Genomic DNA, 57,671 nt, shown 5'->3' with positions numbered 1-57,671 from the left:
TCAATAGCCTTGGCTTGAACGGTGAGATTGTGGTGGTCAATGATGGCAGCCACGATCAGACAGCCAACGTTGTGCGCGATGTAACTACCCGTCATCAGCAGGTGCATTTGATCAACCACGAAATGAACCAAGGCTATGGCGCAGCAGTTTGGACAGGCCTAACCAACGCCACTGGCAAATTAGTCTTTTTCTGTGATGCTGATCGTCAATTTGATTTGGCTGAATTAGAAAAATTGGTGGCACGTCGCCATCATGCGCCGTTGGTGGTGGGTTATCGTGCACCGCGGCGCGACCCAGTTTTACGCCGTTTGAATGGCTGGGGCTGGAGCCATTTGGTGACGCTTTTGTTTGGCTACACCGCCCGCGACATCGATTGCGCCTTCAAAATGCTCGATCAACGGGTGATCGATACGCTGCGCCAACAGGTGCAATCACGCGGAGCAACCTTTAGCGCTGAATTATTGGTACGGGCCAAACGGGCAGGTTTTCAGATTGCCGAAGTGGCGATTGTTGGTCATCGTCCACGAGTCGCAGGCAACCCAACTGGGGCCAAATTGAGCGTGATTCTCCGCGCATTTCGCGAATTATTGCAGCTTTATCGCGTGCTCAATCGCGAGCGTCGCACAACCAAGCCCGCCACCCTCTAAATCGAGATTAAGCCAGTTGTGTACCAATTGCGCTGTGCTGTTTACGCTCAAGTTTGCGCAAGCCACATCAATGGAGATCGAAGCGGTACGTCATGGCTATTCAATGGTAGCTACAAAACCACGGTCGGAGGATGTTTCCATGACTATTTTAATCGCTGAAGATCGGCAACGTTGGTGGCGTTTCGCTTTGGTTGGCCTCAGCGGAACCTTGGTCGATCTGATCTTGCTGGGTATGCTCAAAATGCTGGGCTGGGCCACAATTCTGGCCAACATCGTTTCCTACAGCGTCGGCATCATCAATAACTTTTGGTGGAACCGCCGTTGGACGTTTGCCAGTAATAATCCTGCTTGGTTGCCACAGTTTTTACGCTTTGGTGCGATTAGCTTGAGCGCCTTGGTGATCAATACCTTGATTGTGGCCGTAACCGAAGCTCCGCTCAATGATCTTTGGCAAAGCCATGGCTATGTGCTGGCCAAGGGAGTGGCGACGATGGTTGGTTTTGCGTGGAATTTTGGTTTGAATCGAATTTGGACATTTAATCTTGAGCATGAGGTGGTCGCATGAGCGCATCAACCACGACGAGCAATCTGCGCCGCCCATTGGCTTGGCGCATCGCCCAATTAACCCGTAGCCAAGCGTTGGTCCTGCTGAGTATCATTTTGCTATTTGCTGGCTGGTTGCGTTTGCAGAATTTCGATGCTGTAGCCGAGGGCAATACCTACTACACCGCCGCTACCGTCGCCATGACCCAATCGTGGCATAACTTCTTCTTTGCAGCAGCCGAGCCTGGTGGCTCAGTCACAATCGACAAGCCAGCACTAGGGTTATGGATTCAGGCGATTTTTGGTAAGTTGTTTGGGGTCAGCGGCACAGTGGTGGTGCTGCCACAAGTTTTGGCTGGTTTAGCCACAATCGGCCTGCTCTATTGGATTGTGGCACGACGCTGGGGGCGGTCGGCAGGCTTATTGGCGGCAGCGATTCAGGCGATCAGCCCAATTAGCATCGCCGTCGAACGTACTAATAATCTTGATGCGTTGTTGATTGTGACCTTGGTTGGTGCGATGGCCTTGTTTTTGGTGGCAACCGAGCGCACCAGCACTAAATATTTGTTATTGGCGGGCGCAGTGGTTGGCCTCGGCTTTAATATCAAAATGATGCAGGCCTTTTTGCCCTTGCCCGCCTTGTATGCGATGTACTTTTTTGCCGCTAAAACTGGCTGGTGGCGCAAGATTTGGCAACTTGGTTTGACCACACTTGTGCTGTTAGCGGTCAGCTTTTCGTGGGCGATTGCGGTTGATCTGGTTCCGGCCAGCGAACGGCCATACATCGGCAGCAGCGATACCAACTCGGTTGTCAACTTAATTTTGGGCTACAACGGAGTTGAGCGCTTGACTGGACGCGAAGGCCAAGGTATGGGCGGCGCAAATCCAACAACTGATGATCGCCAGCGACCCAATGCTACCGATGGCAACGCGCAAACTCCGCCCAACGGTATGACCGATGAAGGCATGCGCGGCCAATTTGGTGGCCCAACTGGCCGCACTGGCGGCGGTGGCCCAGGCATGGATAGCGGCGAATCGGGTTTATTCCGAATGTTCAGTTCACCAATGAACACTAACATTGGTTGGTTGCTAGGAGCGGCACTCTTCGCCGTGGTTGGCTTGGCTGCCCACTACATCAAGCAACGCCGCTGGCCCGATGCCGATGTTTGGGGCTGGGCAGGTTGGCTGGTTACCGCTTTTGTGGTGCTGAGTTTCGCTGGCTTTTCACATGGCTACTACAGCGCTACGATTGCTCCGGCAATTGCTGGCACACTGGCAATTGGCATCACGGTTTGGCGACGCAGCACCAGCAAGATCGTTGGTTTATGGCTGATCGGTTTGGTAGCAGCGGCTTTGGTAGTGCAAGTGATTGCTGCTCAGCCCAGCGTCAGCGGCTGGCTGATTCCCTCGCTGGCGCTGGGTTTGGCGCTGGTAGCGGTTGGCTTGGCGTTCCGAGCTTCGTGGCGGGTGGCGGCAACGACGGTTGGCATCGCCGCGATTCTGCTCATCCCTAGCGAATGGGCCTACAAAACGTCGGCAATGCAGCAAATGAATACAACCTTGCCCAGTGCTGCTGCCCCAACCACCAATGCCACTGGCTTTGCAGCGGGCTTTGCTGGCAATCGCAACCGCTCAGATAGCAGCAGCACCAGCGCTTTGGCAACCTATCTGCAAGAGCGTACTAGCGACACCTACTATATGCTTGCCGTGCCAAGCTCGATGATGGGTTCATCGCTGGTCATTGAAACTGGGCGGCCTGTTTTGATGATGGGCGGTTTTTCGGGTAGTGATCCGGTGGTTGATGCCGCTGATATTGCCCAGTTGGTGGCCGACGGCAAATTGCGCTATATCATGACTGGCGGTATGGGCGGTGCTGGCCGTGGTGGTAGTTCATCAGTGCAAACCTGGGTGCAACAAAACTGTACAGCAGTCACTGATGCACCGAGCAGTCAAGCGGGCCTTGATCTGCCTAATGGCCAAATGCCCAACGCCCAAGCAGCGCCCACGAATGGCAATGCTGGCGGCGCACAATTTGCTCAAAACAATTCATCATTGTATCGTTGTGGCGAATAATTCGCCTGAGGAAGTTGCTTCCTTCTAGTTAACGGTACTGCTCAATGCTGAGTTCTCCGCTCGATGGCCTGCTAGTGCTCGACCTCTCACGGGTGCTGGCAGGCCCATATTGCACCATGATTCTTGGCGATCTTGGCGCTGATGTCATTAAAGTTGAAGCGCCGCAAGGCGATGATACCCGCCGCTGGGGGCCGCCGTTTGTTGCTGGCGAGAGCGCCTACTATTTGGCGGTCAATCGCAATAAACGCTCATTGGTCGCCGATCTCAAAACTGCCGCCGATGCTGCGTTGATTCGCACAATCGCCAACCACGCCGATATTTTGGTTGAGAACTTTCGGCCTGGCACACTCGAACGCTTTGGCTTGAGTTTAGCCAGCCTGCGCGAGCAAAATCCTCGATTGATTACCCTGACGATTAGCGGTATGGGCGCGACTGGGCCTGAGGCTGAGCTGCCGGGCTATGATTTTATTGTGCAAGCTACCGCAGGTTTGATGAGCATCACAGGATCAGCCGAGGGCGAGGCCAGCAAAGTTGGAGTTGCCGTCGTTGATTTGACCACTGGAATGTTGGCGAGCAACGCGATTTTGGCGGCGCTGTATGCCCGAGAACGCACAGGTTTGGGCCAACATATTGATATTTCATTGTTGGAAGCGCAAGTAGCTTGGCTGGCGAATGTTGGCAGTGCCTATTTAGTAACTGGCGAGGAGCCAATCCGCTATGGTAACGCCCACCCCACGATTGTGCCCTACCAAACCTTTGAGGCTAGCGATGGCGCGTTTGCCTTGGCAGTCGGCAATGATCGCCAATGGCAACAGTTATGTGCTGTTTTGCAACAACCAGCTTGGGCCGAAGACCCACGGTTTAGCACCAACCCGCAACGAGTGCAGCACCGCAGCGCATTGGTTGATTTGCTGAATCACCAGTTTAGCCAAAAACCAAGTGCCGAGTGGGTGGCGTTAATTCAAGCGGCGGGCATTCCGGTGGGCGCAGTGCGCAGCGTTGGCCAAGTGTTGAACGACCCGCAGGTGTTGGCTCGTGAAATGGTGGTCAGCGTGCCCCACCCAACGATTGGTGATTTAAAAGTCTTAGGAATTCCATTTAAATTCTCGGCAACACCCGCAAGTATTCGTTTGGCCCCACCACTACTGGGACAACATAGCCAAGAAATTCACCAACAATTTAACCCAAAAGTACCATCTAAAACCGACTGATTTAATTGCAACCCCGCCATGACTCTGCTAAAGTTGCTAGTACCAATACCTGTTAGGATCGTTGATGCTGGACGAACGCTTGTTTGCTGATTTTGGGCTATTTTTGTCAAATGTTCAGCCTGAGCATGGTTTGAATAATCGAATTCATTAAATATTATTAATAGTCATTCGATTGCGATCAACAAGACCCAAATTAACGCCAATATTCTGATTGAACAGGGCCAAACAAGCAATACTAAGCAGAATTAATCTGCATTCGATGAATAATGATAATTGACCGGCTAAAGCTAATTTTAGCACCAATAATGTAAGGAGGCAGCTTTATTTTTGACGATAAAGTTGCTTTTTTATTTAGATCGAGTTCTTGATCAATTGATTCATTTCTACTATACTAGGTCGTATCAATCGCAGCCTGCGATCCTCGCACTGATATTCCATCGACGCTGAACTGTTTGGCATTGTTGCTGCCTGTGGCAGTGATTCTTTGAGTTCTGAGTTTTTTGCAGTGTGGGCGTCGATTGGTTGGCGAATTTTGCTGAGGAGGCATTATGGCATTTTTTCGGCAGCGCTTTGAGCTAGCCCGTGGTTTAGCAGGAACCAACCTGCGCTCAATGGAAGGCTTGCGCGGAATCGCAGTTTTTTTGGTGTTTTTGGTGCACTTTCGTAGTTCAATTCAGCCGTGGTTATTCAGCGATGGCCCAACCGCAACGATTAATAATGCTTTGGCAATGGTTGGCAACACTGGGGTTGATTTATTTTTCGTGCTCAGTGGCTATTTGATCTATGCTTCGTTGATTAAACGTGAGCAAGCGTATATGGGCTTTATTGGGCGACGAATTCGGCGGATCTACCCGACGTTCTTTGTGATTTTCATGGTCTATCTGGGGTTATCAATTCTTTTTCCGGCTGAAAGCAAAATCCCCAGTGGCGTAACTGCTGCAACGCTCTATTTCATTCAAAACTTAATCTTTTTGCCTGGATTGCTGCCGATTGAGCCAATGATTACGGTGGCTTGGTCACTGAGCTATGAAGTATTTTACTATCTGATTATGCCAGTCATCGTCCTCGCGATTGGCTTGCGTGGCAAAACCCCCCAATGGCGGATCGGCTTTTTCAGCGTGGTTGGCGTGGTGCTCACCGCCGTTTGTATCATCTGGCAAGGCCCGCTGAAATTGGCGATGTTTATTGCGGGCATTTTGCTGCACGAATTGTTGGAATCGTATCGCGAGCGTACTCCAGCGGCTTGGCTTGGCTTGCTTGGTTTAGTTATGGGAACCTGTGCGCCGTTGTTGCCGCTGACTGGAATGTTGGGCAATGCGATTCGTTTTACATTAATTTTCAGTGGCTTTTTGCTGGCATGCTGGCACTGTTTTAGCCAAACTGAATCGTGGCTCAAACAAGCGCTTTCGTGGACACCACTGCGTTGGTTGGGCAATATGAGCTATTCATATTATTTGATTCATGGCTTGGCCTTACATGCAGGCTTTATGCTGCTTGGTAAGTTGCTGCCTGCTACCCCGACGGCTGGCTGGTTCTTTTGGCTGATCTTGCCGTTGATGTTTGGCTTGACGCTGGTGGTTGGTGCAGCGTTATTTATTGTGGTTGAACATCCAATGTCGCTGAAAAACAATGCCAAGCCTGCGGTTGAGCCGCGTGATCCAGAAGTTCGCCCAGCCCTCAACGCTGACGCTGCCTAACTTTCAAACCAGCCCTTTTCAGCTATCATGAAGAGGGCTGGTTTCTTTTTAGTTGAGGTGGCTATGGCTGAAATTCGTGTTGCGACGGTGGCTGATGCGGCGGCAATTCAGGCGATTTATGCCCCAATTGTTGAGCAAACGGTAATTTCATTTGAAGTTGTGGCTCCAACCAGCGCTGAAATTGCTCAGCGTATCAGTAAAACGCTCGAAGCATACCCATGGCTGGTTTGGTGTGATGAACAGGCGGTGGTGCAAGGTTACGCCTATGCTAGCCAACACCGAACGCGGGCAGCCTATCAATGGTCGGTCGATACCACTGTGTATGTGGCCAATACTGCCCAGCGCCAAGGTGTTGGTCGGGCGTTATACCAACAGCTTTTAGCGATTTTGCATGGGCTTGGCTATTATTCGGCCTATGCTGGTATTACTTTGCCCAATGCTAAAAGTGTTGGTTTGCACGAGGCACTGGGTTTTATGCCAGTTGGGGTTTATCGCCAAGCAGGCTTTAAACACGAGCGTTGGCATGATGTTGGTTGGTGGCAATATCAATTACAAACTGGCGATCAAGCTCCAGCCGAGCCACGTAAATTTGGCGTAAACTAGGGGCAGTGGTCGGGCGTGAGGGATCAGTTTTGATCTACGCAGAACACAAAGGCGCAGAAAATGCCAAGAGCTGAAGACCTTATATCTACCTCATATTTGCCTCAAGCGCAATCGGGAATAGTCACCCATTCAACAAAGAATAGTAGGTTTTAATGCTATAAGCCATTACAATGAATAGCTAGAGAGCGGGTTGGCGATTCACATAATTTCTAGGAGGTGGAGCATGCCCCAGATTACGGTTGGTTCGCAAACAGTGTTTGAGGTAGCCAGTGGCACACGTTTGGTTAATGCCCTCGAAGATCATGGCGTGGATATTTTGCATCGCTGTGGTGGCAATGCCCGTTGCACAACCTGTCGGGTTGAGTTTCAGGCTGGCGAACCCCAAGCCATCACCAAAGCTGAATCGTTTAAATTGGCTGAGGCCAAACTGACTGGCGTGCGATTGGCTTGCCAAATTCTCTGTGAACATGACATGCAGCTCCAACCCTTACAAACCTTGAGTGCATCGGGCTTGCCTGACCCTGGGCCCCGCCCCGCCGATGAACTTACCCCAGCCCCTGAATGGCTGAATGCTTGATTAACTCGCATTGCACCAAGGATCTCCATGCTGAGATGCTTGGTTGAATAGGAATTCGATGAACTCTCCGTTGCTGCGCGAATTTGGCTCAACTGGTTTGCAGGTTTCAGCGCTAGGCTTTGGCGCTGGCCACATTGGTGGAAACGAATTAACTGAAGCAGAAGCAGCCAAGTTGCTGCATGGATTGCTTGATTTAGGCATTAACTTAATTGATACGGCACGCGGCTATGGCCTTTCCGAGGAGCGGATCGGGCGACATCTCCAGCAACGTCGCCATGAGTTTGTGCTTTCAACCAAAATTGGCTATGGCATTGAGGGCTACGACGATTGGACGAGCCCAATCATCACCGCTGGAATTGATGCGGCGTTGCAACGGATGCATACCGATTATCTGGATATTGTGCATTTTCATTCTTGTCCAGTCGAAACCCTACGGGCAGGCGAGGTAATTGAGGCACTTGAACGAGCGGTTCAAGCGGGCAAAGTACGGGTTGCCGCCTATTCTGGCGATAATGCGCCCTTGGCTTGGGCGGTGCAATCAGGCCATTTTGGCGCGATTGAATGCTCGGTGAACCTCACTGATCAACGGGTGATCAGCCAAGTATTGCCCCAAACCCAACAACGCCAAATCGGCGTAATTGCTAAACGCCCAGTGGCCAACGTTGCGTGGCGTTTTGCGCAACGGCCAGTTGGCGATTATGCTGAAGTGTATTGGGAACGGCTCCAAGCTATGCAACTTGATCTCGATCCTGATCAACTTTTGAGCATTGCGCTGCGCTTCACGGCCTACACCCCTGGCGTACATAGCTGTATTGTTGGCTCGCGCAGCCTTGAGCATATGCAACACAATTTAGCATTATTGCAACAAGGCCCACTTGAACCTCAACTCTACCAATACCTCACCAGCCAATTTCAGGCTCATGATCAAGGTTGGGTCGGCCAGATCTAAGCAATCAGCAAGCATCATTAACGATGGTGCTTGCTACTCTAGTAGTAGAAATAGGACTTTTCAACTATAGCCCTGGGTTGGCAAAACTGCCACAATACAGCTGAGCGCAGACGATTATTTTAATTGCATGGTTCAGTGGTTGGGGAATTTGCCCTGATGTTGCTTGCAGTTGCAACTTTGGCCTGTTTCGGGTACAACAGCAACGAATTAATCAACAATCAAGGACAACATCATGGGCAAATTAATTACCATTGTGGGCAACGCTGGGATTGGCAAAACGACCCTCACCAATCTCTTATGCCGTGATCCGCGGTTTTTTGCAGCTTTAGAGAGCCACGCCGAACGGCCATTTCAACAACTATTTGCCCAAAATCTCCAACGTTATGCCCTTGCCAACCAATTCGATTACCTCTTACTGCGTGCCGAACAGGAGCGAGCGATTCGGGCGCAAGCTGGCATTGGGGTACAAGATGGCGGCCTTGATGAAGATTTTTGGGTTTTTACCCAGCATTTTCAACAACAGGGCTATTTGAGTGCTGCCGAATTTGCGTTATGCCGACGGTTATATCTTGAATTAAGAGCTGGACTTGGGCAGCCCGATTTGATCATCAAGCTTGATGCCCCCTTAGATGTAATTATTCAGCGTTATGAGCAGCGCAATCGCCCATTGGAAATCGCCCAGCGCGATGATTTAGCCCAACTTGGCGCATTGCTTGATCGTTGGACAGCGACAGTTACTACCCCCTTGCTCAGCCTCGATTGGAGCAGCAACGCTTTGCCAACTAGCGAACAGCAACGCCAATTGATTGAAACTATTCTTACAAAACTTAGTATAATAACCGAGTAACATAGACCTGAGTTAGATGAAGATTTTGGAGGTTATATGCGTTTCCGTGTTGGCTTGATCATCACGCTTTTGTTGACGATCACCGTTGGAAAAACCCTGCAAAACCCGAGGGATGTGGCTCAAGCCCAGCCCCAAACCCCTGAACAAACCACAATTCCGCATGGATTTGCCCGCATCCAAGAACAAGAATTTAACGACTTACCACTTGAAGCCAATCTGCTGGTTGGTGGTAGTTTGGTTGTGCGCGGCTCGATTCAGCAAACCGATGTTGATTACTTTAAAATCGATTTGACGGCTGGCCAACGGGTAGTTTTAGCAACGATTACGCGGGCCAGTATCGCTTCTGGCGATACAACACTCCATTTATATGCCTCGATCGGCAGCAATCCTGACCCTGCGGAGAATCTTGTGCTGCTTGAAACCGATTTGAGCGATGGCGTGCACACCAATGGCTCATCGGTAATTAGCTCGCAACCAATAACGACGACTGGCAGCTACTTTATTAAGCTTGAGGGTGGCACGCCTACTACAATTGTCGAACCTTACGATTTATATGTACGGGTTTTGAGCACGAACATTAGCGAACAAGAACCAAACGATCAAGTGCCGCAAACCATTACAACCCAAGCTAGCATTAGCGGTGTACTTTCAGCCAGCAACGATCTTGATCGCTATCAGTTTAACGTCAATCCTGGCGACACAATTTTCGCCACGGTGGATTTTGACCCTGAGCGTGATGGCACAACCTGGAATGGGTTTCTAAGGCTTGGGCTAATCGATACGATGTATTTTGAAGCCAATGATAACAACAGTGTTTCCCCAAATGCCGAAGCCAATGTGATGACGGTGCAACAAGCCGGAACCTATGAAATTCAGATTGGTTCGGCGGTTGATATTGGCTTACAAGCTACCTATATGGCCCAAGTGTTGATTCTGCCGGCAACAACGACTCAAGCCAATTGCCAAACCTTTATGAGCCAAACTGCCACCCAAGCGATTGGCCCTAACGCAGGAATGATCCAATCGAGCTTAACGGTTGACCAAGCAACCAATATTGCTGATATTGATGTATTGCTTGATTTAGAGCATGCGCTCATGCCTGATTTGGATGTGACCCTAACTACACCGGATGGCAATGTGATAACGCTCTTCACCGATATTGGCAGCGCTCAGCGCCCCAATGTTAATCTCGTGATTGATCAGCAAGCAGCCTTGTCACTTGGTAGTTATAACAATTTGAACGGCATTCATTTTTCACCAGAAGCGAATTTCAGCCTCGATTGGCTGGCGGGACAACAAGCCCAAGGCCAATGGACGCTGACGATTTATGATGATACCGACCAAAATGCTGGCCAATTGAATGGCTGGGGCTTGCGGATTTGTGGTATGCCTGCACCAAACGATTGCCCAGTCGGGATGGTGCGTAGCGTGATCTATAGCAGCCAATTCGAAGCCGATGATGGCGGCTTTATCCATGAACCGTATCCTGACGAATGGGTTTGGGGCAATCGCAATAGCCCACCAATTGTTGGTGCTTATAGCGGCGAAAATAGCTGGAATACCAATTTAACTGGCAACTACCCAAATAGTGCCCTTATGACGATGTATACGCCAGCCGTTGATTTGACCAATGTTAGCGGGCCGATTTATGCGAGTTGGCAGCAACGCTACCAACTTGATAGTGGCATCAACGATTTTTATCTGGTAACAGCTATTGGCTCTCAAATGCGATCAGTCCTATTTAACCATCAAAGTGCTGCGATGCGCGTTGATGTAGGTAACCCAGTTGTTACCGTCGAGCAAAGTACTGGCTGGGGTCTCCAGCGTCATGATCTTTCGGCTTTTGCTGGTAATACCCTGCGACTACAATGGAATTTTGGCAGTAACTCAACCGATAATTTTGCCGGGGTTGCATTTGATGATATAGAAGTTACTGGGTGTATTAACGCCAACTTAATTACGCCAACGATTACACCAACACCAAGCATCACCCCAACACCAACTAATACTGCAACACCGACGATTACACCAACGCCCACGACCATGCCACCACCAACCAATATTGTCCAATATTTGCCGTTGGTTATTGTTGAAGGTCCATCAGTGCCCAGCCCTAAACAACCTTGGGCGGTAACCACCACCCCTACGACCATACCGAATACGATTGACCGCTAAAAATAACGAACTCAATTGCGCCAGCTTGGGGATGCCTAGGCTGGCGCAATGCCCCTAAATTCACCCTTGCAATTGGTTAAAAAGTAGCCTATCCTAACTCAATCCCACCTTCATTATTGCCCCAGCAAAAGCCTTGTTTTAGGAGGTTTGCATGCGTCTACGGATTGGGTTTATTGGCCTCATGATCGCTTTACTTGGGTTAACTGGTAGTTTACGGGCTTTCAAGCCAGTTCAAGCTGCCCCAAGTAATCCAACCGCCGCTCAAATTGCTCAAGCGAATGTCCCGCAGGGAGCAGTCCGCGTTAAAGAACAGGAAAGCAACAATACGACTGCCACCGCCAACGCGATCATGTCCAGCAGTACCCTAATTCGCGGGAATATCTGGAATGGTGATGTTGACTTCTATAGCATTGAATTAGCTGCTGGCGACCGCCTGACCGCCGCAACCATGAGTTCGGCTTCAGCCTCTAACAACAACGATACGGTATTAACCTTTTTTGCGCCTGATGGTACAACCGTCATTGAAACCGATGATAACGATGGCTCACTTGGCGGCAATGCCTCGGTGATTAGTTCGGCTCCGGTGACCCAAACTGCTACCTACTATCTGCGGTTAAGTAGTACTAGTACCAACCAAGTTCGCTACTACGACTTCTATGTGCGGGTGTTGAGCGAAGCCGCCACTGCTGAAACAGAGCCAAATGATCTTTTGACAACCGCCCAAGTGTTGCCTACCAGCGGCACAATTTCGGGGGTCTTATCGGCTACAACCGACCTCGATTACTACCAGCTTAACTTGAATGCTGGTGATACGATCTTTACCAGCCTCGACCTCAACCCTGAGCGCGATGGCATTGTTTGGAACGGACGACTTGGGATCGGCGCGTTTAATGGCTTTACTTTAGTTGTTGATGATACCAGTGTAGTCTCACCAAATGCTGAAGCCCATTTTATGACCGTCAAGACGAGTGGTACCTACTATGTGCTGGCCTCAACGACGGCTGCAAGTATTCCGGCTGAAGCAACCTATTTGTTGGGTGTCACAGTGTTCCCTGCCGAGCAGCAAGCCAATTGTACAACCTACACCAGCGCTGATGTTGCCAAGACCATCCCAACGACTACCAGCTTTATTACCTCAACCTTGACTGTTCCCGACAACTTTATCATCGCTGATCTTGATGTCAGTATCGAACTGACTCATACCAACATGCCCGACCTCGATGTTCAACTCCAAGGACCAGATGGCAATGTTGGTGGGCTATTTACCGATATTAGCAATAATACCCAGACCACGATGAATATCGATCTTGATGATGAAGCCGCAATTCCAATTGGACTTTTCGCGATTGTCTCGGGCATCCGTTATATTCCAGAGTTGAATTATCGCCTCGATTGGTTCGATGGTGGTCGCTCGGCTGGCACATGGACACTCTTAATTCATGATGATACTGCTGCCAACGGTGGAACATTGCAAAATTGGAGCATCACACTGTGTGCTGCGCCACCAGCAAGCTGCCCCGATGGCATGAGTATGAGCACAATCACAAGTACTGATTTTGAGGCGAATGATGGTGGCTTTACCCATAGCGGAACCGCTGATTCATGGGAGTATGGCGCACCAGTCGCTACTCCATTGATTGGCAGCTATAGCGGGGCTAATAGCTGGAAGACCAACCTTGACGGAGCCTATTCGGTCAGTAGTATTGCCAATCTCTTCTCGCCATCAATTAGTATTCCCAACGTGACTGGCCCTGTCTACATCCAATGGCAACAACGCTACCAGATGGAAAGTGCTAATTTTGATCATTACACGGCCTCGGTTGGCACTGGCGTTGTGACCAAAACCTTGTATGAATTTGATGCAGCAACCATGACCAATGCAGTTGGTAACCCAAGCGTAACCTTCCAAGAAAGCACAGTTTGGAGCCGCCAACTCCACGATATTAGCGAGTTCAAGGGTCAATCAATCCAGGCCTTGTATCACCTAGATACTGATAGTTCAGTTCAATTGGGTGGTATCGCGATCGATGATTTCCAAATTATGGCCTGTGACGGTGAGCCAGCAACGGCTACACCAACCGCTACCAACACACCAACCAGCACGCCAACCGTTACCAGCACGCCAACCAACACACCAACCAACACACCAACCAACACACCGATTATCACGATTACCCCAACCAATACGCCGACGGCTACGGTTACCCCAAGTAACACGCCAACCGTTACGCCAAGTGTGACCGCTGGGCCAACCATGATTCCGGTTTATCTACCGTTAGTCGGTAAAGGCGAATAATTTAGCCTTTGCCTAATGCGGGCAGCCCGTGGATTGACCACGGACTGCCCGCATTAAGAGCACTAAACTTCCCCTTGCATTTGGTTGCTGTCTCGCCTATGCTAGCCCAATCCCTCTGATCGCTTCGATAAAACCTTGATTTAGGAGGTTTGTATGCGTCTACGGATTGGGTTTATTGGCCTCATGATCGCCCTACTCGGATTAACAAGCGGCTTGCGTAGCTTAACCAGCGTTCAAGCAGCACCTACCGCCACTCAAAATCTCGCAGCCCACCAACTTAATACTCCTCAAGGATTTACGCGGATTAGCGAACAAGAATCAAACGACACTCCCGCCATGGCCCAGGCAATCATTGGCGATTCTGCCGTTATTCGCGGCTATATCACGGCCAATGATAGCGATTTTTTTGTAATCCCACTTGCTAGCGGCCAACGGGTGGTCGCGGCAACAATGACCTCAGCTTCACCCGCAGCTATAGATTCGATCCTGACCCTCTATCAACCTGATGGGACAACCGTCTTGGAGCTTGATAATGACGATGGGATTTTTGGCGTGAGTTCTTCGGTTATCAGCTCAGCGATCATCACGACTACTGCAACCTACTATCTTAAAGTAACCGCCAACAATACCACTAATAAAATTTATTATTATGATTTATATCTACGAATCATGACTAGCGAGCCAACCGTCGAACAAGAGCCAAACGATCCAGCCCAAATGCTGCCAGCAACGGGCATTGTCAGTGGGATTATTAGCCAAACTGGCGATATTGATCGTTTTCAGCTGGCCTTGAATCCAGGCGACACGTTGTTTACAACCCTCGATATGGACCCCGAACGTGATGGCATTAGCTGGAATGGGCGGGTAACGATCGGGCCATTTGGGCCAAATATCATCACGATCAACGATAGTAATGCGGTCTCGCCGAATGCCGAATCGGCGCAATTGACCGTTAAAGAAGCTGGCGATTATATAATCAGCGTCGATAGCCTATCAGCAATTAATAATTCGACCTACATTTTGCAAGTGCTGATTATCCCAGCCATAGAGCAAGCCAATTGTCAGACCTATATGAGCACTGATGTCAATAAAACAATTCCATCTGGGCCAGGTATGATCACGTCGGGATTAAATATCCCTGATAATCTCTTAATTGGTGATTTGGATTTAATAATTCAGCTTGATCATACCTTTATACCCGATCTCGATGCGCAGTTGACTACGCCTGATGGGAATATCCTTGGGCTATTCAGCGATATTGGAATCACGACTAGTGCCCCAGCGAGCATGAACCTGATTATTGATGATGAAGCAGCCTTACCATCATTTCAAGCGCTTAGTGTCAATGGGCTAATCAATTTGCCTGAGGCAGCCTATCGGATGAGTTGGTTTGATGGCCAACGTACCCAAGGCGATTGGACATTAACGATCTATGATGATGCAACTGACGATGGGGGCACATTACTCAATTGGGGCGTGCGAATTTGTGCTGCGCCGCCGCCAGCCGATTGCCCCGATGGCACAGCTAGTAGCACGATCTATAGCAACGATTTTGAAGCGAATGATGGGGGCTTTACCCATAGTGGAACCAATGATCCATGGCAACATGGTCAACCAAACTCAGCGCCAATTGTGGGCAGTTATAGTGGCAGCAATAGTTGGAAAACCAATTTAACTGGCAATCATCCCGCTTTAATGAATGCCGACCTAACGTCGCCAGCCATTGATCTCAGCGGTGTAGTTGGACCAATTCAGGTGCAATGGCAACAACGCTATCAAATCGAATCAGCAGTATTTGATAATTATGTAGCACAGATTGTTGGGAGTGGCAACCAAGTGCTCTTTCAGCATCGCGATGGCGTAATGCGTGAATCAGTCGGCAATCCGCTGGTTACGGTTCAAACAAGCACAGGCTGGAGCCGCCAACTGTATGATATTAGTAGCTTTGTTGGTCAGTCGATTCAGCTGCAATTCCATATGGATACTGATACCACTGTTGAGTTGGCGGGTGTCGCCATTGATGATGTGCTGGTAACTGGTTGTGTTGTGCTCCCTACGGCTACCCCGACCGAAACACCAACGAACACACCGACCAATACACCAACCGAAACCCCAACGAACACACCGACCAATACACCAACCGAAACCCCAACCAATACGCCAACGGTTACAGTTACGCCAAGTAATACGCCAACCAACACCCCCAGCGTGACGGCTGGGCCAACCATGATTCCGGTCTATCTGCCGTTGGTTACTAAAGGCGAATAAATAATTTATAGTGTCGCTAAAATCGCAGCCCGTGGATTGACCACGGGCTGCCCGTATTAACAGCCCTAAACTCACCCTTGTATTTGGTTGTTGTCTCGCCTATGCTTGCCCAATCCCCGCTCATCGCTTCGATAAAACCTTGATTGTAGGAGGTTCGTATGCGTTTCAGGATTGGGTTTATCGGCCTTATGCTTGCCGTACTTGGGCTAACTGGTAGTTTGCCGGCTTTCAAGCCAGTTCAAGCCACCCTCAGTAATTCAAATACCTCGCAAATTATTCAAGCGCATGTACCCCAAGGTGCAGCTCGGATCAATGAACAAGAAAGTAATAATACACTTGCAACGGCTAACCCGATCATGGCGAGTAGGGCGATAATTCGTGGGATTATCTGGAGTGGTGATGTTGATATGTATCGGATTGAATTAGCAGCCGGCGACCGATTGAATGTTGCAACCATGACTTCCGCTGCAACCCATAGCAGCACTGACACCGTACTAAGCCTGTATGCACCCGATGGAACAAGCCTGATTGAATTAGACGATGATGATGGAACATTTGGTAATCTTTCATCAGTCATTAGCTCAGTTCCGGTCACCGTAACGGGTACATATTATATTCGTATCAATGCGTTCTTGGCTACCGCCCAAGTTCGTTACTACGATTTGTATGCACGCATCTTTAGCGAAACCGCCACTGCTGAACAAGAGCCAAATGATGTCGTTGGCACAGCCCAAGTGTTGCCAGCCAGCGGCGCTGTTGAAGGTAGTTTATCCGCCACGACTGATGTTGATGTGTTTCAGCTGAGCTTAAATGCCGGCGATACAATTTTTACGAGTATCGACTTTAACCCTGAACGTGATAGCACAAATTGGAATGGAAGCCTCGGTATTGGTCTATTTAACGGTCTTATTTTATTCGCTGATGATAACAGTACTTCGGCTCCGCCGAATGCTGAGGCTCATTTTATGACCGTTAAAAACAGTGGAACCTATTATGTTTTTGTTTCAACGAGTGCGAGTAGTATTCCTGCTGAGGCAACCTATCTATTAAATGTTACGGTCTTTCCTGCCGAGCAACAAGCGAACTGCACAACCTACACCAGCACCGATGTTGCCAAAACGATTCCAACCACCACCAGTTTTATCACCTCAACCCTGAGCGTTCCTGATAACTTTATCATTGCTGATCTTGATGTTAGCATTCAATTGACCCATAACAACATGCCCGACCTCGATGTCCAGTTGCAAGGGCCAGATGGTAATGTTGGTGGGCTATTTACCGATATTGGATCAAATCTTGTGACGATGATGAATCTTGACCTTGATGATGAAGCGGGGATTACGATTAACAGTTTCGCGGCTGTAGCTGAGATGAAGTATATTCCCGAATCTGTCTATCGCCTCAATTGGTTTGATGGTGGTCGCTCAGCCGGCACTTGGACGCTGTTGATTCACGATGATCTCGCTAGCAATGGTGGTACACTCCAAAACTGGAGTATTACGCTGTGTGCCGCCCCGCCCGCGAGCTGCCCCGATGGCATGAGCATGAACACAATCACGAGCACCGATTTTGAGGCCAATAATGGTGGTTTTACCCACAACGGAACCGGCGATACATGGGAGTATGGTGCACCAATCGCCGAACCACTGATCGGCAGTTACAGCGGGGTTAATAGTTGGAAAACTAATTTGGATGGAACCTATAGTGCTAGCAGTGTTGCCGATCTCTTCTCACCATCAATCAGTATTCCGAATGTGGCAGGCCCAGTCTATTTGCAATGGCACCAACGCTATCAGATGGATACGGCTGGATCTGATCGTTATAGCTCATCAATTGGTGCTGGGGCTGTGACCAAAACCTTATATGAGTTTGAGTCAGCCGTAATGACCAATCCAGTTGGCAATCCAAGTGTAACCTTCCAAGAAAGTACAGTTTGGAGTCGTCAGCTCCACGAGATTAGTGAATTCAAGGGTCAATCGGTTCGGGTTCAATATCACCTTGATAGTAATGCTACAACGAATTTGGGTGGTGTGGCAATTGATGATTTCCAAATTATGACATGCGATGAGGTAATCGCAACAGCTACATCAACGCCAACCAACACGCCAACTGCAACGCCAACCAACACACCGACCAATACGCCAACCGCAACCCCAACCAATACGCCGACCAATACACCAACTAACACGGTTACCCCAAGTAATACGCCAACCATGACCCCAAGCGCAACCGCTGGGCCAACGACGATTCCGGTCTATCTGCCGTTGGTTAGTAAAGGCGAATAAATTTATAGTGTCGCTAAAATCGCAGCCCATGGATTGACCACGGGCTATTTTTTTGCCTACCCATAAACCTATGAAGATTTGATGGAGTATAAGCTAAACCCTGAATGAGCAAAATCGGCATTTAACCTAGATTTTCTAAACCACCATTTAGCCTGCATTAGCCTACTTTTTAGCTAAACATTGCTACAATACAAGCAGCAAAACAAGCTCTCTGCAACCAGGAGTCGTTATGAGTAATCCCAAACGTACCGTCGGCATCGGCGGATTGATTATTGCCGCCCTCGCGCTCTCAGGGGTGGGCGGTGGTTTAGTCGGTGGTGTCGCAGGCTATCGCTTAGCCCAAGTTGATCAAACGGCAACGGCAGTGGCAGTCACACCAACCAGCGCCAATCAACAAACGACCGATAATCTGACTGCGCAACCAGTTGTTGCCAGCACGAATGATGCAGTTGTCCAAACTGTTGCTAAGGCCTCACCAGCAGTTGTAAAAATTATTAGTACGGTGGCTGGTGGTCAAGCCAGCGGTTCAGGGGCAATTATCAATGAAGATGGCTATATCATCACCAACAATCATGTGGTCGAAGGCCAAAGCCGCTTGCAAGTGATTTATTCTGATGGAACCAGCCACAATGCCGAGTTGATTGGCACTGATGCCTTTTCTGATATCGCCGTGATTCGGGTGCTCGATGCCGTACCAGCCACAATTTCCTTAGGCGATTCGGATAGCTTACAGCCAGGCGAAACGGTCGTGGCTATTGGTAGTCCGCTTGGTAAATTCCAAAATAGTGTGACGGTTGGAGTAGTCAGCGCTCTCGACCGCACAATTGATAGCATGGAAGGCCTGATTCAAACTGATGCAGCGATTAACCATGGCAATAGCGGCGGCCCACTGATCAACCTCAAAGGCGAAATTGTTGGGATCAATACGTTGGTTGTGCGCGGTGATATTGGCAGTATCGACGAAGCTCAAGGCCTAGGCTTTGCTGTCCCATCGAATATTGTGCGCGAAGTCAGCGATGCTTTGATTGCCAATGGCCAAGTTATTCGACCATATATAGGTATTCGCTACGAATTGCTCTCGCCCGAAACCGCCGAACTGGGGATTGCCAATGATAAAGGTGCCTTTGTGACCAATGTTGATGAAGGTACACCTGCTCGGCGAGCTGGCATTAGCCGTGGCGATATTATTCTCGCAGTCAATGGCGAAGAAATTACACAACGCCACTCATTGCAGCGCCTGTTGTTGCAATATAAACCAGGCGATACTGTAACGGTCACAATCGAGCGTAATGACCAACAACAGGAAGTGCAAATTACCCTCGCTGAACGCCCATAATCGCCTAATAAACCCAGTTTGCTAAGCCCTTCGTTCCCAAAACGAGGGGCTTTTTGATTGTGGCACGCTGCTTGCCCTTTACACAGCGTTTAGAATACAAACGAAACTTAGCCTGAAGGAGTGTTGAAATGCGTCGTTGGTTTTTAGCTCTGTGTCTTTTGGTGGTGCTGGCGGGCTGCTCAGGCAGTAGTATCGCCACCCAAGTCTCAGATACAGTCCAACAATTAAGTGAAACCTCAGTGCAAGATTTAGTTGATCGTTTGTCGGGGATCGAAGAGGCTGTGCGCAACAACGATTGGGAGCAAACCCGCGCTTTATTTAGCACGGTTGAAAATGGCTGGAATGCGCTACGTGTGCCAGTTGAGGCCGCCTTTCCTGAGATTGCCAGCAATATTCAAGCCCAAATCGATCAACTGAGCCAAGCCTTGAGCGTTGAACTCCCAAGCTCTGAAGACGTTCGAGCAGGCTTATCCAATTTGCGCGATCAATTAGTGGCTTTATTGCAAGCACTTTAGAGCTACTTTTTGCTGCAAATTGTGGTATGCTTTTTGAGGTTTCCAACGTAGAGGAATGTGTGTGGGTGAATTTCAGCAGGCTCTGGAGTATGCGCTTGAGCCGCGCAATTTGGCGCGATTAAGTGCTGCGCTCAATCGCCATGGGCAGCTTGTTGCTAGCGCGATGGCGATTGCGTTGCTACTAGGCTTGCCCTTTGGCTGGTGGAGCAGCCGCTCACGCCTGATTAGCGCCATTGCGATCAATACCACCAATGGGCTGCGGGTCATTCCTAGCCTTGCAATCCTCTTTTTGTTTGTAGCAATCCCAGGTTTTGGCTTGAGCATTCGTTCGGCAATTATTGCCCTAACAATCTTGGCTTTGCCACCAATTTTGATCAATACCAACGCGGCGTTTCGCACGCTCAACCCAGCTGTGCGTGAAGCCGCCAAGGCCATGGGTATGCCAGCATGGCTCCAATTATGGCGGGTCGAGTTGCCTTTAGCTGCGCCTGTCATTCTTTCGGGCATCCGCATTGCTTTGGTTGAGGTGATTGCCAGCGCCACCTTGGCCGCCTTTATTGGGGCTGGCGGGTTAGGCAGTTTTATCACCTTAGGATTTAGTATGAGTCGCGTCGATATTTTGCTTGTTGGCGCTATTCCGGTGGCTTTGCTCGCAATCTTGGCTGAAATCGTCATGGCCGGGCTATTGCGATGGGTACAACCACCACAGTTTTAAGCTTGTTGGATAGGAGGATTCATGCGACGTTTCATCCAGCTAACCGTGTTGCTCACGCTCTTGATGACAATTCTTGCCGCTTGTGGCGATGATGCAGCCAGCAGCACGACAGCTCCCAGTAGCGACCCAAATCCCGCCCCAAGTAGCAATCAAGTGATTCGGATTGCTTCCAAGAATTTTACCGAACAGTTTATTGTCGGTGAAATGTATGCTCTCTTGTTGGAACAGGCAGGCTACAAAGTTGAGCGCAAAATTGGCTTAGGTGCAACCGATGTAGCCCAAGCTGCCATGGAAAAAGGCGAGATCGATATTTATCCTGAGTACACTGGCACTGGTTTGTTGACTGTACTCAAATTGCCAACCCAAACCGATCCCAAAGCGGTCTATGAAACGGTCAAAAAAGGCTATGCCGAAAAATATCAAATTGCATGGCTCGACCCTGCACCAATGAATAACACCCAAGCCTTGGCCATGACCAAGGAAGGTGCTCAGAAATTTGGCATCATTACCATCTCGGATATGGCCGCCAAAGCAGGCGAACTACGCATGATCGGCCCACCTGAATTCCAAGAACGTGAAGATGGCTTACCTGGAATTCAAGCCAAGTATGGCAACTTCGAACTCAAGGAATATGTACCAGTCGATCCAGGCCTCAAATACAAGGGCTTGGTCGAAGGCAATGCCGATGTGGTGGTGGCCTTTGGCACTGACGGCGAAATTGCCAATTATGGCTTGGTCGTGCTCAAAGATGATCGCAACATGTTCCCGCCCTACCAAATCGCCCCATTGGTACGCCAAAGTGTTTTAGATGCTAACCCCAAATTGGCTGAAGTGCTGAACGCCTTGGCTCCCAAACTTGACGATGCGACCATGCAAAAGCTCAATTTTGAGGTTAGCGGCAATAATCGCAAGTATGAAGATGTTGCCAAAGAGTTCTTAACCACCCAAGGTTTGTTGAAATAGCTTTCGAGCATAACGTCAATCAGACCCGCTCCCACGACGGGAGCGGGTCTGGGGGTGAGGGAAATGTACAGGGAGTTATCGGCGTGAGCACAATCGAGTTTCGCAATGTTCGTAAAATCTATCCCAAGGCCGCAACTGCCGCGCTCGCCGATATTTCTCTGACGATCAATCGCGGTGAATTCGTGATTTTGCTTGGGCCTTCGGGCTGCGGCAAAACCACGCTCATGAAAATGATCAATCGCTTGATCGAGCCAAGCAGCGGCACAATTTTGCTCGATGGGGTCGATATTCAGTCGATCAATGCCACGAAATTGCGTCAGCAAATTGGCTATGTGATTCAGCAAGTTGGGCTTTTTCCGCATATGACGGTCGCTGAGAATATCGCAGTTGTCCCCAAATTGCTTGGTTGGCCCAAAGCCAAAATCCAAAGCCGCATCGACGAATTACTCCAGCTTATCCAGCTTGATCCTGCTCAATTTCGCCAGCGCTATCCCGCCCAAATTTCCGGTGGTCAAGCCCAGCGTGTTGGTTTGGCTCGGGCCTTGGCTGCCGATCCTGGGGTCATGCTGATGGATGAACCATTTGGCGCGATCGATGCGATCACCCGCACTGCCTTGCAAGATGAGATGCTGCGCATTCAACAGCAATTGCAGAAAACCATCGTTTTTGTGACTCACGATGTTGAAGAAGCGCTGCGTTTGGCTGATAAAATTGCAATTCTGCACGAAGGCACGATCGTTCAATACGATACTCCGCTCAATTTATTGCGCAACCCCGCTAATCACTATGTCGCTGAACTACTAGGAGCCGATGATTTAGTGCGCCGTTTGAGTTTAATTCAGGTGCGCCATGTGCTTCAACCACTGCCTGCAAGTTATGATTCCTCGTTAGCAAGCATCGAAAGTAGCCGCAATTTGCGCGATGGGCTGAATCAACTCCTCGCCAGCAGCAACGAACAATTGTTGGTCGTTGAACACAATCAACCAATTGGTATGCTCTCATTAGCCGCAATTCATGCCTATTTGCACCCTGAGGTCATCCATGAACGACATCGTTGATGGACTTCAGTATCTATTAACCGAACGGGCTGAGGTTTGGCAATTGCTTGGCCAGCATGTGACGATCAGCCTGATCGCGCTCTTGATCGCTAGTTTGATTGCGTTGCCGTTAGGGGTATTAGTGGTGCGGGTTGGTTGGCTGGCTGGTGGTGTGATGGCCGTGTTGAGTGTCTTATATACAATTCCTAGTTTGGCGATGTTGATTATGCTGATTGCGGTGTTTGGTTTGAGCAAAACCACCGTGATCGTGACCCTCGTGATTTATGCTCAAGTGATTTTGGTGCGCAACATTGTGGTTGGCTTGAAGAGCATTGATCGCTCGGTGCTAGAAGCGGCGCGAGGCTTGGGCATGAATGCTTGGCAAATTTGGTGGCAAGTCGAATTGCCTTTGGCTTTGCCGATTATGTTGGCCGGCCTACGGATTGCCGCCATGATGTGTATTGCGATTAGCTCAATTGCCGCAATGATTGGCGTTGGTGGCTTGGGGCAATTATTGTTTCAAGGCATCACCTTTGATCGCGCCGATATGATTTGGGCTGGCACAATCAGTATTGCCAGTTTGGCCTTGGTTTGCTATGGGTTATTAGCTTTGTTGGAGCAACGACTTAGCCCAAAAATATAATTGGAGCTGCGACCAGCTTGCAATAGCCATTGCAAAATATCGCTAGCTCCAATTATAGCCAAACCATACGATAGCTACGAGCAGCGCCAAAGCGCCATAACGTGAGTTAAAACCAACGCTTCTCAATCACATACTTCTGATAAAACTCTCCGTCAGAAGCCACTAAATAGAGGATGGCCTGAGCCAAACAGACTAAGCCAACCAAGGCATAGCCAAAAAAGCCAATTATAATACAGGCCAATGGCAAGAACACCACATTTGATAAGAGCAAAATCAAACCCATTTGATTATTACCCAAATAAAAGCCATGCAACCCCAATGGCCCGGCAAAAAAGGCTAACAAAGCAGCAACAACTTTATTTTTATCGCCTGCAACATAGTTTTGGGGCACTTGATATTGATATTGGTTGGGCTGTTGGTAAGGTGCAATTGGTTGTTGATAATTGGCTTGATACATTGGTGGTGGCTGAACTGGCTGGCTATATTGTTGATAGCCTGGTTGGGCAGGAGTAGAATTGGCATTTTGTTGATAGGCCACAGTTTGAGCGCCATGGACTGGGCTGCCTTGCAACGAACCACCACAATTGGTACAAAACATCACATCAGGATGGGTTTGGGTGTTACAAGTTGGGCAAATTTTATAAAATGGTTGAGTCATAACTCGTTCCTTAGTGCCAATAACAGCACAGTTAAGTTATATTTTTTGGTGTCATCACAGCTAGCTTTAAGACGTTTTTAAAAGATCTTTTGTTTCAACCATAGTCTAGCAATTAGGGTTTAGCTTGCCATCAGTCGCAAGATGCAGCTTAAATCGGTCGAGTGCCGATAGCTATCGAGCAGTAATCGCGCGAAAATAGCATATCAAATTTTGGTATGGAGTACAATCATGACTATTTACTTTTACGCGGTTTCAGCTGAATTTGGTTGCTTCTCGAACTTTTCGGCCCATGGATTTAAGCTCGATGGCCACTACTGGCCGACCAGCGAGCATTATTTTCAAGCCCAAAAATTTGCTGGCACTGACTATGCTACAACAATTCGGCTAGCCAAATCGCCAGCAATTGCCGCCCGACTGGGACGCAGCCGCAAACAACCGTTGCGCCGCGATTGGGAAGCGATCAAAGATGAGGTGATGCGCCGCGCCTTGTTGGCAAAATTCCGTAGCCACGCTGATATTCGGTCGATTTTGCTTGCAACTGATGATCAGCCGCTGGTCGAGAATGCTCCCAATGATTATTATTGGGGCTGTGGTATTGATGGCTCAGGCAAAAATATGCTTGGTCAATTATTAGTCGAAATTCGCCAAACCCTACGTGATGAGGAAGTTGCATGAGCCATGCCCGCTTTTCTATTGAGCAGTTACATCATTTTCAATGTGGCGCATGTAGCGGTTGGTGGAGCATCGGCGATGCTCCGCCTCGCGATCATTGGTTTTGCCCATGGTGTGGCACTCAATTGATCAATGCTGGGCCGCTGCCGCCGCTCAACTCCAGCCCCGAAGCGCCAGAAGGCCCAGAAAATAACCCGCTACTCAATGATGGCCTAGCAATCGATTGAGCATTTGCTGGGGCAGCAAGCGCTAGTTGGCAAGCAGCGCTGAATCTTGTACGATGGCGCAAGCAGTTTTTTGAAGGAGCCGTCCATGCTAAACCCTGCCGATCAACTTTTACTCAAAAGCCTCTGCAACGATCTGGTTGCCGTCGAAGCCCAAATCAGCGAACTTGAAACCCAACGCGAAAGCTTGCGTGCTCGAATTTCAGAACTTGTCGAGCAGTTGGGCGGCAAAATTCAGTTGCGTGGCTTTGGTACGTTGCAAATCTCTAATCCTAGCGTGATTGTTTCCTACGATCGCAAGGGTATCGAGCAGTTGGTGCAGCAATTAGCAGAGGCTGGTAATTTTGCGCTGGTTGATGCAATTCAAACGTCGCGCAAGGAATCAATGCGCAGCGGCGGCCTGCGAATTATGCGTGAAAAAGCCTAAGTTATGCGCTTAACTCGCCGTTTATTGCTCAAAAGCTTATTCATTAGCCTAATTTGCGGTGTAGCACTGCTGCAATTGTATCGCCAGCGTGTGCCACCAGCCTTTAATTTGCCTGCCGCTGCTAGTGTGCGAACCCAGCACCCAATCGTTGGCGTTCATACCCGCTTGATGGGCTTGGATGAACCCACGATTCGCCGAACCTTGCAGCAGGTACGCGAAATGGGCGCAACCACGATTATCGATTTGTTTCCGTGGGCCGTGATTCAGCCACGTTCAGCCAATAGCTACGAGTGGACGGGCAGCGATATGCTGATTGCCCATGCCCAACGCCAAGGCCTGACCGTGATCGCACGCTTGGATTTTGTGCCAGCTTGGGCACGTCCTGCCAACACCAGCGATCGCTATCTCGACCCTGATCACTATGCGGCTTATGCTGATTTTGTGGCGGCGTTTGCTCAACGCTATGTGCCGCAGGGCGTGCAGGTGTTGCAAATTTGGAATGAGCCAAATCTACGCTTTGAATGGGGCGATCGTGCGCCTGATCCGGTAGCCTATGCAAATTTGTTGAAAGTCGTCTATCCGCGAGTCAAAGCAGTTGCTCCCGAAGCCCAAATTACCTTGGCTGGGCTTGCGCCAGGTGGCCCAACTGGCCTGATCGATCCCCAAACGCTGAGCGTCAATGATTTGACTTTTCTTAAATTGTGTTTGGCTGAAAAACCGCGCTTTGATGCAGTTTCGGTGCATGCCTATGGCTCGATCAACCCTGCCGAACAAGCGCCAGATCCCACAATTACTAACTTTCGGCGGACTGAGTTGATTTATGAGTTGGTGCTAGCAGCGGGTTATGATGTACCGTTTTATATCACCGAGGGCGGCTGGAACGATCACGCCCGTTGGCCAAACGCCGTGCCACCGCCAATCCGTGTGCAAAATACGCTTGCAGCCTATGCTTGGGCTGAGCAACATTGGCCATGGATGCGCACTGTAGGCTTTTGGCAATTTTCATTGCCCAATCTTACCTACACCTATGCCGATAACTACACCTTTGTAGCGCCCGATGGCACACCCAAAGCCATTTATTACGCGGTGCAAGCATTTACTCAACAACCTTGAAAATGAGCAGTAGCAATGCCGAGACCACGAAGGGCACAAAATGAGACTAAAGGCTTTGGGCTATAGGCTATGTGAGTCATTGTAAGCTCACAAAATGTTCCGCTGCTAGCCAAAAGCCTTCAGCCAATAGCCATACTCCCTGCTGGTTTCTGCCCTGAACCTTGGCTCCTAGCTTCTCGGTGCTTCGCTCTCGGATTGTTGTTGTTTGAGCAGGGCATTGCGCCGCATCGTCAGCGTCCAAATTGCCGCAACTACCAAAAATGGTGCTAAACAAATCAGCGTGGTGATCCATGGTGGAAATGGCGGGGTGACCAGCACTTTAAATTGATGCTGACCAGTGCTATCGCCCGCAGTCACGGTTACATCAAGCGTCCAATAGCCCTCTTGATCAAATTCGATGGTTTGTTCGATACTGGCTTTGTGGCTGGCGCTTTGACCACTGGCGCTCGAACTGCTTGGCCCTGTGCTGTTGGCATCGGCCACGGCTTGAATCGCGATCGTTACTTCACCATCGTTCATGCTGGCTGGTAGCTCAATATCGCTATAAAACGTGCCAGTGCCCACATCGGGGTCGGCCTTCATCGAGAGCGTAAACTCACCGATTTTTTGATCATACAACACGGTGTAGGGTTCGCCAAAATGTGCCGCTGCTGGTTGCAATGGCACAAGGCTCACGAGAATCAAGCTGGCGATAAACATTCCACGAAAAAGAATGATCCAGCGTTGCAATGTTTGCATACAATTATCCTTCTAGAATCCCACGCATATCCATTGGTTGGCTCAGCAGCCACATCGCGCTGCCAGCCATCGCTACGATGACCAGCGCCCACGGCAGCCAAGCCCAGCGCTGTCGTTGTTTGGTGATGCTGGTTGTCGTTTGCCATGTAATCACCGCTGAAAGCACGCTGCCCAGCAGAATCATGCCGATTTGAAATGGGTAGATCATCACTTGTGGCACCAGTGGGCTTAATCCCGTTACCGGCATCCAGCTAAAATTAATCCCCGCTTCGGCCAGTAACGAGCGCAAGACTGGCAGAATCGTCCAAAAGCCGATGATAAAGTGAAAGGCATAGTGAGCTGTCCACATGGCAATGCCAATCGGCAAAAAGCCCTTCATAAAGCGATTGATGATCGCAATCAAGCGTTCGCTATGGCCGCTAATGCGTCGAAAGAGCCATGCTGCTCCGCCTAACAAAACGACTGGCTCAATCACTAAGGCCAAGATAAACACCACACTTAGCAAGAATGTTTCGCTACTGATGGCAAACTGGCTGGTGAGCCAATTGTAAAAGCTATAGACTGGGCTGATCATGCCGAAGGCGTTGAGCAATGCCCCCCACGTAAAGACCAACATGAGCAAGCTAAAATCGCTGCGTTGTTCGATTTTGCCAATGCCTGAGCGTGGTTCTAGGCTGATTAGCTCTTGGCCTGGCACACGAGCTAGCAAGCCAATATTATCGTGAGGGCAAGCATGAATACAATCCAAACACATCGTACAATCGAGATTGCCGACCTTTTTGGGTTGAAACAGCCATAATTCACAACCTGGCTGATCATCACGCCCCACAATGCAATCTTTGGTTTGGCAGGTTTGGCAGCGTTGGGGCTGGCGCACCGCCACCTCGATTGGCGAGAGGGTTGAACTCAACATATTAAATTGGCCCAGCGGACAGACATATTTACAAAATGGCGCACCCTGAAAACTGCTATCGATCAGCAGGGCCGCCACAAAATAAGCCACAATCAGCCAAGCCGTCCACCACGGCGAGGCCCACAAATCAAAGCGCTCGTAGATAAAGAAAAATGCGACCAATAAACCAGTCGTTAGCCATTTGTTGCGCAGCCAGCTTGGCCATTTGAAGCGTGGTTTGAGCCAGCGTCGCGCCAAATTGCGTGGCAACATAAATGGGCAGGCCATACAAAATAAGTTGCCAACCACCAACAAGGCCAACATCAAAAAGCCGCGATAATGCACCCACACCAGCACTGTGGCACTATTTTTGGGAGCCAACTGAGCGCCAGTCATGCCATCCCAAACCATCAACATGGCTATGGCAAATAACGGCATTTGCAGCGCAAAACGGGCATAGCGCCAACGCCCCAGCCAGCGCAAGCCTGGCAATTTCAGTAAATCAATCGCTGGAAGCTGTTGCATTGTTCAACTCCCTTTATTGAATATTGAAGGCCGGCAGCGTTCGTTGCATAACAGCACCGTTGGATTCAGTGACGTTGACGATCAAAACCCATTCGCCGAGCATCGAAAAATCAATGTTTGCCTGATATTTACCAGCGCCAAGCGGCTCCATCGGCACAATTTGCGAGGGCATGCCAGCGTGAGTCATGGTGGCCTCGATTTGTACTTTGGCGTTTTCCAAGGGCGTTGCGCCATCGCTGATGCTCAACACAATCGTTTGCACCGCCATCGTGCTCGGGGTTTGTTCAAGGCTGATGTTCAAACGTGGATCATCGCTGGGCGTGCGGCTACAGCCAAGCAAACTGACGAAAATCAAACTTAACAGAATTAACTGGGTATAACGTAGCATATGGCAAAACCTCAAAATAAATATCCCACAGCAGTGGGCATTGGGCCAAATATTCGACGTGTGAATGGGTTAAACTGTTTTTGGGGGTGGCACGTAGCGCGGGTGAAACCACATGGCATAATTCAAAACCGGGGTTTCCCAATAACGCCAACGTTGCTTGAGTGGGCTTAAATCGAGCAAGAGATTTGGCACGAGCCAGCTTAGTTGGCCATGCCCATGCTCGGCAATTGGGTTAAACGGCAGTGAAAGCGGCGCTTCGGATTCTGCTTGAGGTAGATCGTTAATGTGTGGCATGCATGGGTAAAACCACCAGCCAAGCGGGTGCTGATGGTAGTTGGCTTGGCCGATTGGTAGCAAAATCAGCACAATCAGGCTGCTTAGCCAACAATAGCCTAAAAATGATTGGTCGTATGCCATGCGTGTTCTGCCTCTTTAACCACAACCTGTACTATAGCAAACCGATTGCAAAACGCCAAATTTGGCCTTTTGCGCTGATTTTGGTATAGTGTAGTTAACGAAAAGGACGTTAGGTTATTTGTATGGCGCATGAATTCCACATTTTACGCACTATGACGTGGCTCAGCACAATTGTGTTGCTGCTGATTCCGTTGGTGCTTGCGCCATGCCAACCACGGATTTTGATCAGTTATCATTATCCATGTGCGGCTCAAGTAGACCAAGGTTTTAACGATGAGCATCATGCCGAACAGCCAATTTCAACCCCGGCTGAGTCGCCAAGTGATGCCTGTGTTAGCCATGCCGCTCCATTTCTGTCAATTTCTGCGCAATTCGAATTAATTCTGGTGGCCGATCAGCTGCATTGGATGCCTGATCCGCTGAATTATCGCTCGCCCAGTTTAGCCCTCCTCGTCCCCCCACCTAAAAACATTTAATCCTTCATTAAGTTTCTTGCCCAATTTGCCTGATCATGGTTGATGATCAAGGCTGATTTGGTCGTGATCTGGTATTCACATCATCAAATAAAGAAGGATCTTATGCAGCCCTCTGCAATCGAATCATCGGCGCTCAGCGAGCCTGATGAGCACATACCTATTTCATTTGGACAGCGTGTCCGCGAAAACTTAGGCTATTTGGCTTGGCTTCAGGCGGTTGTTGCAACGCTTGGCAGCCTCTATTTTAGCGAGATTAAGGGCTTTCCGCCGTGTAACTTGTGTTGGTATCAACGGATTTTGATGTATCCACTGGTGCTGATTCTGACGGTGGGGATTATTCGCCGCGATCCGGCCATGCGTTGGTATGGCTTGCCGTTGAGTATTGGTGGCTGGCTGGTCGCTAGCTATCACTGTTTGCTGACCTATGGCGTAATTTCGGCTGAACTTGCGCCGTGCAGCGCGGGGGTTTCGTGTCTTGCCCGTTGGATCAACTGGTATGGCTTTATTACGATTCCATTGCTGGCTTGGGTCGCCTTCAGCGTCATCACCATTGCGTTGTTATTTGCTAAACCTGCTAAGGAGCTTGATCATGAATAAATCTGTTGCTACCAAAAAACGCCAAGCCCGCACCCGCAAACCTCAAGGTGGCTTGCCGCGTGAAGTTAAGATGTTGCTTTGGTTGAGTGTGCCAATTTTGTTGATTGTGGCGGTGGTGATGTTGACCAAAGCTGGAGCCGAACCAGCCCAAACCGTCGATGTTTCGCGCTTGATCTACCCTGATAGTCCAGTTTTGGGCAAAACCGATGCGCCAGTCACGATCGTTGAGTTTCTTGATCCTGAATGTGAGTCGTGTCGCGCCTTCTTCCCGATTGTCAAGGATGTGCTAGCTCAAAACGGCGATAATGTGCGCTTAGTCGTGCGCTATTTCCCCTTGCATAACAACTCGGTCTTGGCGATTGCGGCAACCGAAGCTGCTGGCAACCAAGGCAAATATTGGGAAATGCAAGAGCTGCTGTTCAATAAACAAAGTGAATGGGGCGAAAAACAAACTCCTCAAACTGCCTTGATGTTGCAATATGCCCAAGAATTGGGCCTAGATGGCGATCAGTTTGCCAAAGATTTGAGCGACCCCAAGATTATGCAAAAGATCGAGCGCGATAATGCCGATGCCCAAGCGCTGAATGTACGGGGAACGCCTAGCTTCTTCGTCAATGGCAAAGAAGTTAGCTCACTCAGCCAAGCTGCTTTGCAAAGTGCAATCGACGACGCGAAATGATGCTGGCAGCGCTGCTTGATTGATCATCGAGCAGCGCTTTTTACGCTTTGTTGAGATTCGAATGCGCCAACAAGCTGGAAATTGCGGTCAAGCCTGCGACCAAGCCAATTGCCCAAGCCATGCCCAGCCAATCGGCGATAATTCCTGCCAATAATGCCCCGATCGCATAACCAAGATCGCGCCAAAAGCGATAGATGCCCAAAACTCTGGCACGACTGGCTGGGGTCGCATTATCGCTGACCACGGCGATTAATGTTGGGTAGACCATGGCCGTGCCAAGGCCCAAACCAATGCTGCTCAGCAACCACCAACCAAAACTAGTGGTGTTGACAATCAAGCCCAACGCAGCGGCTTGCAGCAACATTCCCTGCACAATCAGCGCTTTGCGCCCAAGTTTGTCGGAGAGCGGCCCCGTAATCAGTTGGCCAACGCTCCAAACCGCTGGATAGATAAATTTGAGCAAGCCAATCGCTGGCAGATCAAGCCCATAGCTGGCGAAAAACAGCGGCAAAATGCCCCAAGCCATGCCATCGTTAAGATTGTTGATCAAGCCTGCCTGACTGGCTCCAAATAAGCTGCGATTGCCCCATGATGTTTGCTGCACCAGCTGCCAGAAATTGCTGCTCGTGCTGGTGGCTTGCTGCACCAAGCCATGGGTTTCGCGCACCAAGCCAATCGATAACCCAAGGCCTATGATGGCATAGCCGATGCCAAGATAAAAGGGCACAGGCCGCACGCCATAGCTGCTAGCCAAATAGCCAGTTAGCCAAGCGGTGATGGCAACCGCCATATAACCAGTAAATTCGTTGAGGCCAACCGCAAACCCGCGTTGTTGTGGCCCTACCAAATCAATTTTCATCACGACTGCCATTGACCAAGCTAAGCCTTGGTTGATGCCAAGCAACACATTGGCGGCAACGATCCAGCCCCAACTTGGGGCATAAATCAACATCCATGGCACTGGCAATCCCACCAGCCAACCCAACACCAAAATTCGTTTGCGCCCATAGCGATCAGCCAAAACCCCAGCGATCAAGTTCATCAAGGCTTTGACCAAGCCAAAACTGATGATAAAACTCAACACAGTGGTGGTGCTGTTCAGGCCAAAGGTTTGGCTGCCAAGAATTGGCAAGATCGTGCGTTCTAGGCCAATCATGCCGCCGACCATGGCATTGATCAGCATCAGCAGGCTAAATTGACCAAGATTGGCGCGTAGGCCAGTTTGGTTGATCGCAGGATGGGTTTTAGGCGATAGCACAGCGGTTGGCTCCAGCTTCGAGGGTTATGAGATCGTCGGGTAGCGCGGCTCCAGCCTGATTCAACTGGACAATCGTTTGATGATTCGGCGGCGTTGCTGGGCGCACAGCGGTTAATCCCGCCACAAATTCAGCTTTAGTTTGCGCTAAACGAGGTGTTGCCGCCTGCACCTCAGCTAAACTCGCCATAATTGGCGCACCATCAAAAGCAACCGGTTTGCTGGTGTGGCCTGGCAAGATGATGCTTGCAGGATCAAGTGCCAAAATCGTTTGCAAGCTTTGGTATAGGGCACTGGCTCGTTCTTGCGCTTCAGCGGTTTGGGCTTCGAGGTCGGGCCGCCCAACTGCCGCCAAAAACAGCGTGTCGCCACTAAAAAGATGACTGCCATCGAGCAAATAGCTCATGCTTTCCCAGGTATGGCCAGGTGTAGCTAAGGCCTGAATTGTGGCGGCTCCAAACTGAATTTGCATATTGGCGCTGATTGGCTGGTATCCGCCACTGCTACGTTGATTGGCGGGCAGATAAAAAGTTGTACCACTCAATTCGGCCAATTGGCGTGAACGCGAAAAGTGATCGGCGTGAATATGCGTATCCAAAACGGCCTGAATCTGCCAGCCCCGCGCTTGCGCTAGTTGTAGATAAACCGCTGGATCAAGGCTGGCATCGATTACCAACGCTTGGCCTTGCGAACCGATTAGGTATGAAAGACAACCTTTGCCTGTGCGCCGAATTTGGATAATTTCGGTGCCATTTGCTAGCGTTGGCAGTTGAGCACTATTCCAAGCCAAACTCCATGCTTGCATGCCGCCAGCCAACGAATAGACCTGATAGCCTCGCGCTTGGAGTTGTTCGGCGGCAACAAGGCTCATCTTGCCCATTCCACACACCGTCACAATTGGCTGGTTTTGGGGCAGATTGAGGTTTTGCAGGGCTGAGGCAATTTGACCAACCTTTAAATCGTGGTAAGCCTCGGCGTGGACACTTTGCGGAATCGACCATTCCTGCCAATCGGCCTCAGGCCGAACATCGAGCACAGTTATCGATTGGCCTTGGCTCAACCAAGTTTGTAAGGTTGTCACATCAATTGTTTGAATCATTTGGCTGTTTCCTGAACTAAGGCAAAACCATGAGCTTGCCATTCGACAATTCCACCATCGAGCCTATAGACTTCAAAACCACGTTGGCTGAGCGTTGCCACCGCCTCATCGGCAAATAGGCAATATGGCCCACGGCAATAGGCCACAATTGGCTGATCGGGCGCTAATTCGGCCAAGCGCTGGCTTAATTCAGTGATCGGAATTGAACGGGCTTGAGGTAAATGGGCAACAGCAAATTCGTTGCTCGGTCGCACATCCACCAACACCACATCTTGCTGCTCGATCCGCTGATATAAATCGTTGATGCTGATCGATTGATATTGGCTGCGATCTGCCAAAAAGTGCTGGACGACTGCCTGCACATCGGCTAGTTGGCTTTCGCCGACCTGACGCAAACTAAGCCACAATGCTTGGACACTCGGATTCGCTAGGCGGTAGTAGGCATACAGGCCTTCGCGGCGCACACTAACCAATTGAGCAGCTCGCAAGGTTTGCAAATGTTGCGAAGCGTTGGCAATCGAAAGCGCCGTTTCATTGGCCAAATCCTCGACTGTGCGTTCACCTTGGGTCAGCAAATCGAGCAACTCCAGCCGATGAGGGTTGGCCAAAGCCCGACTGATCCGCGCAAATTGCTCATACAAGGCATCCTTAAATTGGCGTTTTTGGCTCAATTCCATAATCAAAACCTCAAGTATTACATTATTCAATAGAATACTTGAATAATAATCAATGTCAATAGCCAAATCGCGCTGATTGACAAGCAGTCATGATTTATATATCATCGTATCAGTATGTAATGATATGTTGAGGTGGATAATGAATCCAATTATTCAAACTGATGTGATCGAATTGAAAGCCAAGCTTTTTCGTGGTTTGGCCGATGCTTCGCGTTTGAAAGTGCTTGAGGCGCTTTGTGCCGAACCGCTGACAGTTTCGGCGATTGTGGCAGCAACCCAGCTCAGCCAATCGAATGTTTCCAATCATCTGGGTTGTTTGCACGATTGTGGTTTGGTCGCACGGCAACAGCAAGGTCGCTTTGTCTACTATCGGCTGAGCGATCCACGGGTGGGCGAGTTGGTTAATTTGGCTGCCAGCTTATTGGCCGATGTTGCGCACGGGGTATATGCCTGTACCCGTTACACTGGCGAGGTGAACCAATGAGCCAGCAAACGATCAGCTTACCGATTCGCGGCATGGATTGTTCAAGTTGTGCGCTGCATATTCAAACTGTTTTGGGCGAGCTACGTGGAGTGGTGCAAACACAAGTGTTGTTTTCAGCCGAAAAAGCCCTGATTACCTTTGATGATCAGCTGCTGGAACCAAACGCTTTAGTCCAAACGATTGAACAAGCGGGCTATCAGGTGCCGCAGCTTCAGGCGGCTACGCCAAAATTAACCCCTGCAAGTGCTAGTTTGTTGCTGCTCTTTGGTGCGATTGTCGTTGTAGTGTTGGGCTTCAGCGTGCTTGGGGAGCAGCTTGGTTGGCTTGATTTGCTAATCGACTGGATTCCTTGGCCGATTGGCGTGGCCGTAGTGCTTGTGGCGGGTTATCGGATTTTTTGGCGCGTACTGCAGGCAGCTTGGCGCAAAACAGTGCTTTCGCACAGCTTAATGAGCATTGGGGTGATTGCTGCTTTAGCGATTGGGCAATGGCCAACCGCGCTGCTGGTGGTGCTGTTTATGCGCATCGGCGAATATGTTGAACAATTTACTTCGAGCCAAGCTCGCCGTGCAGTCAAAGAATTAACCGCCTTGGCTCCAACCCTTGCTCAGGTTGAACGTGATGGAACTGAAATTCAGCTGCCAATCGAGGCAGTTCAAGTTGGCGATGTCGTAGTGGTGCGGCCTGGCGATCAAATTCCAGTGGATGGTGTAGTGCTACGAGGAGCCGCCACTATCAATCAAGCAACCATTACTGGCGAATCGATGCCAATTGATGCAATTGAGGGAACCCAGGTTTTTGCCGCAACCTTGGCAACTGCGGGAAGTTTGCGCATTCGAGCAACGGCGGTTGGTCGAGATAGCACCTTTGGCAATGTTATTAAATTGGTTGAAGAGGCTGAATCGCAAAAAGCCGAAATTCAACGGATTGGCGATGCTTTTTCGGGCTATTATCTGCCAGTTGTGGCGCTGATTGCCTTGTTGACCTTTGTGATTCAGCGTGATCCCTTGGCAACGGCGGCGGTGCTGTTGGTGGCATGTTCATGCTCATTTGCCCTAGCTACACCGATCGCTATGCTCGCGACGATTGGCGCAGCAGCTAAACAGGGCATCTTGATCAAAGGTGGTAAATATCTCGAAGCACTAGCCAAAACGAGTGTGGTACTCATTGATAAAACTGGTACGTTGACCCATGGCCAGCCTGCGGTGAGTCAGGTTGTGGTGCATGCTGCAACGAATGAGGCCGAGGTTTTGCGCTGGGCAGCGGCAGCCGAGCAAGATTCCGAGCATCCCTTGGCTAAGGCGATTGTGCAAGCTGCCCGTGATCAAGCAATTGACCTTCCCCAAATTAGTGAATTTAAGTCACTGGCGGGGTCGGGCGTACAAGCGGTGATCGAGGCTCAAAGCGTGGTTGTTGGGCATCGACGGTTGCTGGGCGAACATCCCTTACAAACTCAGGCCACCGCGCTAGAACAGCAGGGTCAAACCGTGATTTGGGTATTGCGCGAACAGCAAGTATTGGGATTAATTGCCTGTGCTGATCGCTTGCGAGCTGATGTTGCCCCGGCGATTGCTCAATTACGGCGTTTGGGTATTGAGACAATTGAAATCTTGACTGGTGATAATCTGTCAGTCGCAGCCAATATTGCCGAGCAATTAGGTATTGGCTATCAAGCTGAATTATTGCCCGCCGATAAATTAGCAATTGTGCGTCGTTACCAAGCGCAAGGCCACCATGTAGTGATGATTGGCGATGGCGTGAATGATGCTCCAGCTTTGGCTCAAGCCCATGTTGGAATTGCGATGGGTGTGGCGGGCACGGCGGTTGCCCTTGATGCTGCGCATATCGCCTTATTGCGCGATGATTGGAGCTTAATTCCGCAAGCTTTGGCCTTGGCTTTACGCACCATGCGGATCGTTAAGGGCAATCTTGGCTTTACCGTGGCCTATAACGTGATTGGCCTTAGTTTGGCCGCCTTGGGAATCTTACCACCTGTTTTGGCTGCCGCCGCCCAATCGCTACCCGATTTAGGCATTATGGCCAATTCAGCCCGATTATTGCGTTACAAACATTTGACATGAGTTGGACAGACTTCTATACTTGCGCCATTCAGCAGATTTTTATGCATTTCAAGGCGTTGCTGCACCGACGTTGGTCGGGTGCTGCTTAGTGTTTGTGTAGGAGGATTGTGTATGTTGACGGAAGTTTCACAGGTTGCTAAACCACAATGGCGAGCCTATTTGGTTTCTTTGGCCTTGGGGCTATTGCTGTTTTTCTTGATGGCGTTAGATCAAGGTCAACTGCTCAGTTTGATTCAAGGCCAAGTTGCCTACACCCAAAATCTGATTCACGAATCGGTTCATGATAGCCGCCATGTTAACGGTATGCCCTGCCATTAAGCGAGAACCTGATGCAACGAATTTCTTTTGGTGTTGTGCTCAAGGCCTTGTTGCTCGCGGTTTTGCTGGCGGGCGCAGTGGTCGCAACATTTCATTTATTGTTCACCGAGCCGTTAATCGACCAAGCGATTGGCTATGAAGATTTGAATCATACACTCAACGAAACTCCCCATGCTGGCGGTGATGAGCCAATTGTCAGCCGCAATGGCCAAAAAATTGGCTTGTTTGTTGGCTATGGGCTATATGGCTTAAGTTGGGCTTTGCTGTTGTCGGTGGTGTTTCACCTTGGGCAAGGCTTTTTTGGCAAGCTTGGTTTACGCCAAACAGGCTTAATGTTTGCCTTGTTGGTATTTTGGGCCTGCGCCTTGATGCCATTCCTGAAGTATCCAGCCAATCCACCAGGCGTTGGCGAGCCAGATACCGTCAATCTGCGCCAGCAACTCTACGTTGGTATTCAAGTTGCCTCGGCGGTTGGAGTTGGTGTGGCTTTGACGCTTGGGCGTTGGCTTGCAGCACGTTGGAAGCTGCCAGAATGGGCTTGTAGTGGATTATTGTTATTGCTTAGTGGCTTCATTATCCAATTAAGCTTTCCGGCGGCAACCGATCCAATTCGCTTGCCGATGGAGTTGGTCAATGAATTTCGGGCTTGGTCGTTGGCTGGCTTAAGTTTATATTGGCTGATCGTCGGAGTCGCATTTGGTGGCTTGTTACGCTTCTTCACGCGCAAGCCTCAGCCAATCACCAACTTAAAACCTCTTCCTCAATAAACCCAATATGGAGCAGATCAGGCCTGATCTGCTCCGCTACATTGCTCACGACACCCCTGCTGATTGCTAATCCGACAATCTTCTAGGCGCAAACACTGACATTGCAAACCATGATTGAGTAATGCCTGCATTTGCTGCAAATCCTGAATTTGTTGGGCTACTTGGGTTAATTTGGTGGTGGCCATCGTGCGCCAACGGGCTGATGGCGGCGTATCCTCGCTAAAGCCATGAATTAATGTTTGAACCTCGGCGATCGAAAAACCTGCTTTACGCGCCAAATTGATCAAATCAATCCATTGCAACACGCTGGAATCGTAACGGCGGCGAGTGTTATGACGTTGCGGCTTGGGAATTAAGCCCATCTGTTCATAATAGCGAATTGCTGATGGTTGGAGGCCTGTTTGTTGGGCAACTTCGCCGATTGATAATCCTGGCATTGGCTAAACTCCTGCTTGACTTAAAGTGCACTTCACATGATAGCGTTTAAGTATCAACGTAGAAAGGAGTTTTCAATGAAACTTTTACAGGATTGTTTCGGCCTATTGCGCAGCAAAACCGGCTTGTTGCTGATTGCGGCACTGATGGCGGGCGTGCTCTTTTTTGAGCGCAGTGCTTTGGGTGTTTGGCTGGCAGGTGCAACGCCAATCGTGATGATCATGGCCTGTCTGATTCCATGTGCGATTCCGTTGTTGTTTTTACGGCGCAAGCAACCAGCCAACCAATGTGCTTGTGGTGACCCCAATTGTGGTGGTGTGACCAGCAAATAACTATAAAGCCGTCGCCCTTGAATTTGGTAAGGGCGACGGCTGACTAAATTAATGCTTACCAACCCAAACTCGGAATTTGCTCGGCGGCCAAGCGGCCAAGTTGAACTTTGAATTCAGCAGGATTAGCGGGATGCCATTCAAAGCGTGCTCGCTCAAACCATTGGGTCAACACCCAATCACCATCAGGATTGGTTTCCATGTGTGGTGCAGTGAGTGGCAAGCCAAACAAGGCTAACGATTCAGCGTAACTAATCCCAGCATCACCTAAATCCAAGCCATGGCTTTGCCAATAACTCAAAAACGCTCCGCAAACCTTGCGATCAGTGGTGGCAAAATGCTGACATTGACCAGGCAATTGCTCGGCTCCAGCCGAAGTATCGCCTTCGTTTTGCCAATGACGATTAAGCGTGATCAAACGCTCGGCTCCTAAACGCCCCAATGAAACCTCATACGCTGTGCCAGCCAATTCAGGGTGATGTTCGTAGCGCTGACGTTCAAGCAATTGCACCGTATAGGTTTTGCCAGTATCGGCATTGACTTGGCTAAATTCTTCGCTTTGCGGATAGCCAAACACCGCCAAGCCTCCATTTTTCTGCCAATATTGTTCAAACAACCCACCAAGCGAGTGCTGGCTTTCAGGATAATAGCTGCGATTCGCCAGCAATGGATCATCGGCTTGGCGGGGGGCGGTTGGCACGACCTCAGCAATGGGTCGCACATGAATTACCGGCTTGGCACCACGCTGATCGCTCCATGCAACCAACCGATCATTCACTGCTACAGTTGGCCGTGGATATGGGGTCGCATCGAAGCGATCAAGCGTAAATAAACTTTGATTAGCGAGGTCGTACCCAACAATATCGATGATTTTATAATCATCAGCGGTATAATTGCCGCCGAAGAACATACCTCGATTTGCTGCCAACTCAAATTCACTGCTCAAACGACAGCGATCATCTAAATAGTGGTTGATCGTAGAATCAAGATTTTTGACATATAACTGCTTATATTGACAATAATAAAATTGTTTGTTGATTAATCGATAAGAGCCAAGAAAAATACTACAAGGTTGTTCAGGCAGAGTAATTGGATTTGAGGTTGAGCCATCGAGTGGTAGATAATGTAATTCATAGCAAACACTATGTCGATTTGGCCCAACTCCATAGGCCCAGCTAATCATTTCGCCATCAGTTTGCAGCGAAGCAATGCCATAGATGGTTGCTGGCTCAGTGCCAATTAAATTTGCTACTTGATTGTCATTAATATTCCATTTCCAAAACGTATTAGTCAGGTGTTCTGGGGGCGTTCCTTCCGAATTGCTCCAAATAAGCCAATCGCCATGGGCAACAAACCAATTGGGGTTAAAATGATCGGGGAACTGCTGAACCTTGGTTGTCGCCCGATGAATATCATAACTATAGAGTTGTTGGGTATCCGACCAAATCACCCGACCATTGCTAATTGTCAGACCATAGATTCCAGCATCACTAGCGGCTAGCTTGCTAACGCTGTTGGTTACAAGGTTGGTGATAAATACCTCAACTGTTGGATATGCTTGGGTTTGCCAGACTAACCATTGACCTTCCAGCAGAATTTTATAAATCGACTGCTCGCTCACAATCTCGCGGCTGAGCGATTGGCTTTGAGATGCAGCTACGGGGTTACTAAAAAATCCGAGGCTCAATAGCAAGCCTAGTCGGCATAACCATTGCCATTTCATCGTGCGTCCTTTCTACACCAACACTACTGAAAACGAGTGTAGCCGAAAGGAAGCTGATTTTGGCTGCTAGCGAACTGAAACAGGACTTGTGAGTAGCTGAGAAAGTGCTGATGAGCATTGGGGGGTGTTGGGGAAATTGGGGCTAAAATAAAAAAATGGTGCCGATGACTGGAATTGAACCAGTGACCTAACGATTATGAGTCGTTCGCTCTAACCCCTGAGCTACATCGGCACAGAATGAGCGGCTTGTTAGCAAGCCGCTCAAATCTTTAGTTGTGGTTGCGGGGAGAGGATTCGAACCTCTGACCTTCGGGTTATGAGCCCGACGAGCTACCACTGCTCCACCCCGCGTTGACCTATGTATATTAGCACACTCTGAGTTTCTTGTCAAATTAGGGCTTGCTCAAGCTATAGATGCTCTGTTCAAGCGCAATTTGAGGAGTTTGCGCCGTTTGGAACAGCTCGCGATCGACCCCAAGATCGCCGAATTGCATGGCGATTTCTGCTGAAGCGCTGGTAACCGTTACTTCACAACCAAGCAAACGAATTGCCTGCATCATCACCAGCACTTTCTCTGCGGCCTCGTTGGAAAGTTCGCGAACTCCGGCTAAATCTAAAATTAGCAGACGGGTGCGCTGGCGATGAATGTTGGCTAGCAAGCGTTTTTGAATTTGTTCAACCCGTTTGGGATCGAGTGCCCCGACCAAGGGAGCTAATAGCACGTTGGCAGCGATTGTCACGGCGGGAGTTTCGAGGGTTTCGACTAAGGCCAATAAGCGCTGTTGCTCCTGATTTTGCTTGAGCAAGGCATCAGCTTGGCTGCGCATCAGCGTCGATTGTGCTTTGATGCGGCGTTGTTCGCCATCGGATTTACTGATTGTATCTTGCAGCGTGAGCAAATTAGTTTCGCTAATCGTGCGAATCAACACGATTGCGGCAATCAACAAGGCATAGGCCACTAAGTTATCGACGGCGGCATAGGCTCCATCGAAATTGGCTCGGACTAGGATTCCGCCATAGCCAACTACGGCGCTAATAACCACCGCAGTTGAAGAACCCATGATCAGCGCCATAACTGGGGGAATCAGGGTTACCAAATTAACCGGCTGGGTTTTATCAACAAAGCCAGCACAAATTAGCGTCACAAACCCGACGATTAACCAACGACTCCACTCGATGCCACGCCAGTAAGCTACGCTGATACCACACAGGATCAGCAAAATAACCCCCATTAGCAGCGGATTTTGCCAACCATTGCGAATAATGATCACCGCATCGATTGCGGCAGTGGTGATATTTAAGAGTACTAAAAGTGCCAGTGTGGCTTGGCGTTGGGTGATTCGTAGCATGAGGGTTGGCTCCGAATTGCTTCAGGATACGATTTGTGTTGTTCATTATACGCACAAAAAAGTTAAAAGAAAATGGGCCGATTGGTATAGCCAATCGACCCATCTGTTGCGTTTTGTAGCAGGGTTTAGCTGCGAGCTTTTTCGACCAATTCTTCTTGCAAGTTGCGTGGAATTGGCTCGTAGTGATGGAATTCCATCGAGTAGGTTGCGCGGCCTTGGGTTTGTGAGCGCAAATCGTTGACATAACCAAACATGTTGGCCAATGGCACGAAGCCACGCACGACTTGAGCGTTACCGCGAGCTTCCATCCCTTCGATGCGACCACGGCGGCTGTTTACGTCGCCGATCACGCTACCCATGTAATCTTCGGGCACAATCACTTCAATTTTCATGATTGGTTCCAAGATTTGTGGGCCGCCCTTGCGCACGCCGTCCTTCAAGGCCATTGAAGCGGCGATCTTGAAGGCCATTTCCGACGAGTCAACGTCGTGGTATGAGCCGTCGAACAAGGTCGCTTTCACGTCAACCACGGGGTAGCCAGCGATAACGCCAGTTTCCATGGCTTCGCGGATACCAGCTTCGACTGCTGGGACGTATTCGCGAGGTACAACCCCACCAACGATCCCGTTGACGAAGATGTAGCCTTCACCTTCGCCTGATGGCTCGAACTTGACCTTAACGTGACCGTATTGGCCTTTACCGCCCGATTGGCGCACGAACTTGCTATCGATATCGACGCTGCGGGTGATGCTTTCGCGATAGGCCACTTGTGGTTTACCAACGTTGGCTTCAACCTTGAATTCGCGCATCATGCGATCGACGATAACTTCCAAGTGCAATTCGCCCATCCCGCGGATGATCGTTTGGCCAGTTTCGACATCGGTGTTCAAGCGGAAGGTTGGATCTTCTTCGGCCAAGCGTGAGAGTGCAATCGACATCTTGTCTTGGTCGGCTTTGGTTTTTGGCTCGATCGCCACCGAAATCACTGGTTCTGGGAACTTGATGCTTTCCAAAACCACCGGATCATCTGGTGAACAGATGGTATCGCCAGTGAAGGTATCCTTTGGACCCACCACAGCTGCGATATCGCCTGCATAGACTTCCTTGATTTCTTCGCGGTGGTTAGCGTGCATTTGCAGCAAGCGACCAACCCGTTCGCGCTTGTTCTTGGTGGTGTTCAAAACGTATGAGCCAGTTTCGAGTTTACCTGAGTAAACGCGGAAGTAGGCCAACTTACCCACGAATGGGTCAGCCATAATTTTGAAGACCAAACCAGTGAAAGGTGCATTTTCATCGGCTGGACGCTCGATGAACTCTGCATCTTCGGCTTCTGAATCAACGCCTGGGCGCACAGCCTTGGTTACTGGAATTTCCAATGGTGAAGGCAAGAGCAAGACCACTGCGTCGAGCATGCGTTGCACGCCCTTGTTTTTCAAGGCTGAACCACACAAGACTGGCACCAATTTGTTGCCAATGGTGGCGGCACGCAGAGCGCGGCGCAATTCAGGCACTTGCAATTCTTCGCCTTCGAGATAGAGCATCATCAACTCATCGTCGGTTTCGGCGATGGCTTCGAGCATATATTCGCGGGCTGCTTTGGCTTTTTCAGCCAATTCAGCAGGAATTTCGCGTTCTTCTTGGACTTTACCAACATCGTCCATGTAGAAGATGGCCTTGTTTTCCATCAAGTCGATGATCCCTTGGAAGCGATCTTCGGCCCCGATTGGCAATTGGATCGGCACTGGTTTTGCGCCAAGGCGATCAACAATCATCTGAACGGTGCGATCGAAGTTTGCGCCCATGCGGTCCATCTTGTTGACAAAACAAATCCGAGGCACGTTATATTTATCAGCTTGTCGCCACACCGTTTCTGATTGTGGCTCCACACCGGCCACTGCATCGAACACCACTACGCCACCGTCGAGCACGCGCAATGAGCGCTCTACTTCAGCCGTAAAGTCCACGTGGCCAGGGGTATCAATAATATTGACTTGATAGCGTTGCTCAGCATATTCCCAGTGAGCGGTGGTAGCAGCAGCGGTAATCGTAATCCCGCGTTCGCGTTCTTGTTCCATCCAGTCCATGGTGGCAGCGCCTTCGTGGACTTCACCGATCTTATAGTTACGACCGGTATAGAACAAAATCCGTTCGGTGGTGGTAGTTTTCCCTGCGTCAATGTGGGCAATAATCCCAATATTGCGTACTCTGTCGAGTGGTGTCGAGCGAGGCATTCCTTACTCCGTTACATGGTTAGTATTAGCTGGTGACAGCCTGCACGGCGGTGACGTTGTATTGTACCATAAGTATGCAGGCAAAAAGCGGCTAAACTCGCGTCTAGCCGCTCTGGTCACCGACCCAATTGTTTCACGACGCTGGTCGTGAGGGGTGGCCACAAACTTTAGAAGCGAGCGTAGTGTGAGAAGGCGCGGTTGGCTTCGGCCATACGGTGAACTTCTTCACGACGCTTGACGGTTGCACCAGTGTTGTTGAAAGCATCGACCAATTCGAGCGCCAAGCGTTCGTGCATTGGTTTGCCGCTGCGACCGCGAGCGGCGGTCAACAACCAACGAATCGCCAAGGCAATCCGGCGGTCGCTTTTCACTTCAACAGGCACTTGGTAGGTTGAACCACCGACGCGCTTTGGGCGAACTTCGATGGTAGGGCTGGAGTTGCGCAGCACTTGTTCGAACAGATCAACTGGTTCGCGGTTCAAGCGTTGAGCTGCAACATCCAACGCGCGATATACGATATTTTCAGCGACACTTTTTTTACCGTGCATCATGACCTTATTGATCAACATTTGCACGTGTACGCTGTTGTGAATTGGATCACCAGGCACAATCCGCTTGGCAATTTTTCGTCGTCGTGGCATGTTACCCTACCTTATTTTTTCTTCTTGCCCGTTGCAACTTGGGCATTCTTCTTGGTGCCGTACTTCGAGCGACCTTGCTTGCGGTTGTTGACACCTTGTGAGTCCAAGGTACCGCGCACAATGTGGTAGCGCACGCCTGGCAAGTCTTTTACCCGACCACCGCGAATCAAGACCACTGAGTGTTCTTGCAAGTTGTGACCTTCGCCTGGAATATAGGCGGTCACTTCCATTTGATTCGACAAGCGCACCCGAGCCACTTTACGCAAGGCCGAGTTAGGCTTCTTAGGGGTCATGGTCTTAACTTGGGTACAAACACCACGCTTTTGGGGTGCACCATTGCCGCGGGTAAGCTTGCCCTTCAGCGAGTTGTAGATGAAACGCAGCGCAGGTGCCTTGGTCTTTTTGACCACAGGTTTACGGGGCTTGCGGATCAACTGGTTGATCGTTGGCATTCAATTCCTCCAAAGATTTTGGAAATACCGGGTTCTGGACGGTTCTCACGTCTACTATACCGTGAGCGTGTTCTAGCCTAACGAGCTATGGCATTGCCGCCCCAATGCCGCGAACAGACATAATCTATTGGTTATCCATCAGTCAGTTGGCTGATGAACACCAGCGAAAAATTGCAGCAAAAAAAGCATGCCCACCACGGGGCATCGACCGCCCAGTATAGCACCAGCGTAGGCTACTGTCAAACTGTTTTGATCCACGAAGGACGCTAAAGAGCACGAAGGTTATTTTAGCCACGAATGACACAAATTGCACGAATTATGCTTCTCATCCTCAATCTGCCTATCTCCATGCCCACAGCTCATCCTGACCTCTGAACCCTAGCCCCTCCGCTTTTGGCTTCTGCCTTTTGCCTTTTGATTTTACGAACTACTCGTGAATTTCCTCGCCATCGTTGTTGGGCAAGCGGCGGGCGACCTCGACTTCAAGGTTGCGCAAACGATACAGAATTTCTTCGTTGATTCGGCGATTGTTGCCGCTGAGGTCGGCCAAAATCCCAATGAAGAAGGTTAAAATCCCGACGATCATAAACACTCCGCCAATAAAAACCGATTGCAAATAGCGGGTATAGGTCTGGTTGGGATCGAGCAGGTAGTAGATCATGAAGCGTAGCAGTAGGCCGCCGCCAATCAGCAAAAATGGCAGGGCAAAGTAGGTGAAGGTTTTGAGTGGTTCATATTGGGCATAGGTACGGATAATCGTCGCGCCTTGGCGTTTGACGAAATTGAAATTGCCGCGATGCAAGCGTGAAGGGCGAGTTGGCTTGGTGGTAATCGCCACATGATCAACATTTAAGCGGCGTTTGCCAGCCTGAATTAAATTTTCGATCGTGTAGGAAAATTCGCTGGTTACATATAAACGCAAGCCAGCTTCTTTGGAGTAGGCCCGAAAACCGCTGGGTGCATCGGGCACATCGGTATCGGAAGCAACGCGCACAACCCAACTGCCAACTCGTTGCAAGAGCTTCTTTTGAGTTGAAAAATGCTCAACATTTTGGGTTTGGCGGTCGCCAATCACAATATCGGCCTTGCCCTCTAAAATTGGCTTGATCAACTCAGGAATTGCCGAGCCTGGATATTGATGATCGCCATCGGTGTTGACAATAATATCAGCACCAAGTTTTAGTGCGGCATCCATGCCCGATTGAAAGGCGGCTGGCAAGCCTTTGCGTCCACGATGGCGCACAATATAGTTGACCCCTAGTTCACGAGCAACCTCAACCGTGCGATCAGTCGAGCCATCATCGATTACTAAGGTTTCAAAATGCACATTGGGTAAATCCAAGGGAATATCATTCAACACATCGGGCAGAGTTTCTTCTTCATTCAAACAGGGAATCTGAATAATCACCCGCCATGGATGGCTACGAGTTGGCTCGCTTGGTTGAATATAGGTTTCACTCATTGGCATCGTGGCCATGTGCTTGGCCTTCCTTTATTTGGTAGTTGTTCAGCAAATCGGCAAATTTGGATCAATTGGCCCAATAGTAGCACGAATTTTAATCGTCGGTGCGATTGGCCCATACTGATTGCAGGACAACCCAACTTGCAGGATGGGTGGCGATTCGGTGTTCGAGGTAGCCCAACATGTCGCTGGCAACCCGTTCGGCTGCTTGGTCGGGTGTTTCATTGGCTAAAACGTGAAAATGTTGGATTGGCTCGGCCCGAAAGAATGAGCGATGATCATCAAACCAGCCACAAGTACCCACGACCACTGGCCAGCCGCGTAAAGCTAAGCGAGCTGGGCCAATTGGTACATCGGCTGGCTCGCCAAAAAATGGCAACTTAATTGATTGAGCCGCCAGATCGCGATCGCCTGCTAGCACTACCAACTTTTTGGCACGTAACGCTTTGAGCACTTCACGCCCAGCATTTGGCCCCAGCACAATCAATTCGCCGCCATGGGCTGCGCGTAATTCCTTGACAAGTTCCAAATGTTCTGGTGGCTCGATTGCCTCAACGACCAGTACAACCGGCAAGCCATGAGCCGCCAAAACCGAAAGCCCAGTGCTAAACGAGCCAGTATGCGCGACGATGACTAAGCCGCCAGTTTCAGTTAATTGGCGTAAGTGTTCTAAGCCCGAATGCTCAAAACGCTGGCGCAGTTGCTCGGAACTCCAAGCTGGGAGCCGCACGAGATCGGCATAATGGCGCAAGGAGTTTGCCAGCACGCGCGATTGCAAACGCCAACGAGCCAAGCCTTGGATTTTTGGAGCAACCCGCTTGAGGTTCGAACGGGTGTTGTGGCGCAAGCGAGGGATCGCCAGCAAGCCGACCCCTAAAAGATCACAGGCTGCATCGACCAGCCAATTGGGGAGTCGCGGCAGCCAACGCATCGCCAAGCGAAAGAGTGGTAGTGTGTTCATAATTGTTTAGAGCATAGAACAAAGAGCATAGAACATAGGTAGAGGCAAGAGATCAGGAGCCAAAGGTCAGATACAGAGCTACTAAAGAATAATCTCGTTCATCTGTGGCAAAAAATTTGGCCTACTGAACCAGTTTATTCCCTGATTCCTTGCCTATGCTCTATGTTCTATGTTCTATGCTCTTCGCGCTCACTCCTATTCGCCAGCAATAAAGCTTTCGGTGCGGCGATGGGCTTCGTCATCGGTGTATTGTTCGGGTGGGGTTTTCATAAAGTAAGATGAAGGTGCGTACAATGCGCCACCAACTCCACGATCAAGCGCCAACTTCGCACAGCGAATTGCATCGATCACCACGCCAGCCGAGTTGGGCGAATCCCACACTTCGAGCTTAACTTCGGCGTTCAATGGTACATTGCCAAAGGTTGTGCCTTCCATGCGAATGTAACACCACTTGCGGTCGGTCAACCAAGGCACATAATCGCTTGGGCCAACGTGCACGCTATCGGCGGGCAATGCATAGGGCAATTGGCTGGTAACAGCGTTGGTCTTGGAGATCTTTTTCGATTCCAAGCGTTCGCGTTCAAGCATGTTGTAGAAATCGGTGTTGCCGCCGAAATTCAATTGATAGGTGCGATCCAAGCGCACGCCACGTTGCTCGAACAAATTGGTCAGCACGCGGTGAACGATGGTTGCGCCAACTTGCGATTTAATATCGTCGCCGATAATGGGCAAGTTCTTTTCTTCGAAGCGTTTGCGCCAGTATTCTTGGCTGGCAATAAAGACTGGTACACAGTTGATGAAGGCGCAACCAGCTTCGAGAATTTGCTCAACATACCATTTGGTGGCCATTTCTGAGCCAACTGGCAAGTAGCTGATCACGACATCGGTTTTGGTGTCACGCAGAATTTTCACAATGTCAGCGGTCGAGCCAGGCGCTTTTTCGATCACTTGTGAAAGATATTTGCCCAAACCATCGTGAGTCATGCCACGATAGACTGGTACATTCAAATGTGGAACTTCGGAAAATTTATAGGTGTTGTTGGGTTCAGCAAAAATCGCCTCAGATAAATCCTTGCCGACCTTAGTAATATTAATATCGAAGCCAGCGGTAAATTCGATATCGCGAACGTGATAACCGCCAAGGTTGACGTGCATCAAACCTGGTACGTGATCGTCCTCGTTGGCATTTTTGTAAAATTCAATCCCTTGGACGAGCGACGAGGCACAGTTGCCCACGCCGATAATGGCTACGCGAATTTTCTTACTCAAAACGACTCAACTCCTTAAAAGGCTGAACGAAAGCTCTATCCAAGGAAAAATTGTACTCCAGTTAAAATCCATTGGCAAGGAAACATAGCAAATTGCACACCTTGATCAAGCTGTGCGCATTTAAAGGCTTGTTTTGGCGTTTTGTTGCTTAACTTAGCGCCAAATTGGCCAAAATTTGGTAGTTAAACAAGCGTTGTAATCGATACCAATCGCCATCAAGGCCATCGCGGCGCTGACAGACAACAAAGAACGACTGATTGTCCAAGGGATGAGCTTCGATTGCCAGCGAGCTACGGCGAATTGCGGGAAATTGCGGTGGTTGCAGCGCATCGCCATCAAGCGTGCCATAGTTGGGTGGGGTTACAAACCCATGCCATAGGCGTTCGACATGTTGGCAAAATAGCCAAACTGCTTGTTGCTCTAAAATGGTTCGTTCGTGGGCATTGAACATTCAATGCTCCTTCCTGTGATTGCCATAGCCAAAGCTACGCAGATCAGTAATGAGTGGATGTTGGTAATGAGTGGCAATGATGTGGCATGAATATGCTACAATTCGCGTACACCGAACACTCAATTTGATTGCCATTGGTTGTCATAACGTTACGACAGCCATCAAAGCTTGCTAGGCAATGATTCGGTAGAACTGCTGGCATATTGAACTTTGGGGTTAGATTGTGTTGCGATGGGCTACGATGAAATCATTAATTGCGCATAAATTAAATCGTTGGTTCATGCTAGCAGCACTTGTCATTATCGTCAATGGCCTCCTTTCGTGGCAATATCTCCAAACCATTCAAGCTAATAATGCTAGTGTGATCGAATCGGAAACCATGACCAATCGTTTGGATCGGCTGTTATCATTGTTGAAAGACGCTGAAACCGGCCAACGTGGGTTTATCATCACTGGCAGCGAACAATATTTAGCGCCCTACCAAACCGCCCAAACCGAACTCCCTAGCCTGCTTGCTGAAATTGAAGCCTACAGCAGCCAACGCCCATTGTTTATCGAACGCCTACCTGAGCTAAAAACCTTGATCGCTGAGCAGCAACAAGAGCTGAGCACGACGATCGATTTGCGGCGCAGCCAAGGCTTTGAAGCCGCCCAAGCGATTGTGCTGGAAAATCAGGGCAAGCAGCACATGGATCGTATTCGTCAAATTATCGATCAATTGCTCGATCGCGAAAATATTCGTGCGCTCGAACGGGCGGCTCAAACCAAACTCAATGTGCAGCGAGCAGGCCTTGCGTTGGCCTTTGCTACTTTGGTTGCGACGGGCTTCGTAATTGGCACAATGGCCTTAACCGAGCGCGATGTGCGTCGCCGTGAGTTGGCTGCTAACGAGCTGCGCAACCAGCGCGAATGGTTTGCGGTTACCCTCGCTAGTATCGGCGATGCGGTGCTGACCACCGATATCGATGGCAAAATTAGCTTTATGAACCATATCGCCACGACGATTACCGGCTGGCCTGAACAACAGGCACTTGGTCAATCAATTCATAAAGTGGCAGCAATTTTTGATCCAATAACCAAACATGAGCTAGCCCATCCGGTCAATACCGCTCTCGCCCAGCGTCAAATCGTCACCTTGAGCAATTCGGTGGTGATGCGCCAAGGCAATGGCTATGTGGCAATCGAGGATAGCGCCGCACCAATTTACGACCGCGAACAGCAGGTGATCGGCGCGGTGATGGTTTTTCGTGATGTAAGCGAACGCTATCGCGATGAGTTTGGCCAACGTTTACTACGAACATTACATAATCAATTGGCAGCAACGATTGATTTAGCTCAAGTGCTAGAAACCAGCACTGCTGTGCCAACGCCGAGTTTTAGCGTTGCCTGCGGTTTGTATTTGCTGCTTGATGCCGCTGAAGAGCCGTTGAGCAGCTATAGCAGCGCCCATGAACCATTGCTCAACTGGCAGCAACACCCAGCTTTTGCCGCCGCGCTAGCTAACGGCCAAGCCCAAATTGTCGATCAAGCCTTGCCTGAGCCATATCAATCGGCAATTATCATTCCTTTTCGCGATCAACATCAGCTCAGTGGGGCGATGGTCTTTTTACACGATCAACATCTATTTGACCAAATTGATGTTGAATTGGCCGAGGAGCTAAGCCAGCGCATGGTCTTGGCGATTGAGCAGGCCTATCTCTATCGTCAAACTCAAAATGCTGTGCGTTTACGTGATGTCTTTTTATCGATTGCCTCGCACGAGTTGAAAAACCCATTAACCACCTTGCTTGGTCAATCGCAATTGAGTTTGCGCCGCTTAGAACGACTAAATTTGGTCGATGAGCGACTTCAGCGTTCGCTGCAAGCAATTGAAACTCAGGCCAGCCGCATGAATAAAATGGTTACCGCCTTGCTCGATGTTTCACGCATCGAAACAGGCCAGCTCGATATTCAGCGTGATCAAATCGATTTGGCTCAGCTTTTGCAACAATTGGTCAATGATTTAGCCACCACGATCGATCATCACCAGATTCGTTACCACTGCACGAGCAGCCAGCCCATCCACGTGGCGGGCGACCCAATTCGCTTGGAGCAAGTATTTGTCAATTTGATCAACAATGCTATGAAATATAGCCCCGAACAAACTGAAGTGCTGGTGAGTGCCGATCGCAATGCCCAACAAGCAATCGTCCAGATTCGCGATCATGGCATTGGCATTCCTCCAGAATCGATCCCCAACCTCTTTACCCGTTTTTATCGCGCCAGCAATGCTGCGCGGAGCCATGTGGCAGGGCTAGGCATTGGCCTATTTGTGGTCAAAGAAATTGTCGATCTGCATGGCGGCAGCATCGAAGTGAGCAGCCAAGTTGGCCAAGGCAGTCTGTTCACGGTGTATTTACCGCTACACGTTGCAAATCCCCAATAAAACCAGATTATTAACGAATATAAACAATATGTCATAGGGGACAATTGCTAATTGTCCCTCTACAATGTCTGCATGGCATGATACATTTAGTTCCATAAATCGGATACATCACTGAGGAACTAAACATGAATAAGCAACAATATGCCAATATATTTAGCCCAACTAGCCAACAATCATGGATGCCAATCGATGATCAAGCCCATTGGACAATCAAAAACCCCTTAAATCTACTGATTGTCCTACCAATTGTCATGCTTTTGCTCTCGATTGTTATGGCCTAGATGACAATAACGGCGTAGGACTGGTACAATAGTGTCCTACGCCGTTGTGTTTAATCGACAATTCTGCTAGAGAAAGGCCAACCATGGAATTTCAGCTTGATCGTCAGCACGCCAAACCACTCTATATTCAATTATCCGAACAACTGCAAGAGCGGATTCGGAGTGGCTCGTTGCCGGCTGGAACCAAACTGCCGCCAGTGCGCGATTTAGCTGAATCACTTGGCCTCACTCGTTTGACGGTTCACAATGCCTACAGCGAACTGCAAGCCAGTGGTTGGGTTGAGGCCTACGTTGGTCGCGGTACCTTCGTCGCCGAGCGGATCAAGCCGATTATTCCAGCGTATGAGATTCGCCAACGAGTAGTGGATGAGCTACAAACGCCATGGTTTAGCCAAGGCATGTTGGCCGATATGCTGCGCTTGGCCCAACAGCCAAACTTGATCTCCTTTGCCCAAGCTGCCCCTGCTGAAGAAACCTTTCCAGTTCGTGAAATTGGCCGCGCGATTCAGCAAGCCCTGCGCGACCCCAGCGCCCTAGGCTATGGCCCAACCCAAGGCGAATTATGTTTGCGCGAAGCGATTGCCACTTGGCTGCTTGACCGCAATGTTGTAACCTCGCCCGACCATGTGCTGGTGACGACTGGCGCTCAACAAGGTGTCGCCTTGGCATTAAAGGCCTTTGTGCGCCAAGGCGATGTAGTTTTAGTCGAGGAGCCAACCTACTTGGGCTTTATCGAACAAGCTACAGCCTTGGGTGTGCGCTTAATCGGCATTCCCTTGGATGATCAAGGTTTGCGGCTGGATATTTTGCAACGGGTATTGTGTGAGTACAAACCACGGTTGCTCTATACCGTGCCAACCTTCCACAACCCAACCGGCGTTTGCCTTTCGACCGAGCGCCAAGAAGCCCTATTGCAATTGGCTCAAGAACATAACTTAATTATTTTAGAAGATGATGTGTATGGACCGCTCAGTTACGATGCTCAAGCACCACACCCAATCAAAGCCCGTGATACTCATGGGCGAGTGGTCTATCTTGGCAGTTTCTCCAAAATTCTGACTCCAGGCTTACGCTTGGGTTATTTGGTTGCCCGTGACGAATTTTTGCACCCGTTGCTGACCGCCAAGCGTGGCAACGATCTCCACTGCTCGCCATTATTGCAACGAGCTTTGGCCGATTATCTTGGCCGTGGTCAGTTGGCGGCGCATTTGCGCTATGTGCGTGAACTCTATCGTGAGCGCCGTGATGCCATGGAACGAGCGTTGAACCGCTATTGTCCCCGTGATATTCAATGGACGCATCCACGTGGCGGGTTATGCTACTGGCTAACCTTGCCCTCTGGATTAAATGGCACCGATATTTATACCGAGGCAATTGAAGCAGGCGTTGGCGTGACTCTTGGCAATGTCTTTTTTCCGCAACCGCCGCGTAACGCACACTTACGGCTCTGTTTTGCCACCCAATCACCAGAATTAATTGATCGTGGAATCCGCATCCTTGGCGATGTACTGACGCGCCATGTCTTGCGTTGTGGTCAACTTGCTGCCCGTGCATGGCGCGAAACCACTCCATTGATGTAAGTTGGTGAATTCCAAAACAAGGCCGTAACAGCGCTACTCAGCCTCGGTTGATCGATAGATTGCTGGCTTTCAAGGAAGGGAATTTAGGTATGACACTGCGGCAAACGGGCGTTCTCTTAATTTTGGCCTTAGTCTGGGGAGCATCATTTTTATTCATTCGGCTGGGCGTAGAAACCATTCCACCAATTACCTTTGTGTTTTTGCGCTTGGCGATTGCTGCGGTGTTGATTTATGCTGTGCTGCGCTGGCAAAAAGTTCAGCTACCGCGTGAGCGCAAACTATGGTATTCACTGGGTTTTGTTGGTTTTGTAAATGCAGCCTTGCCGTACTGTTTGTTTGCATGGGGCGAGCACAAAATGGGCGCTAACGCCAGCGGCTTGGCTTCGATCTATAATGCGACGACACCCTTGTGGACAGTAATTTTGGCCTTTGCCTTTGTGCGTTCCGAGCGCTTGACCGGCGTGCGCACCTTTGGCATTGTGCTGGGTTTTGCGGGCGTGGTCTATCTCTTTTCGCGTTCGATTGGTAATATCAATAGCTTGGATACGTGGGGCCAAATTGCCTGTATCATTGCCTCATCGATGTATGGGATTGGCACGCTGTATGTGCGGCGCAACTTTGGCAGCTTGCCAGCGCTGATTCCCGCTTTTGGGCAAATGGCCAGTGGCGCGATTATGCTTTTACCAGTCGCGCTGGTGGTTGATCATAATAGCTGGCAAATGCCAAGTTTGGTTTCGCTTGGCTCACTGTTTGGTTTAGCCATTTTAGGCACAGGCATCGCCCAAATTCTCTACTTTTGGTTGGTAAAGCAGGTTGGCGCGGCGCGAACCGCCCAAGTTACCTATATTTTGCCAATCTTCGCGATTTTTTGGGGCTGGCTGTTTTTGAATGAAGCCATTCGCAGTGATATGCTGATTGGCCTCTGTTTGATTTTGCTGGGCGTGATCATTGTCAATGGCAAATGGCCATTTCGTCGTCAGACCGTTGCTGCTCCCAGTAACTAATTCGTTGTTGCCTAGTTTAAGGAGTATCTATGTCCACCAATCGTTTTGCCTTTTTCAAAGGGGAAATTGTGCCGATTGCTGATGCCAAAGTCAGCGTGATGAACCATGCCTTGAATTATGGCACAGGCTGCTTTGAAGGCATTCGGGCTTATTGGAACGAAGCCGATGAGCAATTGTATGTGTTTCATTTGCAAGCTCACTACGAACGTTTGTTACGTTCATGCAAAGTGCTGCAAATTCGCCTACCCTACAGCGCCGAGCAATTAGTTGAAACCACGCTTGAACTATTGCGCCGCGAAGAATTTCGCAGCGATGTCTATATTCGTCCACTGGCCTACAAATCATTTGAAGGCATTGGCGTGCGCTTGCACGATATTAGCGACGATTTCACGATTTGGGCAATTCCCTTTGGCAAATACATCGAAAAAGAAGCTGGCTTGAAAGTTGGCATCAGTTCATGGCGACGGATCGACGATAATGCCATTCCGGCGCGTTTGAAAGCAACTGGCTCCTACGTGAATTCGGCTTTGGTCAAGAGCGAAGCCATGCAAAATGGCTTTGATGAAGGCATTGTCTTGACCCAAGATGGCCATGTTTGCGAAGGCAGCGCCGAAAATATCTATGTAGTGCGTAATGGCGTGCTGTATACCCCAGGCATTACCGATAACATTCTTGAAGGCATTACCCGCCATGTGATCAAACAACTGGCAACTGAAGAATTGGGCTTGCACGTTGTTGAGCGTTCGATTGATCGCACCGAACTGTACGCTGCTGACGAAATCTTCTTCTGTGGCACTGGTGTTGAAGTTACTCCGGTAGTTGAGGTTGATCATCGAGCAGTTGGTAATGGCCAGATTGGCCCAATCTTTAGCCAAATTCGCAGTTTGTATTATGCTGTGACCCATGGCCAAGATCCTAAGCGGCGTGAATGGTGCAGCCCAGTCTATAGCTCAGTCTTAGCCTAAATCTTCTCAGCAACTCAAACGCCAGTTCAAACGAACTGGCGTTTTTAATTGGATCAAAAAAGCCTGCCCCATTGCTGAAGCAGGCCCAAGGGAATACTTGAAGCTTTTAAGCCTAGTTGAAAGGAATACCGTTGTAGTCTTCACCAGTGGTACCACCGGTAACAGGTGACGTTACGCGAGTAACCACGATCAATTGAGCGCCAGTACCTTCAACCACGGCTGAACCGCCACCAACACCCATACCTGAGGCACTTGGGCTGGCTGATGTTGGGTTTGAGCTAGCCTTAGCGCCAGCAGCAATGCTTGGGATTGTGTGGGTACCGAGCAACGTGCCTGAACCGCTGTAGTATTTGACGGTTACATTGGTTGCAGCAGTCGTACCAACGTTTTGGATAGCGATGAAGGTTTGTTGGCCACCTTGAGCTGGAGCCAACCAGCGAACGTATGGCAATGCAGTCTTAGCGCTACCAGCGGTTGCACCTTCGAATGCGGTGTACAAGCCACCACCACTAACCTTGCCAATCGCCAAGATTGGTTGGGTTGAGTTAATGGTTGCTGAACCACTGAAGCCATTTGGCGTCAAACCACATGGGTTGAAGCTCGCCTTAGCGCCAGCAGCAATCGTGGTTGCAGTTGAGGTTACGTTGACTGGATTGCCAGCAGCGGTACCAACATAGGTAACGGTGACGCTTGCTGAAGCAGTACCAGCGTTTTGAACTGCATAGAACGAGGTGGTTGCACCACTTGGAATAACCAAGTTACAAAGCGATGTTGCCATGAACACTTTGGTTGCAGCGGCGCTTGCTGGGAATGCTTGTGAAGCATAAGCCCCAACACCATTGGTTTGCAATTCGAGAGCCGTACCAACAGCGCTACCAGGATTGCTGGTGCCAGTCTTGACAGCGGTTACCTTGACTGAACCGTTGAAGGTTCCGGTAAGGGCTGCAATCGTGCCAGCATCGTAGTAGACTGAGGTATTTGGCAATACGTTGGCTGGGTTAGCGGTGTGAACCACTGCACCATTGGCTGGGTTGATAAATTGAACGGTAAAGTCGTTGGCAACTGAATCAGTGTTTTGAATAACAAACTTGCTGGTGTAGTTAGCAAATGATTTCAAAACGGTTGGAATCAACACAACGTCTGAGCCGCTTGAGAAACCATTTGACAATGGGCGGTTCTTGACTTGTGAAGCTGCGGCTGGAATTTGCACCAAGGTCGCTGCAATTGGTTGGTCAGCTGAGATCACGGCTGAACCATTGAAGGTGGTTCCCAAGCCGCTGACTGAGCCAACGAAGTACGAGCCAGCGCCATTTTGAGCCAAGGTTGAGGCTGGGATGGCTGATGGTGTACCACTTGAGCTGTAAACGGTCAAGTTGATGTTAGCAGTGCCAGTACCAATGTTTTGGTAGGTGATCGAGGTGGTGAAGGCGGTTGCATAGGCGTTGGTTTGAGCTGATACGCCCCGACCGCCGACTGCAAAGATTGAAAGCAACAAGGCAACCATCATTGCCCGTACACGTAGCTTCGCAAACGTCATTGATAAACTCCTTTGATAAGACCGCTAATTTACCTAAACGCTTTTAGGTATTCCCTTGTTATGCTGGCTATAGTATCACAAGATCCTAGGCTCATCGCAATACTCCATCTTGGCTAATCGGGGGATTATTGATCGGTTTAGTGGTTATTGCATTGGTTTGCTGATGAATTAACAGCATGGTATGCTTGGCAACGGTTCGTTAACTATTGTTTTAGGAAGTTATTATGGCAATTTTGCCAAAAATTTTACGCCGCTATGCTAAAAATTCGTCGCGCGTCTATCTTGAGCAGTTTGTGCAACAGGCCGCTCAAAGCCTGCAACCTGGTCAACGCATGCTCGATGCTGGGGCTGGCGATGGTGCATATCAACGCTTTTTTAGCCATGTCACCTATGAATCAGCCGATTTTTGCCAAGTTGATAAGGCCTATGCGCCGATGACCTATGTCTGTGATTTAGCGGCAGTGCCAGTTGAATCTGAGCGCTACGATTTGATTTTGTTGACTCAAGTTTTGGAGCATTTGCCCAATCCGCAACTGGTATTAACCGAGATGCTGCGGCTGCTCAAGCCCAATGGCACGCTCTGGCTCTCGGCTCCGTTATTCTATGAAGAGCATGAAGTGCCTTACGATTTTTATCGTTATACCCAGTTTGGCTTTAAGCAACAGCTGACACAGGCGGGCTTTCAGGTTGAGCAAACTCAATGGCTTGA

At 49.7% G+C, this 57,671-nt stretch carries 53 protein-coding genes, 2 tRNA genes and 3 pseudogenes (2 of these 58 only partly in view); 37 read left to right on the top strand and 21 right to left on the bottom strand.

What is annotated here, in order from left to right; genetic code table 11:
• The 19 genes and pseudogenes from LCH85_10905 to LCH85_10815 form a co-directional block, all read left to right on the top strand.
• Positions 1-647 carry the 3' portion of a glycosyltransferase family 2 protein gene (locus LCH85_10905; GenBank protein ID MCA0352491.1) on the top strand. The gene continues 91 nt to the left of window position 1, outside the view, so only the last 647 of its 738 coding nucleotides appear in the window; the start codon falls outside the window, past its left edge; its stop codon occupies positions 645-647.
• Positions 648-786: 139 nt separating this feature from the next.
• Complete coding sequence (locus tag LCH85_10900; GenBank protein MCA0352490.1) at positions 787-1,212, top strand: GtrA family protein; 426 nt, start codon at positions 787-789, stop codon at positions 1,210-1,212.
• Complete coding sequence (locus LCH85_10895; protein MCA0352489.1) at positions 1,209-3,263, top strand: glycosyltransferase family 39 protein; 2,055 nt, start codon at positions 1,209-1,211, stop codon at positions 3,261-3,263. The genes LCH85_10900 and LCH85_10895 overlap by 4 nt, the downstream gene beginning before the upstream one ends.
• Positions 3,264-3,307: 44 nt before the next feature.
• The gene (locus LCH85_10890) at positions 3,308-4,474 is read left to right on the top strand and encodes a CoA transferase (GenBank protein MCA0352488.1); all 1,167 of its coding nucleotides are present in this window, start codon (positions 3,308-3,310) and stop codon (positions 4,472-4,474) included.
• Between the two features lie 548 nt (positions 4,475-5,022).
• The gene (locus LCH85_10885; GenBank protein MCA0352487.1) at positions 5,023-6,171 is read left to right on the top strand and encodes an acyltransferase; all 1,149 of its coding nucleotides are present in this window, start codon (positions 5,023-5,025) and stop codon (positions 6,169-6,171) included.
• A gap of 63 nt (positions 6,172-6,234) precedes the next feature.
• Complete coding sequence (locus LCH85_10880; GenBank protein ID MCA0352486.1) at positions 6,235-6,774, top strand: N-acetyltransferase family protein; 540 nt, start codon at positions 6,235-6,237, stop codon at positions 6,772-6,774.
• A gap of 223 nt (positions 6,775-6,997) precedes the next feature.
• Positions 6,998-7,351 (top strand): (2Fe-2S)-binding protein, encoded by a 354-nt coding sequence (locus LCH85_10875; protein ID MCA0352485.1) that lies wholly within the window; start codon positions 6,998-7,000, stop codon positions 7,349-7,351.
• 58 nt (positions 7,352-7,409) lie between these two features.
• Entirely contained in the window at positions 7,410-8,300 is an 891-nt protein-coding gene (locus LCH85_10870) for an aldo/keto reductase (GenBank protein ID MCA0352484.1), read from the top strand.
• A 232-nt stretch (positions 8,301-8,532) separates the two neighbouring features.
• Complete coding sequence (locus tag LCH85_10865; GenBank protein MCA0352483.1) at positions 8,533-9,147, top strand: deoxynucleoside kinase; 615 nt, start codon at positions 8,533-8,535, stop codon at positions 9,145-9,147.
• A gap of 36 nt (positions 9,148-9,183) precedes the next feature.
• Positions 9,184-11,322 (top strand): proprotein convertase P-domain-containing protein, encoded by a 2,139-nt coding sequence (locus LCH85_10860; protein ID MCA0352482.1) that lies wholly within the window; start codon positions 9,184-9,186, stop codon positions 11,320-11,322.
• Positions 11,323-11,671: 349 nt separating this feature from the next.
• Positions 11,672-12,814 (top strand): annotated as a pseudogene (locus LCH85_10855) (pre-peptidase C-terminal domain-containing protein).
• Between the two features lie 2,184 nt (positions 12,815-14,998).
• A pseudogene (locus tag LCH85_10850) lies at positions 14,999-15,655 on the top strand (immune inhibitor A).
• Positions 15,656-16,242: 587 nt separating this feature from the next.
• Positions 16,243-17,391: pseudogene (locus LCH85_10845) on the top strand (pre-peptidase C-terminal domain-containing protein).
• A gap of 1,009 nt (positions 17,392-18,400) precedes the next feature.
• On the top strand, positions 18,401-19,507 hold the full coding sequence (locus LCH85_10840; GenBank protein ID MCA0352481.1) for a trypsin-like peptidase domain-containing protein: 1,107 nt from the start codon (positions 18,401-18,403) through the stop codon (positions 19,505-19,507).
• Positions 19,508-19,635: 128 nt separating this feature from the next.
• Complete coding sequence (locus LCH85_10835; GenBank protein MCA0352480.1) at positions 19,636-20,022, top strand: lipoprotein; 387 nt, start codon at positions 19,636-19,638, stop codon at positions 20,020-20,022.
• 61 nt (positions 20,023-20,083) lie between these two features.
• Positions 20,084-20,737, top strand: a complete 654-nt coding sequence (locus LCH85_10830; GenBank protein MCA0352479.1) for an ABC transporter permease — start codon at positions 20,084-20,086, stop codon at positions 20,735-20,737.
• A gap of 21 nt (positions 20,738-20,758) precedes the next feature.
• Entirely contained in the window at positions 20,759-21,700 is a 942-nt protein-coding gene (locus tag LCH85_10825) for a quaternary ammonium transporter (protein MCA0352478.1), read from the top strand.
• 83 nt (positions 21,701-21,783) lie between these two features.
• Entirely contained in the window at positions 21,784-22,758 is a 975-nt protein-coding gene (locus tag LCH85_10820; protein ID MCA0352477.1) for an ABC transporter ATP-binding protein, read from the top strand.
• Complete coding sequence (locus LCH85_10815; protein MCA0352476.1) at positions 22,742-23,380, top strand: ABC transporter permease; 639 nt, start codon at positions 22,742-22,744, stop codon at positions 23,378-23,380. Before LCH85_10820 ends, LCH85_10815 begins: the two co-directional genes overlap by 17 nt.
• A 106-nt stretch (positions 23,381-23,486) precedes the next feature.
• On the opposite strand, the gene LCH85_10810 is transcribed toward LCH85_10815, so the two are convergent.
• Positions 23,487-23,771 (bottom strand): TM2 domain-containing protein, encoded by a 285-nt coding sequence (locus LCH85_10810; GenBank protein ID MCA0352475.1) that lies wholly within the window; start codon positions 23,769-23,771, stop codon positions 23,487-23,489.
• 495 nt (positions 23,772-24,266) lie between these two features.
• On the opposite strand from LCH85_10810, the gene LCH85_10805 reads away from it, so the two are divergent.
• The 4 genes from LCH85_10805 to LCH85_10790 all read left to right on the top strand — a co-directional run bounded on the left by LCH85_10805 (position 24,267) and on the right by LCH85_10790 (position 26,474).
• A complete protein-coding gene (locus tag LCH85_10805; protein ID MCA0352474.1) occupies positions 24,267-24,713 on the top strand; it encodes an NADAR domain-containing protein in 447 nt (148 codons plus the stop codon).
• Entirely contained in the window at positions 24,710-24,937 is a 228-nt protein-coding gene (locus LCH85_10800) for a hypothetical protein (protein ID MCA0352473.1), read from the top strand. The genes LCH85_10805 and LCH85_10800 overlap by 4 nt, the downstream gene beginning before the upstream one ends.
• Before the next feature lie 85 nt (positions 24,938-25,022).
• Positions 25,023-25,361, top strand: a complete 339-nt coding sequence (locus LCH85_10795; protein ID MCA0352472.1) for a hypothetical protein — start codon at positions 25,023-25,025, stop codon at positions 25,359-25,361.
• A 3-nt stretch (positions 25,362-25,364) separates the two neighbouring features.
• Complete coding sequence (locus LCH85_10790; GenBank protein ID MCA0352471.1) at positions 25,365-26,474, top strand: hypothetical protein; 1,110 nt, start codon at positions 25,365-25,367, stop codon at positions 26,472-26,474.
• A 168-nt stretch (positions 26,475-26,642) separates the two neighbouring features.
• Here the strand turns inward: LCH85_10790 and LCH85_10785 are convergent, their stop codons facing one another.
• From LCH85_10785 to LCH85_10770, 4 genes are all read right to left on the bottom strand, one after another.
• Positions 26,643-27,212 carry a hypothetical protein gene (locus LCH85_10785; GenBank protein MCA0352470.1) on the bottom strand — a complete coding sequence of 190 codons (570 nt, stop codon included), beginning with the start codon at positions 27,210-27,212 and terminating at the stop codon, positions 26,643-26,645.
• 4 nt (positions 27,213-27,216) lie between these two features.
• On the bottom strand, positions 27,217-28,629 hold the full coding sequence (locus tag LCH85_10780; protein ID MCA0352469.1) for a FesM: 1,413 nt from the start codon (positions 28,627-28,629) through the stop codon (positions 27,217-27,219).
• 13 nt (positions 28,630-28,642) lie between these two features.
• Positions 28,643-29,017 carry a FixH family protein gene (locus tag LCH85_10775; protein ID MCA0352468.1) on the bottom strand — a complete coding sequence of 125 codons (375 nt, stop codon included), beginning with the start codon at positions 29,015-29,017 and terminating at the stop codon, positions 28,643-28,645.
• Between the two features lie 69 nt (positions 29,018-29,086).
• Complete coding sequence (locus tag LCH85_10770) at positions 29,087-29,434, bottom strand: hypothetical protein (GenBank protein ID MCA0352467.1); 348 nt, start codon at positions 29,432-29,434, stop codon at positions 29,087-29,089.
• Between the two features lie 122 nt (positions 29,435-29,556).
• Here LCH85_10770 and LCH85_10765 point away from each other — a divergent pair, with 122 nt between their 5' ends.
• The 3 genes from LCH85_10765 (at position 29,557) to LCH85_10755 (ending at position 31,186) form a co-directional block, all read left to right on the top strand.
• A complete protein-coding gene (locus LCH85_10765) occupies positions 29,557-29,910 on the top strand; it encodes a hypothetical protein (protein ID MCA0352466.1) in 354 nt (117 codons plus the stop codon).
• Positions 29,911-30,012: 102 nt separating this feature from the next.
• Positions 30,013-30,507, top strand: coding sequence for a disulfide bond formation protein B (locus tag LCH85_10760; protein ID MCA0352465.1), 495 nt, complete (start codon positions 30,013-30,015; stop codon positions 30,505-30,507).
• On the top strand, positions 30,500-31,186 hold the full coding sequence (locus tag LCH85_10755) for a DsbA family protein (GenBank protein ID MCA0352464.1): 687 nt from the start codon (positions 30,500-30,502) through the stop codon (positions 31,184-31,186). Before LCH85_10760 ends, LCH85_10755 begins: the two co-directional genes overlap by 8 nt.
• A 40-nt stretch (positions 31,187-31,226) precedes the next feature.
• Here the strand turns inward: LCH85_10755 and LCH85_10750 are convergent, their stop codons facing one another.
• The 3 genes from LCH85_10750 to LCH85_10740 are packed head-to-tail and all read right to left on the bottom strand — an operon-like array spanning position 31,227 to position 34,217.
• Positions 31,227-32,444 carry an MFS transporter gene (locus LCH85_10750; GenBank protein ID MCA0352463.1) on the bottom strand — a complete coding sequence of 406 codons (1,218 nt, stop codon included), beginning with the start codon at positions 32,442-32,444 and terminating at the stop codon, positions 31,227-31,229.
• Complete coding sequence (locus tag LCH85_10745; protein MCA0352462.1) at positions 32,431-33,540, bottom strand: MBL fold metallo-hydrolase; 1,110 nt, start codon at positions 33,538-33,540, stop codon at positions 32,431-32,433. Before LCH85_10745 ends, LCH85_10750 begins: the two co-directional genes overlap by 14 nt.
• Positions 33,537-34,217 (bottom strand): metalloregulator ArsR/SmtB family transcription factor, encoded by a 681-nt coding sequence (locus LCH85_10740; GenBank protein MCA0352461.1) that lies wholly within the window; start codon positions 34,215-34,217, stop codon positions 33,537-33,539. The genes LCH85_10745 and LCH85_10740 overlap by 4 nt, the downstream gene beginning before the upstream one ends.
• 139 nt (positions 34,218-34,356) lie before the next feature.
• Here LCH85_10740 and LCH85_10735 point away from each other — a divergent pair, with 139 nt between their 5' ends.
• From LCH85_10735 to LCH85_10720, 4 genes are all read left to right on the top strand, one after another.
• Positions 34,357-34,701 carry a metalloregulator ArsR/SmtB family transcription factor gene (locus tag LCH85_10735; protein ID MCA0352460.1) on the top strand — a complete coding sequence of 115 codons (345 nt, stop codon included), beginning with the start codon at positions 34,357-34,359 and terminating at the stop codon, positions 34,699-34,701.
• Complete coding sequence (gene cadA / locus LCH85_10730) at positions 34,698-36,782, top strand: cadmium-translocating P-type ATPase (GenBank protein ID MCA0352459.1); 2,085 nt, start codon at positions 34,698-34,700, stop codon at positions 36,780-36,782. The genes LCH85_10735 and cadA overlap by 4 nt, the downstream gene beginning before the upstream one ends.
• A 111-nt stretch (positions 36,783-36,893) precedes the next feature.
• On the top strand, positions 36,894-37,100 hold the full coding sequence (locus tag LCH85_10725; GenBank protein ID MCA0352458.1) for a CbtB-domain containing protein: 207 nt from the start codon (positions 36,894-36,896) through the stop codon (positions 37,098-37,100).
• An 11-nt stretch (positions 37,101-37,111) separates the two neighbouring features.
• Positions 37,112-37,867, top strand: a complete 756-nt coding sequence (locus LCH85_10720; protein ID MCA0352457.1) for a CbtA family protein — start codon at positions 37,112-37,114, stop codon at positions 37,865-37,867.
• A gap of 17 nt (positions 37,868-37,884) precedes the next feature.
• Here LCH85_10720 and LCH85_10715 read toward each other — a convergent pair whose 3' ends face one another.
• On the bottom strand, positions 37,885-38,304 hold the full coding sequence (locus tag LCH85_10715) for a MerR family transcriptional regulator (GenBank protein MCA0352456.1): 420 nt from the start codon (positions 38,302-38,304) through the stop codon (positions 37,885-37,887).
• A gap of 75 nt (positions 38,305-38,379) precedes the next feature.
• On the opposite strand from LCH85_10715, the gene LCH85_10710 reads away from it, so the two are divergent.
• The gene (locus LCH85_10710) at positions 38,380-38,634 is read left to right on the top strand and encodes a hypothetical protein (GenBank protein ID MCA0352455.1); all 255 of its coding nucleotides are present in this window, start codon (positions 38,380-38,382) and stop codon (positions 38,632-38,634) included.
• 55 nt (positions 38,635-38,689) lie between these two features.
• Here the strand turns inward: LCH85_10710 and LCH85_10705 are convergent, their stop codons facing one another.
• The 11 genes from LCH85_10705 to LCH85_10655 all read right to left on the bottom strand — a co-directional run bounded on the left by LCH85_10705 (position 38,690) and on the right by LCH85_10655 (position 49,170).
• A complete protein-coding gene (locus tag LCH85_10705; GenBank protein ID MCA0352454.1) occupies positions 38,690-40,354 on the bottom strand; it encodes a hypothetical protein in 1,665 nt (554 codons plus the stop codon).
• 156 nt (positions 40,355-40,510) lie between these two features.
• Positions 40,511-40,586, bottom strand: a tRNA-Met gene (locus LCH85_10700).
• A 44-nt stretch (positions 40,587-40,630) separates the two neighbouring features.
• Positions 40,631-40,705: transfer RNA gene (locus tag LCH85_10695), tRNA-Met, on the bottom strand.
• A gap of 41 nt (positions 40,706-40,746) precedes the next feature.
• Positions 40,747-41,703 (bottom strand): STAS domain-containing protein, encoded by a 957-nt coding sequence (locus tag LCH85_10690; protein ID MCA0352453.1) that lies wholly within the window; start codon positions 41,701-41,703, stop codon positions 40,747-40,749.
• A gap of 125 nt (positions 41,704-41,828) precedes the next feature.
• Positions 41,829-43,934: an elongation factor G gene (gene fusA, locus LCH85_10685; protein ID MCA0352452.1), complete on the bottom strand. Its 2,106-nt coding sequence runs from the start codon at positions 43,932-43,934 to the stop codon at positions 41,829-41,831.
• A 167-nt stretch (positions 43,935-44,101) separates the two neighbouring features.
• Positions 44,102-44,575 (bottom strand): 30S ribosomal protein S7, encoded by a 474-nt coding sequence (rpsG, locus tag LCH85_10680; protein ID MCA0352451.1) that lies wholly within the window; start codon positions 44,573-44,575, stop codon positions 44,102-44,104.
• Positions 44,576-44,586: 11 nt separating this feature from the next.
• Positions 44,587-45,027, bottom strand: coding sequence for a 30S ribosomal protein S12 (gene rpsL / locus LCH85_10675; protein ID MCA0352450.1), 441 nt, complete (start codon positions 45,025-45,027; stop codon positions 44,587-44,589).
• Between the two features lie 427 nt (positions 45,028-45,454).
• Positions 45,455-46,504: a glycosyltransferase family 2 protein gene (locus LCH85_10670; GenBank protein ID MCA0352449.1), complete on the bottom strand. Its 1,050-nt coding sequence runs from the start codon at positions 46,502-46,504 to the stop codon at positions 45,455-45,457.
• A gap of 79 nt (positions 46,505-46,583) precedes the next feature.
• A complete protein-coding gene (locus tag LCH85_10665; protein ID MCA0352448.1) occupies positions 46,584-47,450 on the bottom strand; it encodes a hypothetical protein in 867 nt (288 codons plus the stop codon).
• A gap of 195 nt (positions 47,451-47,645) precedes the next feature.
• Positions 47,646-48,719, bottom strand: coding sequence for an inositol-3-phosphate synthase (locus LCH85_10660; GenBank protein ID MCA0352447.1), 1,074 nt, complete (start codon positions 48,717-48,719; stop codon positions 47,646-47,648).
• A gap of 148 nt (positions 48,720-48,867) precedes the next feature.
• The gene (locus LCH85_10655; GenBank protein MCA0352446.1) at positions 48,868-49,170 is read right to left on the bottom strand and encodes a hypothetical protein; all 303 of its coding nucleotides are present in this window, start codon (positions 49,168-49,170) and stop codon (positions 48,868-48,870) included.
• Positions 49,171-49,411: 241 nt separating this feature from the next.
• Here LCH85_10655 and LCH85_10650 point away from each other — a divergent pair, with 241 nt between their 5' ends.
• The 5 genes from LCH85_10650 (at position 49,412) to LCH85_10630 (ending at position 55,425) form a co-directional block, all read left to right on the top strand.
• On the top strand, positions 49,412-51,595 hold the full coding sequence (locus LCH85_10650) for a CHASE3 domain-containing protein (protein MCA0352445.1): 2,184 nt from the start codon (positions 49,412-49,414) through the stop codon (positions 51,593-51,595).
• Positions 51,596-51,720: 125 nt separating this feature from the next.
• Positions 51,721-51,876: a hypothetical protein gene (locus tag LCH85_10645; GenBank protein ID MCA0352444.1), complete on the top strand. Its 156-nt coding sequence runs from the start codon at positions 51,721-51,723 to the stop codon at positions 51,874-51,876.
• Positions 51,877-51,959: 83 nt separating this feature from the next.
• Positions 51,960-53,456, top strand: coding sequence for a PLP-dependent aminotransferase family protein (locus tag LCH85_10640; GenBank protein MCA0352443.1), 1,497 nt, complete (start codon positions 51,960-51,962; stop codon positions 53,454-53,456).
• Between the two features lie 89 nt (positions 53,457-53,545).
• Positions 53,546-54,460, top strand: coding sequence for an EamA family transporter (locus LCH85_10635; GenBank protein ID MCA0352442.1), 915 nt, complete (start codon positions 53,546-53,548; stop codon positions 54,458-54,460).
• A 29-nt stretch (positions 54,461-54,489) separates the two neighbouring features.
• The gene (locus tag LCH85_10630; GenBank protein MCA0352441.1) at positions 54,490-55,425 is read left to right on the top strand and encodes a branched-chain amino acid transaminase; all 936 of its coding nucleotides are present in this window, start codon (positions 54,490-54,492) and stop codon (positions 55,423-55,425) included.
• A gap of 112 nt (positions 55,426-55,537) precedes the next feature.
• Here LCH85_10630 and LCH85_10625 read toward each other — a convergent pair whose 3' ends face one another.
• A complete protein-coding gene (locus LCH85_10625) occupies positions 55,538-56,962 on the bottom strand; it encodes a hypothetical protein (GenBank protein MCA0352440.1) in 1,425 nt (474 codons plus the stop codon).
• Positions 56,963-57,186: 224 nt separating this feature from the next.
• On the opposite strand from LCH85_10625, the gene LCH85_10620 reads away from it, so the two are divergent.
• A protein-coding gene (locus tag LCH85_10620) for a class I SAM-dependent methyltransferase (protein MCA0352439.1) crosses the window boundary here: on the top strand, positions 57,187-57,671 show its 5' portion. Its footprint extends 235 nt past the window's final position; only the first 485 of its 720 coding nucleotides appear in the window; it begins with the start codon at positions 57,187-57,189; the stop codon falls past the right edge of the window.

It is taken from the genome of Chloroflexota bacterium, from assembly GCA_020161265.1.
GTDB lineage: Bacteria > Chloroflexota > Chloroflexia > Chloroflexales > Herpetosiphonaceae > Herpetosiphon.
Note: the sequence above shows the minus strand (reverse complement) of the source record. Positions and strands in the feature narration are given on the sequence as shown.

What these genes read in the sequence shown, in the direction of transcription:
- fusA (MCA0352452.1), bottom strand. Translation starts at nt 43,934, where the DNA reads ATGCCTCGCTCGACACCACTCGACAGAGTACGCAATATTGGGATTATT.
- LCH85_10735 (MCA0352460.1), top strand. Translation starts at nt 34,357, where the DNA reads ATGAATCCAATTATTCAAACTGATGTGATCGAATTGAAAGCCAAGCTT.
- LCH85_10650 (MCA0352445.1), top strand. Translation starts at nt 49,412, where the DNA reads ATGAAATCATTAATTGCGCATAAATTAAATCGTTGGTTCATGCTAGCA.
- LCH85_10870 (MCA0352484.1), top strand. Translation starts at nt 7,410, where the DNA reads ATGAACTCTCCGTTGCTGCGCGAATTTGGCTCAACTGGTTTGCAGGTT.
- rpsG (MCA0352451.1), bottom strand. Translation starts at nt 44,575, where the DNA reads ATGCCACGACGACGAAAAATTGCCAAGCGGATTGTGCCTGGTGATCCA.
- LCH85_10800 (MCA0352473.1), top strand. Translation starts at nt 24,710, where the DNA reads ATGAGCCATGCCCGCTTTTCTATTGAGCAGTTACATCATTTTCAATGT.
- LCH85_10760 (MCA0352465.1), top strand. Translation starts at nt 30,013, where the DNA reads ATGCAGCCCTCTGCAATCGAATCATCGGCGCTCAGCGAGCCTGATGAG.
- LCH85_10705 (MCA0352454.1), bottom strand. Translation starts at nt 40,354, where the DNA reads ATGAAATGGCAATGGTTATGCCGACTAGGCTTGCTATTGAGCCTCGGA.
- rpsL (MCA0352450.1), bottom strand. Translation starts at nt 45,027, where the DNA reads ATGCCAACGATCAACCAGTTGATCCGCAAGCCCCGTAAACCTGTGGTC.
- LCH85_10895 (MCA0352489.1), top strand. Translation starts at nt 1,209, where the DNA reads ATGAGCGCATCAACCACGACGAGCAATCTGCGCCGCCCATTGGCTTGG.
- LCH85_10775 (MCA0352468.1), bottom strand. Translation starts at nt 29,017, where the DNA reads ATGCTACGTTATACCCAGTTAATTCTGTTAAGTTTGATTTTCGTCAGT.
- LCH85_10885 (MCA0352487.1), top strand. Translation starts at nt 5,023, where the DNA reads ATGGCATTTTTTCGGCAGCGCTTTGAGCTAGCCCGTGGTTTAGCAGGA.
- LCH85_10825 (MCA0352478.1), top strand. Translation starts at nt 20,759, where the DNA reads ATGCGACGTTTCATCCAGCTAACCGTGTTGCTCACGCTCTTGATGACA.
- LCH85_10625 (MCA0352440.1), bottom strand. Translation starts at nt 56,962, where the DNA reads ATGACGTTTGCGAAGCTACGTGTACGGGCAATGATGGTTGCCTTGTTG.
- LCH85_10655 (MCA0352446.1), bottom strand. Translation starts at nt 49,170, where the DNA reads ATGTTCAATGCCCACGAACGAACCATTTTAGAGCAACAAGCAGTTTGG.
- LCH85_10630 (MCA0352441.1), top strand. Translation starts at nt 54,490, where the DNA reads ATGTCCACCAATCGTTTTGCCTTTTTCAAAGGGGAAATTGTGCCGATT.
- LCH85_10795 (MCA0352472.1), top strand. Translation starts at nt 25,023, where the DNA reads ATGCTAAACCCTGCCGATCAACTTTTACTCAAAAGCCTCTGCAACGAT.
- LCH85_10890 (MCA0352488.1), top strand. Translation starts at nt 3,308, where the DNA reads ATGCTGAGTTCTCCGCTCGATGGCCTGCTAGTGCTCGACCTCTCACGG.
- LCH85_10770 (MCA0352467.1), bottom strand. Translation starts at nt 29,434, where the DNA reads ATGGCATACGACCAATCATTTTTAGGCTATTGTTGGCTAAGCAGCCTG.
- LCH85_10690 (MCA0352453.1), bottom strand. Translation starts at nt 41,703, where the DNA reads ATGCTACGAATCACCCAACGCCAAGCCACACTGGCACTTTTAGTACTC.
- LCH85_10860 (MCA0352482.1), top strand. Translation starts at nt 9,184, where the DNA reads ATGCGTTTCCGTGTTGGCTTGATCATCACGCTTTTGTTGACGATCACC.
- LCH85_10785 (MCA0352470.1), bottom strand. Translation starts at nt 27,212, where the DNA reads ATGCAAACATTGCAACGCTGGATCATTCTTTTTCGTGGAATGTTTATC.
- LCH85_10670 (MCA0352449.1), bottom strand. Translation starts at nt 46,504, where the DNA reads ATGGCCACGATGCCAATGAGTGAAACCTATATTCAACCAAGCGAGCCA.
- LCH85_10880 (MCA0352486.1), top strand. Translation starts at nt 6,235, where the DNA reads ATGGCTGAAATTCGTGTTGCGACGGTGGCTGATGCGGCGGCAATTCAG.
- LCH85_10815 (MCA0352476.1), top strand. Translation starts at nt 22,742, where the DNA reads ATGAACGACATCGTTGATGGACTTCAGTATCTATTAACCGAACGGGCT.
- LCH85_10780 (MCA0352469.1), bottom strand. Translation starts at nt 28,629, where the DNA reads ATGCAACAGCTTCCAGCGATTGATTTACTGAAATTGCCAGGCTTGCGC.
- LCH85_10720 (MCA0352457.1), top strand. Translation starts at nt 37,112, where the DNA reads ATGCAACGAATTTCTTTTGGTGTTGTGCTCAAGGCCTTGTTGCTCGCG.
- LCH85_10715 (MCA0352456.1), bottom strand. Translation starts at nt 38,304, where the DNA reads ATGCCAGGATTATCAATCGGCGAAGTTGCCCAACAAACAGGCCTCCAA.
- LCH85_10900 (MCA0352490.1), top strand. Translation starts at nt 787, where the DNA reads ATGACTATTTTAATCGCTGAAGATCGGCAACGTTGGTGGCGTTTCGCT.
- LCH85_10725 (MCA0352458.1), top strand. Translation starts at nt 36,894, where the DNA reads ATGTTGACGGAAGTTTCACAGGTTGCTAAACCACAATGGCGAGCCTAT.
- LCH85_10740 (MCA0352461.1), bottom strand. Translation starts at nt 34,217, where the DNA reads ATGGAATTGAGCCAAAAACGCCAATTTAAGGATGCCTTGTATGAGCAA.
- LCH85_10645 (MCA0352444.1), top strand. Translation starts at nt 51,721, where the DNA reads ATGAATAAGCAACAATATGCCAATATATTTAGCCCAACTAGCCAACAA.
- cadA (MCA0352459.1), top strand. Translation starts at nt 34,698, where the DNA reads ATGAGCCAGCAAACGATCAGCTTACCGATTCGCGGCATGGATTGTTCA.
- LCH85_10640 (MCA0352443.1), top strand. Translation starts at nt 51,960, where the DNA reads ATGGAATTTCAGCTTGATCGTCAGCACGCCAAACCACTCTATATTCAA.
- LCH85_10710 (MCA0352455.1), top strand. Translation starts at nt 38,380, where the DNA reads ATGAAACTTTTACAGGATTGTTTCGGCCTATTGCGCAGCAAAACCGGC.
- LCH85_10790 (MCA0352471.1), top strand. Translation starts at nt 25,365, where the DNA reads ATGCGCTTAACTCGCCGTTTATTGCTCAAAAGCTTATTCATTAGCCTA.
- LCH85_10805 (MCA0352474.1), top strand. Translation starts at nt 24,267, where the DNA reads ATGACTATTTACTTTTACGCGGTTTCAGCTGAATTTGGTTGCTTCTCG.
- LCH85_10665 (MCA0352448.1), bottom strand. Translation starts at nt 47,450, where the DNA reads ATGAACACACTACCACTCTTTCGCTTGGCGATGCGTTGGCTGCCGCGA.
- LCH85_10745 (MCA0352462.1), bottom strand. Translation starts at nt 33,540, where the DNA reads ATGATTCAAACAATTGATGTGACAACCTTACAAACTTGGTTGAGCCAA.
- LCH85_10765 (MCA0352466.1), top strand. Translation starts at nt 29,557, where the DNA reads ATGGCGCATGAATTCCACATTTTACGCACTATGACGTGGCTCAGCACA.
- LCH85_10755 (MCA0352464.1), top strand. Translation starts at nt 30,500, where the DNA reads ATGAATAAATCTGTTGCTACCAAAAAACGCCAAGCCCGCACCCGCAAA.
- LCH85_10875 (MCA0352485.1), top strand. Translation starts at nt 6,998, where the DNA reads ATGCCCCAGATTACGGTTGGTTCGCAAACAGTGTTTGAGGTAGCCAGT.
- LCH85_10635 (MCA0352442.1), top strand. Translation starts at nt 53,546, where the DNA reads ATGACACTGCGGCAAACGGGCGTTCTCTTAATTTTGGCCTTAGTCTGG.
- LCH85_10835 (MCA0352480.1), top strand. Translation starts at nt 19,636, where the DNA reads ATGCGTCGTTGGTTTTTAGCTCTGTGTCTTTTGGTGGTGCTGGCGGGC.
- LCH85_10865 (MCA0352483.1), top strand. Translation starts at nt 8,533, where the DNA reads ATGGGCAAATTAATTACCATTGTGGGCAACGCTGGGATTGGCAAAACG.
- LCH85_10840 (MCA0352481.1), top strand. Translation starts at nt 18,401, where the DNA reads ATGAGTAATCCCAAACGTACCGTCGGCATCGGCGGATTGATTATTGCC.